Annotated in this window: 57 protein-coding genes and 1 riboswitch (2 of these 58 cut by a window edge); of the genes, 17 read left to right on the top strand and 40 right to left on the bottom strand. The window is 55.0% G+C overall.

Annotated features, from left to right (window positions below; translation table 11 throughout):
* The 10 genes from AC1EKG_RS04300 to AC1EKG_RS04255 all read right to left on the bottom strand — a co-directional run.
* A protein-coding gene (locus AC1EKG_RS04300; RefSeq protein WP_081499169.1) for a M23 family metallopeptidase crosses the window boundary here: on the bottom strand, positions 1-355 show its 5' portion. The gene continues 110 nt to the left of window position 1, outside the view; 355 of the gene's 465 nt are visible here — the first part of the coding sequence; the start codon lies at positions 353-355; its stop codon lies beyond the left edge, outside the window.
* 76 nt (positions 356-431) lie between these two features.
* Entirely contained in the window at positions 432-1340 is a 909-nt protein-coding gene (locus AC1EKG_RS04295) for a tyrosine recombinase XerC (RefSeq protein WP_004806278.1), read from the bottom strand.
* A 12-nt stretch (positions 1341-1352) separates the two neighbouring features.
* A complete protein-coding gene (gene dprA / locus AC1EKG_RS04290) occupies positions 1353-2468 on the bottom strand; it encodes a DNA-processing protein DprA (RefSeq protein WP_481067752.1) in 1116 nt (371 codons plus the stop codon).
* On the bottom strand, positions 2461-3987 hold the full coding sequence (locus AC1EKG_RS04285; RefSeq protein ID WP_481067751.1) for a YifB family Mg chelatase-like AAA ATPase: 1527 nt from the start codon (positions 3985-3987) through the stop codon (positions 2461-2463). Before AC1EKG_RS04285 ends, dprA begins: the two co-directional genes overlap by 8 nt.
* Complete coding sequence (locus AC1EKG_RS04280) at positions 3984-4328, bottom strand: YraN family protein (protein ID WP_004806270.1); 345 nt, start codon at positions 4326-4328, stop codon at positions 3984-3986. Before AC1EKG_RS04280 ends, AC1EKG_RS04285 begins: the two co-directional genes overlap by 4 nt.
* Positions 4329-4414: 86 nt before the next feature.
* The gene (locus AC1EKG_RS04275) at positions 4415-4714 is read right to left on the bottom strand and encodes a DUF2469 domain-containing protein (RefSeq protein ID WP_004806268.1); all 300 of its coding nucleotides are present in this window, start codon (positions 4712-4714) and stop codon (positions 4415-4417) included.
* 7 nt (positions 4715-4721) lie between these two features.
* Positions 4722-5399: a ribonuclease HII gene (locus AC1EKG_RS04270; RefSeq protein ID WP_004806265.1), complete on the bottom strand. Its 678-nt coding sequence runs from the start codon at positions 5397-5399 to the stop codon at positions 4722-4724.
* Complete coding sequence (lepB, locus tag AC1EKG_RS04265) at positions 5396-6088, bottom strand: signal peptidase I (RefSeq protein WP_004806264.1); 693 nt, start codon at positions 6086-6088, stop codon at positions 5396-5398. The genes AC1EKG_RS04270 and lepB overlap by 4 nt, the downstream gene beginning before the upstream one ends.
* A 68-nt stretch (positions 6089-6156) precedes the next feature.
* A complete protein-coding gene (dnaG, locus tag AC1EKG_RS04260) occupies positions 6157-8094 on the bottom strand; it encodes a DNA primase (protein ID WP_004806262.1) in 1938 nt (645 codons plus the stop codon).
* Positions 8095-8137: 43 nt separating this feature from the next.
* On the bottom strand, positions 8138-9430 hold the full coding sequence (locus AC1EKG_RS04255; RefSeq protein WP_004806261.1) for a deoxyguanosinetriphosphate triphosphohydrolase: 1293 nt from the start codon (positions 9428-9430) through the stop codon (positions 8138-8140).
* A 108-nt stretch (positions 9431-9538) separates the two neighbouring features.
* Here AC1EKG_RS04255 and AC1EKG_RS04250 point away from each other — a divergent pair, with 108 nt between their 5' ends.
* Complete coding sequence (locus AC1EKG_RS04250) at positions 9539-10789, top strand: alpha-amylase family protein (RefSeq protein ID WP_004806258.1); 1251 nt, start codon at positions 9539-9541, stop codon at positions 10787-10789.
* On the opposite strand, the gene dusB is transcribed toward AC1EKG_RS04250, so the two are convergent.
* The 5 genes from dusB to AC1EKG_RS04225 form a co-directional block, all read right to left on the bottom strand.
* Positions 10786-11994 (bottom strand): tRNA dihydrouridine synthase DusB, encoded by a 1209-nt coding sequence (gene dusB / locus AC1EKG_RS04245; RefSeq protein ID WP_231288181.1) that lies wholly within the window; start codon positions 11992-11994, stop codon positions 10786-10788. The genes AC1EKG_RS04250 and dusB overlap by 4 nt on opposite strands.
* Positions 11988-13370: a glycine--tRNA ligase gene (locus AC1EKG_RS04240; RefSeq protein ID WP_004806255.1), complete on the bottom strand. Its 1383-nt coding sequence runs from the start codon at positions 13368-13370 to the stop codon at positions 11988-11990. Before AC1EKG_RS04240 ends, dusB begins: the two co-directional genes overlap by 7 nt.
* An 88-nt stretch (positions 13371-13458) precedes the next feature.
* Entirely contained in the window at positions 13459-14337 is an 879-nt protein-coding gene (locus tag AC1EKG_RS04235) for a sugar ABC transporter permease (protein WP_004806254.1), read from the bottom strand.
* Positions 14338-15807, bottom strand: a complete 1470-nt coding sequence (locus AC1EKG_RS04230; RefSeq protein ID WP_231288180.1) for an ABC transporter permease subunit — start codon at positions 15805-15807, stop codon at positions 14338-14340.
* A gap of 53 nt (positions 15808-15860) precedes the next feature.
* Positions 15861-17054 (bottom strand): sugar ABC transporter substrate-binding protein, encoded by a 1194-nt coding sequence (locus AC1EKG_RS04225; RefSeq protein ID WP_004806250.1) that lies wholly within the window; start codon positions 17052-17054, stop codon positions 15861-15863.
* A gap of 122 nt (positions 17055-17176) precedes the next feature.
* Here AC1EKG_RS04225 and AC1EKG_RS04220 point away from each other — a divergent pair, with 122 nt between their 5' ends.
* The 5 genes from AC1EKG_RS04220 to AC1EKG_RS04200 are packed head-to-tail and all read left to right on the top strand — an operon-like array spanning position 17177 to position 20644.
* Positions 17177-18094, top strand: a complete 918-nt coding sequence (locus AC1EKG_RS04220) for a metal ABC transporter substrate-binding protein (RefSeq protein ID WP_004806248.1) — start codon at positions 17177-17179, stop codon at positions 18092-18094.
* The gene (locus tag AC1EKG_RS04215) at positions 18079-18867 is read left to right on the top strand and encodes a metal ABC transporter ATP-binding protein (protein ID WP_004806246.1); all 789 of its coding nucleotides are present in this window, start codon (positions 18079-18081) and stop codon (positions 18865-18867) included. Before AC1EKG_RS04220 ends, AC1EKG_RS04215 begins: the two co-directional genes overlap by 16 nt.
* Positions 18860-19789, top strand: coding sequence for a metal ABC transporter permease (locus tag AC1EKG_RS04210; RefSeq protein WP_004806243.1), 930 nt, complete (start codon positions 18860-18862; stop codon positions 19787-19789). The genes AC1EKG_RS04215 and AC1EKG_RS04210 overlap by 8 nt, the downstream gene beginning before the upstream one ends.
* The gene (locus tag AC1EKG_RS04205) at positions 19728-20123 is read left to right on the top strand and encodes a Fur family transcriptional regulator (RefSeq protein ID WP_004806241.1); all 396 of its coding nucleotides are present in this window, start codon (positions 19728-19730) and stop codon (positions 20121-20123) included. The genes AC1EKG_RS04210 and AC1EKG_RS04205 overlap by 62 nt, the downstream gene beginning before the upstream one ends.
* 17 nt (positions 20124-20140) lie before the next feature.
* Positions 20141-20644 (top strand): SNARE-associated domain-containing protein, encoded by a 504-nt coding sequence (locus AC1EKG_RS04200; protein WP_004806239.1) that lies wholly within the window; start codon positions 20141-20143, stop codon positions 20642-20644.
* Here AC1EKG_RS04200 and AC1EKG_RS04195 read toward each other — a convergent pair.
* Entirely contained in the window at positions 20641-21402 is a 762-nt protein-coding gene (locus AC1EKG_RS04195; protein WP_004806237.1) for an isoprenyl transferase, read from the bottom strand. The genes AC1EKG_RS04200 and AC1EKG_RS04195 overlap by 4 nt on opposite strands.
* Positions 21399-22133 (bottom strand): DNA repair protein RecO, encoded by a 735-nt coding sequence (gene recO, locus AC1EKG_RS04190; protein WP_004806235.1) that lies wholly within the window; start codon positions 22131-22133, stop codon positions 21399-21401. The genes AC1EKG_RS04195 and recO overlap by 4 nt, the downstream gene beginning before the upstream one ends.
* A 161-nt stretch (positions 22134-22294) precedes the next feature.
* Here recO and AC1EKG_RS04185 point away from each other — a divergent pair, with 161 nt between their 5' ends.
* Complete coding sequence (locus AC1EKG_RS04185; RefSeq protein WP_004806233.1) at positions 22295-23803, top strand: peptide MFS transporter; 1509 nt, start codon at positions 22295-22297, stop codon at positions 23801-23803.
* A gap of 42 nt (positions 23804-23845) precedes the next feature.
* Here the strand turns inward: AC1EKG_RS04185 and leuA are convergent, their stop codons facing one another.
* The 12 genes from leuA to ribD form a co-directional block, all read right to left on the bottom strand.
* On the bottom strand, positions 23846-25612 hold the full coding sequence (gene leuA, locus AC1EKG_RS04180) for a 2-isopropylmalate synthase (RefSeq protein ID WP_004806231.1): 1767 nt from the start codon (positions 25610-25612) through the stop codon (positions 23846-23848).
* Positions 25613-25774: 162 nt separating this feature from the next.
* Complete coding sequence (era, locus tag AC1EKG_RS04175; RefSeq protein WP_081499172.1) at positions 25775-26725, bottom strand: GTPase Era; 951 nt, start codon at positions 26723-26725, stop codon at positions 25775-25777.
* Positions 26726-26751: 26 nt separating this feature from the next.
* Positions 26752-28020, bottom strand: a complete 1269-nt coding sequence (locus AC1EKG_RS04170; protein ID WP_004806228.1) for a hemolysin family protein — start codon at positions 28018-28020, stop codon at positions 26752-26754.
* The gene (gene ybeY, locus AC1EKG_RS04165) at positions 28017-28472 is read right to left on the bottom strand and encodes an rRNA maturation RNase YbeY (RefSeq protein ID WP_004806226.1); all 456 of its coding nucleotides are present in this window, start codon (positions 28470-28472) and stop codon (positions 28017-28019) included. The genes AC1EKG_RS04170 and ybeY overlap by 4 nt, the downstream gene beginning before the upstream one ends.
* On the bottom strand, positions 28462-29340 hold the full coding sequence (locus tag AC1EKG_RS04160) for a PhoH family protein (RefSeq protein ID WP_101485665.1): 879 nt from the start codon (positions 29338-29340) through the stop codon (positions 28462-28464). The genes ybeY and AC1EKG_RS04160 overlap by 11 nt, the downstream gene beginning before the upstream one ends.
* 112 nt (positions 29341-29452) lie before the next feature.
* Positions 29453-30208, bottom strand: coding sequence for a 16S rRNA (uracil(1498)-N(3))-methyltransferase (locus AC1EKG_RS04155; RefSeq protein WP_004806222.1), 756 nt, complete (start codon positions 30206-30208; stop codon positions 29453-29455).
* A complete protein-coding gene (gene dnaJ / locus AC1EKG_RS04150; protein ID WP_004806220.1) occupies positions 30205-31308 on the bottom strand; it encodes a molecular chaperone DnaJ in 1104 nt (367 codons plus the stop codon). The genes AC1EKG_RS04155 and dnaJ overlap by 4 nt, the downstream gene beginning before the upstream one ends.
* Before the next feature lie 12 nt (positions 31309-31320).
* On the bottom strand, positions 31321-32328 hold the full coding sequence (gene hrcA, locus AC1EKG_RS04145; protein WP_004806218.1) for a heat-inducible transcriptional repressor HrcA: 1008 nt from the start codon (positions 32326-32328) through the stop codon (positions 31321-31323).
* Between the two features lie 102 nt (positions 32329-32430).
* Positions 32431-32898: a 6,7-dimethyl-8-ribityllumazine synthase gene (gene ribH / locus AC1EKG_RS04140; RefSeq protein WP_004806217.1), complete on the bottom strand. Its 468-nt coding sequence runs from the start codon at positions 32896-32898 to the stop codon at positions 32431-32433.
* Positions 32898-34160 carry a bifunctional 3,4-dihydroxy-2-butanone-4-phosphate synthase/GTP cyclohydrolase II gene (locus tag AC1EKG_RS04135; protein ID WP_004806216.1) on the bottom strand — a complete coding sequence of 421 codons (1263 nt, stop codon included), beginning with the start codon at positions 34158-34160 and terminating at the stop codon, positions 32898-32900. Before AC1EKG_RS04135 ends, ribH begins: the two co-directional genes overlap by 1 nt.
* A complete protein-coding gene (locus AC1EKG_RS04130) occupies positions 34153-34743 on the bottom strand; it encodes a riboflavin synthase (protein WP_004806215.1) in 591 nt (196 codons plus the stop codon). The genes AC1EKG_RS04135 and AC1EKG_RS04130 overlap by 8 nt, the downstream gene beginning before the upstream one ends.
* Before the next feature lie 4 nt (positions 34744-34747).
* Positions 34748-35749 (bottom strand): bifunctional diaminohydroxyphosphoribosylaminopyrimidine deaminase/5-amino-6-(5-phosphoribosylamino)uracil reductase RibD, encoded by a 1002-nt coding sequence (ribD, locus tag AC1EKG_RS04125; RefSeq protein WP_004806214.1) that lies wholly within the window; start codon positions 35747-35749, stop codon positions 34748-34750.
* 53 nt (positions 35750-35802) lie between these two features.
* Positions 35803-35921, bottom strand: a riboswitch (FMN riboswitch).
* Between the two features lie 87 nt (positions 35922-36008).
* Between ribD and AC1EKG_RS04120 the strand changes: the two genes are divergently transcribed.
* Positions 36009-36866, top strand: coding sequence for a DUF3097 domain-containing protein (locus AC1EKG_RS04120; RefSeq protein ID WP_004806209.1), 858 nt, complete (start codon positions 36009-36011; stop codon positions 36864-36866).
* On the opposite strand, the gene hemW is transcribed toward AC1EKG_RS04120, so the two are convergent.
* The 4 genes from hemW to AC1EKG_RS04100 form a co-directional block, all read right to left on the bottom strand.
* Entirely contained in the window at positions 36863-38023 is a 1161-nt protein-coding gene (gene hemW, locus AC1EKG_RS04115; protein ID WP_196793453.1) for a radical SAM family heme chaperone HemW, read from the bottom strand. The genes AC1EKG_RS04120 and hemW overlap by 4 nt on opposite strands.
* The gene (gene trmB / locus AC1EKG_RS04110; protein WP_101485664.1) at positions 38016-38744 is read right to left on the bottom strand and encodes a tRNA (guanosine(46)-N7)-methyltransferase TrmB; all 729 of its coding nucleotides are present in this window, start codon (positions 38742-38744) and stop codon (positions 38016-38018) included. The genes hemW and trmB overlap by 8 nt, the downstream gene beginning before the upstream one ends.
* A 35-nt stretch (positions 38745-38779) precedes the next feature.
* The gene (gene lepA / locus AC1EKG_RS04105; protein ID WP_004806203.1) at positions 38780-40630 is read right to left on the bottom strand and encodes a translation elongation factor 4; all 1851 of its coding nucleotides are present in this window, start codon (positions 40628-40630) and stop codon (positions 38780-38782) included.
* Between the two features lie 69 nt (positions 40631-40699).
* Positions 40700-42544, bottom strand: a complete 1845-nt coding sequence (locus tag AC1EKG_RS04100) for an acyltransferase family protein (RefSeq protein WP_004806201.1) — start codon at positions 42542-42544, stop codon at positions 40700-40702.
* A gap of 265 nt (positions 42545-42809) precedes the next feature.
* Between AC1EKG_RS04100 and rpsT the strand changes: the two genes are divergently transcribed.
* The 3 genes from rpsT (at position 42810) to AC1EKG_RS04085 (ending at position 44223) form a co-directional block, all read left to right on the top strand.
* Positions 42810-43076 (top strand): 30S ribosomal protein S20, encoded by a 267-nt coding sequence (rpsT, locus tag AC1EKG_RS04095; RefSeq protein ID WP_004806199.1) that lies wholly within the window; start codon positions 42810-42812, stop codon positions 43074-43076.
* A 101-nt stretch (positions 43077-43177) separates the two neighbouring features.
* The gene (locus AC1EKG_RS04090; protein WP_004806198.1) at positions 43178-43879 is read left to right on the top strand and encodes a Rossmann-like domain-containing protein; all 702 of its coding nucleotides are present in this window, start codon (positions 43178-43180) and stop codon (positions 43877-43879) included.
* On the top strand, positions 43876-44223 hold the full coding sequence (locus AC1EKG_RS04085; RefSeq protein WP_004806196.1) for a hypothetical protein: 348 nt from the start codon (positions 43876-43878) through the stop codon (positions 44221-44223). The genes AC1EKG_RS04090 and AC1EKG_RS04085 overlap by 4 nt, the downstream gene beginning before the upstream one ends.
* Here AC1EKG_RS04085 and AC1EKG_RS04080 read toward each other — a convergent pair.
* The 5 genes from AC1EKG_RS04080 to AC1EKG_RS04060 form a co-directional block, all read right to left on the bottom strand.
* Positions 44220-45200, bottom strand: coding sequence for a diaminopimelate dehydrogenase (locus tag AC1EKG_RS04080; RefSeq protein ID WP_004806195.1), 981 nt, complete (start codon positions 45198-45200; stop codon positions 44220-44222). The two genes, AC1EKG_RS04085 and AC1EKG_RS04080, sit on opposite strands and share 4 nt — an antisense overlap.
* A 78-nt stretch (positions 45201-45278) precedes the next feature.
* Complete coding sequence (holA, locus tag AC1EKG_RS04075) at positions 45279-46244, bottom strand: DNA polymerase III subunit delta (RefSeq protein WP_004806193.1); 966 nt, start codon at positions 46242-46244, stop codon at positions 45279-45281.
* Positions 46245-46247: 3 nt separating this feature from the next.
* A complete protein-coding gene (locus AC1EKG_RS04070) occupies positions 46248-47618 on the bottom strand; it encodes a ComEC/Rec2 family competence protein (RefSeq protein ID WP_160309223.1) in 1371 nt (456 codons plus the stop codon).
* Between the two features lie 56 nt (positions 47619-47674).
* Positions 47675-48334, bottom strand: a complete 660-nt coding sequence (locus AC1EKG_RS04065; protein ID WP_004806189.1) for a ComEA family DNA-binding protein — start codon at positions 48332-48334, stop codon at positions 47675-47677.
* A gap of 87 nt (positions 48335-48421) precedes the next feature.
* On the bottom strand, positions 48422-49354 hold the full coding sequence (locus AC1EKG_RS04060) for an aldose 1-epimerase (RefSeq protein WP_004806187.1): 933 nt from the start codon (positions 49352-49354) through the stop codon (positions 48422-48424).
* Positions 49355-49478: 124 nt separating this feature from the next.
* Here AC1EKG_RS04060 and AC1EKG_RS04055 point away from each other — a divergent pair, with 124 nt between their 5' ends.
* From AC1EKG_RS04055 to AC1EKG_RS04035, 5 genes are all read left to right on the top strand, one after another.
* Positions 49479-50573: a DUF7847 domain-containing protein gene (locus AC1EKG_RS04055; protein WP_004806185.1), complete on the top strand. Its 1095-nt coding sequence runs from the start codon at positions 49479-49481 to the stop codon at positions 50571-50573.
* Entirely contained in the window at positions 50574-51242 is a 669-nt protein-coding gene (locus AC1EKG_RS04050; protein WP_004806181.1) for a DUF4129 domain-containing protein, read from the top strand.
* Entirely contained in the window at positions 51239-52414 is a 1176-nt protein-coding gene (locus AC1EKG_RS04045) for a DUF4350 domain-containing protein (protein ID WP_004806180.1), read from the top strand. Before AC1EKG_RS04050 ends, AC1EKG_RS04045 begins: the two co-directional genes overlap by 4 nt.
* Before the next feature lie 13 nt (positions 52415-52427).
* Positions 52428-53357: an AAA family ATPase gene (locus AC1EKG_RS04040; protein WP_101485809.1), complete on the top strand. Its 930-nt coding sequence runs from the start codon at positions 52428-52430 to the stop codon at positions 53355-53357.
* 122 nt (positions 53358-53479) lie between these two features.
* The gene (locus tag AC1EKG_RS04035) at positions 53480-54646 is read left to right on the top strand and encodes a DUF58 domain-containing protein (protein ID WP_196793452.1); all 1167 of its coding nucleotides are present in this window, start codon (positions 53480-53482) and stop codon (positions 54644-54646) included.
* Between the two features lie 8 nt (positions 54647-54654).
* Here AC1EKG_RS04035 and AC1EKG_RS04030 read toward each other — a convergent pair whose 3' ends face one another.
* On the bottom strand, positions 54655-55956 hold the full coding sequence (locus AC1EKG_RS04030) for a L,D-transpeptidase (protein ID WP_160309222.1): 1302 nt from the start codon (positions 55954-55956) through the stop codon (positions 54655-54657).
* A 122-nt stretch (positions 55957-56078) separates the two neighbouring features.
* On the bottom strand, positions 56079-57074 hold the full coding sequence (locus AC1EKG_RS04025) for a stage II sporulation protein M (RefSeq protein ID WP_004806176.1): 996 nt from the start codon (positions 57072-57074) through the stop codon (positions 56079-56081).
* A 34-nt stretch (positions 57075-57108) separates the two neighbouring features.
* Here AC1EKG_RS04025 and AC1EKG_RS04020 point away from each other — a divergent pair, with 34 nt between their 5' ends.
* A protein-coding gene (locus AC1EKG_RS04020; protein WP_048707004.1) for an RDD family protein crosses the window boundary here: on the top strand, positions 57109-57671 show its 5' portion. 226 nt of this gene lie beyond the right edge of the window; only the first 563 of its 789 coding nucleotides appear in the window; the start codon lies at positions 57109-57111; its stop codon lies beyond the right edge, outside the window.

Here is a 57671-nt window from a genome sequence, read left to right as displayed (position 1 = left end):
GCGTTCCTATAAATTGTCCTTTCTTAACGCTTTGGCCCTTTTTCAGATCCGATCGCACAGGTTCATACGTTGTGCGAAGGTGCTCTGAATGCTTTATTGAGATCACATATTTCCCGGCAATGTTGCCAGAAAAATAGACGGTTCCTGCCGCCGGCGCAAAGATTTTCCTGCCGCATGCCAAATCAACTCCCCTGTGCCCTGCAAGCCACTTCTTTGCTGGCGGAGCAAAACTGCGGACTACCCGGGACTTATATCCGCATGGCCACAGAAAACGATAGTGTGGAACGGCACTGCTTGTGGGGCAACGGCTCAGAGCGAAAACTAGACAGGTACATACACAAAATAACTTCTTCATAGTCTTAACTGAAGAATAATTATCCTCTGATTGAGGGGCTGAAAACCACTAACTGTGGATCGTAAACTGTGGATGCTTAGGCTCGGGGATGTGCCTGCAAAAATGCGGCTCTAAGACGAGCATCATCAATATGCGTGTATCTTTGAGTAGTTTGCATTGAGGAGTGCCCAAGCAGTTCTTGGACGGCTCTAAGATCGGCTCCCCCCGCCAATAGCGAAGTTGCCGCAGAGTGCCGCAGTCCATGTGGCCCGACGTCCGCTAGCCCCGCGAGCGCGCTTATTTTCGTGACCGCTCGCCGTACTGCTCGGTCCGAGAGACGAATTCCTCTATTAGATATGAATAGGGCTTTCGTATTCTGCTTCGATTTGCCAAGCAGCCTGTCTCGGTTCTGCCGCAGATAACAGCGGAGCGCATTCCTTGCTGGTATGCCAAAGGGTACTGTGCGTTCCTTTGCGCCCTTGCCGAATACCCGGATAACGAGTTCGTCCATGTTGAGATCTGGTAGATCTAGTCCTACCAACTCTGAGACTCTAATGCCGGTGGCATATAGCAGTTCTAATGCGGCCCAATCACGGATAGAGGCAGGATCATCGCCAACCTTCTTTGCTACCGCAAGGAATAAATCTGCCTGTTCTGAGGTATATAGCCCGGGGAAAGTTTTCTGTAGTTTCGGCGATTTCAGTCTTGCGGCAGGGTTATCTGAGATAATCCCCCTGCCCTTAGCCCAGGCACAAAAAGAGCGTAGAGCCGCTGCCCTGCGCGCAAGTGAAGCACGGGCACTGCCATGCTCAGCATAATTTGCCAACCAATCTCGTAAGTTTTGTAAAGACAGATCCTCTGGCCTAAGCGACTGGTTACCGTCCTTATCTACAAACGCGAAGTAATCCCTTACGTCGCCTGTATAGGCTCGCACGGTGTTCTGACTCATAGAGCGAGCCGAACGCAAATAATCGGCATATGCCGTCAGAGTTTCTTCTACTTCCACTATGGGCAAATTCTACTGCATGCGCCTATAGGATTTCCCATTACGACTAATGCGGCCAGCCATCTCCAGTGTTCCGAGGGCAGCGCTTACCTCAATTGGAGGGATCCCGGATACAACCACCAGCTTTTCGCAGATTGTAGAACCTACCTTCGGAAAAGCATCCAGAACTCTGGATTCTCGTTCGTCAAGATCGTCAAGAAGACTGCCACATGATGGAGGACGCGACAGGCTCTCCCGTTCTCCCAGTATTTCCATAATGTCGTTCTGATCGGTGATACAGGTTGCGCCCTCCTGGAGCAACCTATTAGTACCTTTAGACATCTCGGAAGTAATGGGCCCAGGAACGGCCCCCAGTTCTCTGCCTAGCTCAAGGGCATGGCGAGCAGTATTTAGGGCTCCTGAACGAGACGCTGCTTCGATGACGACAGTTAGTGGGCACAGAGCAGCAATAAGACGGTTTCTGTCTAGAAAGCGCCATCGCGATGGCCGTCGTCCTGGTGCGATTTGCGAGATTATTCCTCCGTTTACCTTTATCTGTTCGAACATCTGAGAGTTCATCTGCGGGTATAGCCGATCTAGTCCTCCAGCTTGCACTGTAAGCGTGTTTCCTGCTGCAGAAAGAGCCCCTCTATGTACTGCGGCATCGATGCCGTATGCCCCTCCAGAGATCGTAGTTACTCCTTTTGCTGACAGTGAGTGTGAAAGTTGAGCCGCTACTTCGTCTCCGTACCGGGTAGATGCTCGGGCACCCACAAGTGCAGCAGAAGCATCTAGTCCTCGGAGAATCTCCTCGTTTCCTATAAACCAGAGGCCGAAGGGGGCCTGTTCTACCAACCGTCTGCCGGTTAGAGGCCATTCTGGGTCGGAAGGAATTAGGAACCTATGCCCCTGAGTTCCCCATCTAGCCAAGAGCCCCGCAACCTCGCTTGGATTTAGCCGGGCCCGCCAGGCCTCTGCCCGCTGCGAAACGAGCTTTCCCATCTTCCCCGAAATTGGCGGAACCTTCTGACTAGAGAGCAACCATTCATATGACTGCACTACACCAACCTCGGTTGCGAAGGAGAGCGCTACCGTATCCGCTGGTTCACTAACCAATGCCCAACCTAGCCTTGCCTCGCGCTCATCCATTTTGTCCTCCGTTCCTGGTGCGTAGTATGAAGGCCTTGGCTATGTCGTCGGCCTCCAAATTGTCACGCCCCGCCAGATCTGCAAGAGTTCGCGCTACTCGCAGAATTCGGTCCTTTCCACGCATCGTTATGACCGACTGCTCAACTAATTCATCAAGTTTTAGATTCTGCTTTGCACTCACAAACTTCCTTAGCACCGGTCCCTTCAGGAAAGCGTTTAGGCAGCCACTACGCTCGCGCTGTACCTGCCTTGCCGCTTCGATCCGGGGGCGGATACTAGCGGAAGACTCTGGTGCCGGCCCTGCAAGAGTGCCAGGTTTTGGTGGAGCCATATCAACATGAATGTCCATTCGGTCTAGCAGCGGACCAGAAAGTCTAGTTAGATATCTTCGGCGTTGATAGGGAGTACATACACACCTACCAGAAGTATCTCCGGCATACCCGCAGGGGCAGGGATTAGCAGCCACTATCAACTGGAACTTTGCCGGAAGGGTAACTGCCCCAAGACTGCGATGAATAGTAAGCGATCCTGATTCAATTGGCTGTCGCAAGGCGTCTAATACCGACGGGGCAAATTCGGGTGCCTCATCCAAAAACAGCACCCCATTGTGAGCAAGAGAGATAGCGCCTGGACGCGCAAGACCACTGCCACCTCCAATCATTGCCGCCATAGATGCATTGTGATGGGGCGCGATGAAAGGAGGCGCGTATATCAACCCTTCACTAGGATCCAACGTGCCAGCTACCGAATGAATAGCCGTTGTCTCGATTGCTTCTTTTTCCGACAATGGTGGCATTATCGTTGGCAACCGTTTCGCCAACATAGTCTTGCCAGATCCCGGAGTGCCGAGAAAGAAGATATTGTGTCCTCCGGCAGCGGCGACCTCTAGAGCCAATCGCCCTTCAAATTGGCCATACACCTCGGCCATGTCTATCGCATCTAAGCTAGTTTTTGCAGGCATGGCTAAAGGTTCAGAATCGGGATATACGACTTCGCGAGCCGGTTCAATTCCGAGGTGATTAGCTAGATCCCCAAAGTTGCGCACCCCAATTGGCCGAGCTCCGGGTACTAAAGAGGCCTCTTCCAGATTCTGGATTGGGACCACTACCCTCGGTTTACCTTGTTCTACCGCCGCAATCACTCCAGGGAGAACGCCAGTTACTGGATGTATAGTTCCATCCAAACCGCATTCACCTAGATACACACACTCACGCGCAATATTTCTGCACTTTGCACTTGCAGTTGCAATAGCAGCCACCGCAATCGCTAGATCGAAACCAGTTCCTGCCTTCTTTAAAGATGCCGGTGCTAAATTTACAGTCAGATGCCCACTCGGAAATGGTAAAGCTCCACTTGAGATAGCCGCCCCCACCCTGTGAGAGGCCTCCCGCAAAGCAGAATCGGGCAAACCTATAACTGTAAAGCCTGGTAGCGAACGTGCCCTCTTCGCCTCAACCCTAACTACATGACCAGTAGCTCCTAAGACTACGACTGACCAGGTGTGCGTGTAATTGCTCATTGCACGCCCCGTATGTAGGTAACCCTCGGAGGAATGACGCAGTCTATTCCAACCACATCAATCCGCATCAGCGTTGGACCATGGCGGCGAATCCATTCTGAAGCAAGCGCTCGCAGATGTACCATCTTTTTGTGATCAACGGCCTCGACGGGGGCTCCGGCAACACGAGATCGACGAGTCTTTACCTCGCAAATAACAGTTGTTCCCGCAGCCGGATCGAACGCAACAATATCGGCCTCCAAGTGCCCCGCGCGCCAGTTGCGTTCCAATATGACTAAGCCCGCATCAGTGAGGACCTTGCAAGCTAGGGATTCCCCCGCATTTCCAATTTCACCGCTCATACCTCGAGTCTGGCCACCGCAGCCAGCTCTTGCATCCAAGAGACGCCACAGCTGTGGAAAGTGGGGGCGTTATTTTCTGTGGATACTTATAAGTTGAGTTCAGGTTTATTCAGCTCTTCTACATTCACATCTTTATAAGTAATGACACGAACGGATTTTACGAATCTTGACGTCCTGTAGATATCCCAAACCCAAGCATCTGTCAGAGTTAGCTCAAAAAAAACGTCAGTTCCCGCGGTGCGCGCTTGTACGTCCACTCCATTAGCCAAGTAAAAGCGACGTTCAGTCTCGACGACATACGAGAAAAGGCCCACAACATCGCGATATTCGCGAAAAAGCTCTAGCTCTAAATTGTTCTCGTAGCTCTCTAGGTCTTCAGCACTCACGCAAGGATTATTTCAGATGATCTTCCGAAATTCCTGGAAGATGCCAGGAGCGTCTATGGAACGAAGAGACGCCCAGTTCTGCCAGACCAGCCTTATGGGCAGCTGAGGCGTATCCCTTATTCGATGCCCAGCTATAACCAGGGTCAGGCAATGATTCCATATACCGGTCACGGTCAACTTTTATTAGCACCGAAGCAGCAGCGACAGCGCAACAGTTAGCATCCGCTTTGACCTGGGTAATGACCGGCGGCACCTCTGGCAGCGACGTATCTAAGTCAGGATGGTCGACGGGCGTAAGCAGGTCGGGAGAAGGTATAGAAAGCCAGTTGTGGGACCCATCCAAAAGCACTACATCCGCCTTCGACACCTTCGCCAAGGCCCGCCGCCCAGCTAAGCGCAGTGCGGCAACGATTCCCCACCGGTCAATCTCGGAATTCGAAGCATAACCCAGCCCATACTCGACAGCCCAGCTCGTTATTGCGTTAACAAGGCCGGCGCGCGCTTTAGGGCGAAGCATCTTTGAATCAGCAAGTCCCTCGGGGACAGGTCCCATGAGCTCTTTCACTAGGACACATCCGACGCCAACCGGACCTGCTATGGCCCCGCGGCCGACCTCGTCCATAGCCGCAACAGTCCCGTACTTCTTAGCGAGGGCGACCTCGGTAGTCCGATCTGGCTGGATCATTTCACCGACTCGAACACATCTTGCGCCCCCAAGGACCCCCACCGACCTACTGGCCACATGATCCTCTTAGCGGGACCTACGATGTCTTCTTGCGCAATAGCCCCCGACAGTGGACCTGACATATGCAGTCTGGAATCTCCAGAGTTATCGCGGTTGTCACCCATCATCCAGTAGGAATTTGCAGGGACTTTCACATCAAATGAAAGCAAGGACGGATGTGAACCGGGCTTTAGATAGGGTTCAGTTATTGCCTTGCCGTTGACAGTAATCTTCCCGTCTGCAGTACAACACTTAACCCGGTCACCGCCTATGCCAATGACTCGCTTTATCAGGTACTGCTTAGGCTCCTCGTTCTTACCTACTGCTTTGAAAGCAAGCCGGCGGAGCTGATCTGAAAAAGACTCCGGAACATCCTGACCGTTTAGCCACCCCTGCGAATCTTCGAAAACAGCAACATCGCCTCGTTTTAGCTCTTTGTTGATCTTTGTAACCAACACCTGATCGCCTATTAGCAATGTGTTTTCCATGGACGAGGACGGGATCCGAAATGGCTGCGCAACAAAGGTATTTAGCCCCACCGAGAGCAGAATCGCCACCACCACGATTAGAAGAAACTCTTTTACCGAAGAAAGAAACGGGTGCTTCGGCTTGGCAGCAGCTGCTTCTTCACCCTCAATGTGCTTACCCATGGTGTCCTTTCAAAAGTTTTATGCGTTCATCTTAGCTGGCATCCCTACGGAGGGCATTTATAATGCCTCTACGAGCGCAAAGCTCTCTTTTTCTTCTCGATTTCCATAAGCTGACTGAATACCTCAGAATAGCTAGGATCATTCGGTTTCAGTCTTCCGAGCTGAGATCGAAGCACTCCAGCGCTACGGGTCAGCGACATGCCAACGAGTGCTTTTACGATCCCCTGCACGTAGGAACGCATTCTGCCCGGATCATCTTGCGCTAGCGGAGTTACTGCTAACTGCCGCACTAGCGGGGCTATGAATTCCCCGCCCTCTTCAAGAACGGATTCGAGCCATTTAGTTTGCGCTGCCCGCTGTCCCGCCTCATCAGAAGGTGGGGTGAGAGATGAAGCCTTCGCAAAGGCCGCCAGCCCTCCAGCGGCCCGGATGGCATCGTGAATCGCCTTGTGAGAAGGAGCCAAAAAAGCCTCTCCATCCAATTGGTCGAAGCCGGCGCCAATAGCATCCGCAGGTCGTTGCAATACAACCTCCAGGCACTGCCTTTCTAGCCTGGTAACCGGGTCAGCAGGAGGCACTGCCGGTGGCGCCGCCGGCCTACCAGCACCAGCCATCTGCACTCCCGGACGATTCGCGGGGCGATAAGACGACGAATGCCTCACAGCCTGCATTACTTCCGCCGAGTCCATTCCTAGCCAGCCAGATAGCTCACGCGCATACTCCCGTCTTAGAGCCCGATCCTTTATCTGGGAAACAACGGGGGCCGCAGCCCGCAACCCGGCTACCCGCCCCTCTGCCGTATTCAAATCCAACGAGGCAAGTACCGACCGGATCACAAAGGCAAACAGCGGTTCGCGCGACTCCACTAGGGCCCTAACTGCTTGGTCGCCCTTGGCCATCCTCAAATCACATGGATCTAGCCCATTCGGCTCGACGGCAACGAACGTTTGCGAGGCAAAGTTCTGATCTTCGCGGAATGCGCGCAACGCGGCCTTCTGCCCAGCAGCATCCCCATCGAAGGTAAAGACCACTTCCCCGCCGCGAGCCTTCCCCGAAGAAAGAATCACTCCTGCAGCCGGATCAGCCGAGTCGCCTATAAGGCGACGCGCGATACGCACATGCTCAGACCCAAAAGCCGTACCGCAAGTTGCTACTGCCTGCTCTACACCCGCCAAGTGCGCGGCCATCACATCCGTGTACCCCTCAACCACAACCAACTTGCGCGAAGCAGCAATCTGCTTTTTTGCAAGATCGATGCCGTAGAGAACCTGAGATTTCTTGTAGACCGCCGTTTCAGGAGTGTTCAGGTACTTCGGCCCCTTGTCGTCGTCCCCTAGACGACGTGCCCCAAAGCCCACCGTGGCCCCGGTCAAATCCCGAATAGGCCAGATCAAGCGGCCACGAAACCGGTCATAGAGCCCGCGCGAGCCTTGCGAAGCAAGTCCCGATGCTTGAATCTGGGCTTCTGTAAACCCATTCGAGCGGAGCACTCGAAGTAGCTCATCCCAAGAGGCGGGGGCATAGCCCACCCCAAAATGGGCAGCCACCTCTGGACCGAAGCCACGCGATGCCAAAAAATTGCGTCCGACCCTAGCCTGCTTCGTAGAAAGCTGAGAGACGAAGAATTCTTCAGCCACCCGGTTGGCGTCCAATATCCGCGAGCGCATCGACGTTTCTTCGCGCGAAGGCCCTGAGGCGCCGTCCTCGTAATGGAGAGTTATGCCTGCTTTTGCGGCTAGGTATTCGACGGCCTCGGTAAAAGAAATGTGGTTGATGTTCTGAACAAACGAGATTACGTCACCGCCCTCGCCACATCCGAAACAGTGCCACAGACCCATCTGAGGGCGAACGTGGAAGGAAGGGGTACGTTCGTCGTGGAACGGACAGAGTCCCTTCATTGAGTCAATTCCGGCGGGGCGTAAAGTTACATGGTCGGAGACGACCTCGTCGATGCGGGTGGCCTCGCGCACCGCATCTATATCCTCACGTTTGATTAATCCTGCCACGAGTCTCAGTCTACGGTGTTTCGGCTCTTAGATGACACAGGCATTAGATACCAGAGAGCATTCCGCAGATGCGACCATGCCATTGGTAAGCAGATATGTCTGTCAAAGAAGCTACCTGATCTATTACCACTCGCAGTTTTTCTGCATCGGTATTGCAAGCGCGCCAAGAGTTAGCGAAGGGTACCTCAAGAAGCTCAGGACCGCCCTCGTAAAGCGCATCGACCAGATCAAAGAGTGTTGTGCGCTGGTCAAGGTATACCGGTTCCATTTCGCGAGGAGCCATTACGTAGTAGACCGCAATTCCTTTCAGCACCAGAATCTCAGCCAAGGTTTGTTCAGGGATCACCAGATCCGTGTCATAGCGGGTTAGGGGCCCATCTCCTGCTGCCAACCTGGTTGCGTCGTGGGCTGCCCCGCAAAAACGCCCGATAAGTTCCGAGGTAAGATCCTTCAAAGCTGCCTCTGCGCTGTATGTCCAGTCGAATTCCCGCAGCCAGAAGTCGGTCCTCATCAGCCTGTCGAGGGCATCGGCTAGCTCATCAACCTGGATCTTGTCTCCGTACCACTGCCGAGTGCAGTCGAATATTTTTTCCTGCACCTGTTCGCATGCCAGTTCCGGAAGCTTAGCCTTGCCCATTGCGATCGCGTCCTCAACGTCGTGAACAGAGTAGGCAATGTCGTCCGATAGATCCATGATCTGGGCTTCTATACACCGGCGTCCCTCTGGCGCGCCCTCTCGAGCCCAGGCGAAGTAGTGCGCATCATCCTGATAGACGCAGTACTTACGCAGGGATTTTTCTTGGTTAGTCCCCTGGCCTTTCAGCCACGGATACTTCAGCACTGCGTCAAGGCAGGCGCGAGTCAGATTTACTCCTGCCGGGTTTCCCTCACTATCGGCTACCTTCGGCTCGAGCCGGGTCAGAATGCGAAATGTTTGCGCATTGCCCTCAAATCCGCCGCATTCAGTGGCAACCTGATCGAGAGCGCGTTCCCCATTGTGCCCAAAGGGTGGGTGCCCTATGTCATGAGACAAGCAGGCAGCATCGACAATGTCAGGGTCGCACCCCAGTTCTCTGCCGAGGGTTCGGCCCACCTGGGCTACTTCCAAAGAATGTGTCAGACGGTTGCGAGCAAAGTCCGAATTAACCGGCCCCATTACCTGCGTTTTGGCAGAGAGGCGGCGGAGCGCGGAAGAGTGCAGGATGCGCGCTCGGTCCCGTTCGAATTCGGTTCTGCGCTGGGATTTAGGGGCCTCTGGTACGTACCGTAGGCGATCATCTTGGCTGTAAGCGGTAAAAGCGGGTGGGAAAGTAGCTGCCTCGTATTCGTCCTTCACGAGGTCAGTGTATCGGCTGAAGTCATTTTTTCAGTTCTGCCAGGCCTATTTGTCCGCTCATGGGAGAGTCCGGTTTCTTTTTCTGGTGCGTCGGGTCACAATAGTAAGGTGAGTATTCCGTTTTCATTGCCGGGTACAGTTTGTACCCACCGCATCCATCCCCCTACCCGGGGAAGGCAGCCGTGGTGGCGCAACGGACTCATCTACGACTTCCGTGGATTCTGCAATGCAGCAGGTGTCCGCGCTGCAATTGAGCATCTCCCCTGGGTAGCCAAATTAGGGGTTGATGCTGTCGAGATTCGTCCATCTTTCGTGAGGATAGACAAGGACCCCTGTGTAAAGGACTTCATTGCGGCAGCACACAGGGCGAAGTTGAAGGTGGTAGTGCGCGTTTCGGGCAACATTCACACCCATGAACCGGTTGCGCCCGACAATCCCGCCTGCGCCCTCGGATACGAGGCTCCCGACCCTGTAAGGCATCTAGCTGCAGCCCTAGAGTCCGGAGCAGACGGCATCGATCTTGGGATGCTAGCTAACGATTCCTCCGCTCCCGAGCTCTTTAGCTGGTATAGCGAATACATGCAAAATGCCCGCTCGGAGGTAGGCATCTACATTCCTGAGGACGGTCTGCTTGCAGCCAGTGCCACCACGAACACGCAGGAAGGCCTACAGGGCCTTCTGACTGCCGACTACCTCGACCAGGTCCGCGACGACGGCCTCATCCGAGTTGAGTTCGAGGCCATCGACTTCTTATCGACAATCGTCACAACTATCCGCGAGCACAATACATCCGGCTCAGGTTTAGCGTGGTCTACCACCCCACCATCGACAGAACGGTGGAAACTTGGAGTATTCGACGACTTAGCTTGGTATAAGCCAGAACACGAAAAGATCTCGGAGCGCATACGCGCCGTCACTTCTTTAGTGCTAGCCCTGCCCGGATGCGTTTATTTACGCTCGGGGGAAGAAACGGCGAAGCCGGAGCTAATTACCCCGGGTTTTGCCCCCGAAGAGGGCGAGCATTCGACAGAGCTCATTGCCGCAACTACAGCCGAATGCGCCAGGCAAGCAGCCGATTCCTCGTCCGCATATTCGACGATGGTGCAGGCTACCTCTTTGCGCGCAAAGTATGGACTTGGGGAATCATCCTGGTCCTGGGTAGAGGCGGAGGCATACCCGCGCAATCAGGTACTGGTTGGTACCTCAGGATCGCTAATTACGGTCTTCAACACGTCTAATACCACGCAATACATTCCTCAATCAATGAAGCGAGTACACGTTTCTTCGCCCTCGGGCGTAGAAGCCATTCCTTCAATTGATCCGGGTACCTGCGCCTGGTTCAGCCCGATGAAGGCTTAGCCCCCGTCGGCCACCCGTGCCTCGGCAGCAGCCACCATTTCGAGCTGCCCGGCAGACAATTCCCTGGACGAGAGCCACCCTTCCGGCAGATGGGGCTGCCTAGGCCTACCTTTCCTGCCCCTGGCGCCCTTCGCAGCAGCTGGGTACGGCTGATCCAGATCTAGTTCGCCAAGAAGGTCCTCCAGTTCGGCTACGCTTCCCACGAGATTGAGCTTGCGACGTTCTTCCCCACCAACAGCAAAACCGCGCAAATACCATCCAACATGCTTCCGCATCTCGCGCATTGCTCGGTCTTCGTTGTGATTCCATTCCACCATTAGCTGCGCATGCTTTAGCAGAGTCTGCGCTACCTGTTCCAGGGAAGGAGCTAGCCGTTTTTTGCTTCCGGAAAGACAATAGGCGATATCGGCGAATATCCACGGTCGGCCCTGGGCTCCCCGCCCGACTACGACGCCGTCGCAGCCAGTTTGAGTCATCATCTGCAGAGCATCGTCACCGCTGAAAACGTCGCCATTGCCGAACACGGGTATGTCCATCGCGCTCTTTAGCTTAGCGATCATGTCCCAGTGGGCACTGCCCGAATAGTATTCAGCGGTAGATCGTGCATGTAGTGTTACCGAGGCACAGCCGGCATCTTGGGCTATCTTTGCAGCATCAAAGATGGTCTGGTGGTCGGCATCTATCCCGGTGCGCATCTTTACGGTTAGGGGGATCCTATCCGGCCCCGCCTCTTTATCTAAAGCCTTACGAGTGCGCTGCAGAATATCCTGCAGTAGACCTAGCTTCCACGGGAGGGCACTCCCGCCGCCCTTCCGAGTAACCTTAGGTACCGGGCAACCAAAGTTCAGATCAATATGCTCAGCCGCCCCCATTGCCACTGCGCGCGCGGCAGCAGCCGCGGTGGTGACAGGGTCCACCCCATAAAACTGGACTGACCTGACCGGATCGGTGGGATCAGGGGTGATCATGTCCAAGGTACGGGAGTTTCCCTCGACCAGCGCTCGAGCAGTAATCATTTCGGTGACATATAGCCCAGCTGGGGCCCAGCCCGGCCGGGCAGTCAGATCCTGCCCCATGTCATGCAGAGCTTCCTCCGCGAAATTACGGCACAGTCGCCGAAACGGCACGTCGGTAACGCCCGCCATCGGGGCCAACATCATTGGTACCCCGAGGGCGAGCGGACCGATCCTAACTGAACTTAGCAAATCCCGATTTTGTCGAGCAGGTAGTTCTTCACCTGGTCGATCGCTATGCGGTCTTGGGCCATGGTGTCACGGTCACGCACGGTGACCTGCCCATCTTCGAGCGAGTCGAAATCGTAGGTGATGCAGTACGGCGTACCAATCTCGTCCTGCCTGCGGTACCGGCGTCCGACGGCACCTGCATCGTCAAAGTCCACGTTCCAAATGGTGCGCAGTTCCTTGGCGAGGGCGCGAGCAGGCTCCCCCAGCTGTGGCTTGCGAGACAGCGGAAGAACTGCTGCCTTGACGGGAGCCAGGCGCGGGTCAAGACGCAGCACGGTGCGCTTATCTACGCCGCCCTTAGTGTTAGGAGCTTCGTCCTCGGTGTAAGCCTCAACGAGGAATGCCATGAGAGAACGGGTCAGTCCTGCTGACGGCTCGATTACGTACGGTGTCCACCGCTCGTTGTTAGCCTGGTCGTAGTAGTCGAGTTTCGTACCTGAAGCCTTCGCGTGGGTAGACAGGTCATAGTCAGTACGGTTTGCGATACCTTCCAGTTCGCCCCACTTCGAGTTCTGGAATCCGAATGCGAACTCGATATCTACAGTGCGCTTGGAGTAGTGAGAAAGCTTTTCCTTCGGGTGCTCGTACAGGCGCAGGTTCTCTTTAGAGATGCCGAGGTCGGTGTACCAGGACATGCGCTCGTCGATCCAGTACTGGTGCCATTCTTCGTCAGTTCCCGGGGCCACAAAGAATTCCAGTTCCATCTGTTCGAATTCGCGGGTGCGGAAGATGAAGTTACCGGGGGTAATCTCGTTTCGGAAGGACTTTCCGATCTGGGCGATGCCGAACGGGGGCTTCTTACGGGCAGAAGACATGACATTCGCGAAGTTTACAAAGATCCCCTGTGCCGTTTCGGGGCGTAGGTAGTGCAGGCCGGATTCGTCGTCGACCGGGCCCAGGTAAGTCTTAAGTAGGCCCGAAAATGCTTTCGGCTCAGTCCATTTGCCGCGGTTGCCGCAGTTCGGGCAAGCTAGGGCGGAAATGTCTACCTCGTCTTCGCTGATGCCCTTCTTCTCGGCGTATTCTTCGATGAGCTGATCTTCGCGGAGCCTCTTATGACAAGCCTGGCATTCAATTAGCGGATCGGTAAATGCCTTGACATGCCCAGAAGCTTCCCAGACCTGCCGCGGCAGGATTACAGAGGAGTCGAGGCCGGCAACGTCGTCACGGCCGCGAACAATACGGCCCCACCAGGCCTTCTTGATGTTTTCTTTTAGCTCTACCCCGAGCGGACCGTAGTCCCAGGCGGAGCGGGTGCCGCCGTATATTTCACCGCACGGGAAGACGAACCCGCGTCGTTTCGCTAAAGAGATTACTGAATCTAGGCGAGATGCCACGTTGACTCCTTCAATGTTGGCGCACCTGGCTGGTGCGTGAACCTGAAAACCAGTCTACCCACAACGGGTATCTCAGCCTAAACCGGTATTACCCCTTTACCGAGCCGGCGGTCAGTCCGGAGACAATGTACCTTTGTAGGAACAGGAACAATAGCAGCACGGGTACCGCTGCCACTACAGCGCCTGCAGCGAACTGTCCCCACGGCGCATTGCGTTCGTCAGCTGCCCACTGGAACAACCCCACAGCCAGAGTTAGTTTCGATTCGTCTTGCAGTACTACCTGTGCGATAACGAAATCACCAAAAGTAGAGACGAACGACAGCAAGCCCACCACTGCTAGAACTGGGGTTACCAACCGCATGATGATGCCCCAGAAGATCTGGGCATGAGAAGCTCCATCGATGCGCGCGGCCTCGTCCAAAGACTTCGGAATAGTGTTGAAAAAGCCGTACATCAAGAATGTATTGCCGCCCAAGGCGCCGCCCAAATACACACAGATCAGCGTCAGTAGCGAGTTGAGCCCCAAAGAGGGAAATACCTCGCCTATTGCCAATAGCAGCAGGTAGATTGCAACGAAAGCCAGCATCTGTGGGAACATCTGCACCAGTAGCAGGAATGTGAGCGTTGCCCGCCGCCCTCGGAAACGGAACCGAGAGAACGCATATGCCGCGCAAGCACCCATGATTACCGCGCCGATAGCGGTAACCCCAGAAACTAGCAGCGAGTTGAGCGCCCAAGTCCAAAACTTTGTTTTTCCTAATGCGGCGAAGTTTGCCAGAGAGAACGACGCGAATAGGTTATTAGAACCGGTAAGCGTCGCATTTTCCTGCAGCGCGGTGGAAAGCACATATAGCAGCGGCAACAAGCAGTAAACGATTACCGCCAGTGCCAGCAGATGCTTCCATCCAACCTGCTTCATCCGGTTGCCGAATCCCTTCTTGCGGCGGGACGGGAGGGTGGTACTCATTTAGATTTCCTCCAAAGTCTTGGTGCGCCTAAAGGAGATCCAGGCGATCAGTCCAACAATTATGAAGATGACTAGGGACATGGCAGAAGCCAAGCCGTAGTTCTTTGCCCCCGAGTCGAAGGCGATCGTGTAAACGAAAGAGATGAGGATGTCGGTCTCGCCCACCCCGAGCGGGTTGCCCGGATACTGGGGCCCTCCCCCGGTAAGCATGTAGATGAGGGCGAAGTTGTTGAAGTTGAAGGCAAAAGACGAGATCAACAATGGGGTGGTTGCCACCAGTACCAGAGGCAAGGTAATAGAACGCAGCTTGCGCCACCACCCGGCACCATCAATAGTTGCCGCCTCCATTACGTCGTCAGGCAGCGCCTGCAATGCTCCGGTGCAAACCAAGAACATGTAGGGGAAACCCAACCAGAGGTTTACACCTAGAATCGCTATCTTCGCCAGGGTTCCGTCTGAAAGCCAGGGAATCTCTGCTCCCTGCAGCAAAACGGTGTTTATGAAGCCAAACTTCTGATTCAGCATGCCCTTCCAGACGAGCGCAGCTAAAAAGCCCGGGAACGCGTAGGGCAAGATGAACAGGGATCGATAGATCTTCCGCCCGCGCACTCGTTTGTCGTTGAAGATGAGTGCCAGCAGTAGGCCGAACGCGAAAGTCGAGGCTACAGAGACGATCGCAAAGACAAACGTCCATATCAATGACTTGAAGAAGGGAACCCCTATGTCGGTTCCTGACACCATTTGTTTGAAATTATTGGCTCCAACAGCTACTCGCCAGCCCGGCGAAAGAGCCGTGCCGTCAGCGGCGGTAAAAGCCCCGTCATCGGTGGCCTTGTAAACCTTGCCCGTCTGCGTGTCGGTCATAGTCTGTTTGCCAGCATCGTATTTCATGCTGGAGCGCGATAGATAGGCATGCTCGCCATCTTCAGTGCGCCAAGCTGCACCGTCTGCAGCTGGCAGTCGCATCTGCGTTATTTGCATTTGGTTGTCTACTACATCTGCAAAATCGGCGACTTTCCAATCTGGCACCGAGACAATCTGGCCGTCTTTGACCTTGGCCCCGGGGGCTGGTTCCAGCGCCTTGCCATCCTCGCCTACGTACACCTTGCCGTCTTTGACAACTGCAAGGCCCGTCTTCGATATCGATGTCACAACCTTTGCGGGTACTACCGGCCCCACGCGCGTCTCATACTTCGCGGTAATGGCAGCAACGGCGTCCTCTTTGGTTGAATTATGCCCGCTGCCGTAGTTGGTAAAGGCGATGTAGCCGGTATAGATCATGACGAATAGCTGGAATACCAGCAGAAAGACCATTCCGGGAATCAAGTATTTTCCGGGTAAGAATCGCTTCGAAAAATACACTACGTCAATAATGATCAAGGAGATGAGGACGGCGACGAACACAATCGTCGAGCCCGCCATCCAACATGCAAACAGGCAGTACAGCCCGAAAGCATTGACCGCTGCCATGAGCAGGAGTTTAATAAGCCAGCCGCCTGATAGACGTGTCGAAGATGCCTGCATCATTTAGCTCCGATCTCGTTTACAATGTTGGCGTTCATGCGATCCCACCCCTTGGTAGGATCCTGTTTTCCAGTGAGAATGTTTAGTTCCGTTCCACCCCAGAACTTCCAGACGGAGCCCATCTGGGGCAGCGCCGGCATCGGCGACGCGCCTTCTCCGGCTGTGAGGAAACCTCTAAGGACCGGATCTTTCATGCTGGCAGCGATCTTGGTTTGTGCCGGCACGCGAGGATCAAGTTTGAATAGCAGCTTCTGGCCCCTCTCGGAGGCTACATAGTCGAAAAATTTCCGCACCAGTACCGGATTAGAAGTCTTGTTAGAGGCGAAGAATACCTGCACGCCCAAGAACGGAGAAGCTTTCTTGCCTCCTGCCGACGGGATGGGCAGGACGCTGATGTGTCTGCCGGCTTCTTCGTAGGCACTGGTATTCCAAGGTCCAGTGATTTGGAAAGCGACTTTGCCATCCATGAAAAGCTGCTTTGATTTGTCGCCAGTAATGTGCGCATCAATGGAACCATTCTTTCCCTGCTGGGCAAGCCAATTGGCAAAGTTCTTTCCCTCTTTGCCCGCCATCCCCAGATCTGTGGTGTAGCCGAACTTGTCCGATTTGAATACCGGCGCACCGAAAGAAGTCTGGAAGGGATACATGTGATAGGGGTCGCCCAGCTCAGGATCCTGATCGATGACGAACGGGTACTCCGCCCCACTTTGCCGACCCGCGTCGATCATCTCGGTAAAGGTCTTCGGCTCCGCCTTAGTTAGATCATCGTTGCGAACCAGGCCCAGGTTCTCTGTTGCATAGGGAACTCCGTAGATTTTCCCGTCGTAGGTAACCGCCTTAATGGCCTCTTTACGGAATCTTTCGGTGGGAATGTCTACCGGATTTACCACACCGTTTTGAACTAGTTTGCCGAGTCCGTCGTGGGCGGTAACAATCAAGTCAGGCCCCTTGCCCGAGGGAACTTGTTGGACGAAATCATCGGTAACAGCATCACCCTTGCGCACCACAACATTGATCTTGATATGGTCTTGTTTCTCAAAATCCGCAGCCAGCTGCTTCATCGCATCAAGGCGAATACTATCGGTCCAAAGAGTCAGCGGACCGTATGCGTTATCGGAGTGAGTAGCCGCCGAACAGCCTGTCAAAGCCAACAATGTGGCGCAGGCGGCAGCAAGCAGTACACGTGCGCGCATGGGGTTCCTTCATCGGTGAAAAGAAATGTTACATAGAAACCTTACCGCCGCTCTGGACAATTTTTGATCACTAGAAGAAACCTCTTTTTGACAACCGTTTTCATTACCCTTACTCTGCCACTATGAAGAGATTCGCCTTCCTTGCCGCAGCCTGCCTAGCCCTCTGCAGCTGTCAGGGCACAACAGCCCAGCCGCAGCAAGGATTGGAGGTATCGACCGCGTTCTACCCACTGCAGTACTTAGTAGAGGAGATAGCAGGGAAGGAAGCCCATATCACCTCTTTAACTCCCGCTGGAACGGAACCTCACGACCTCGAACTGGCTACCAAAGATTTGGTGCAACTACACAAAGCTGACCTGGTGCTATATCAGAAGGGATTCCAGCCAGCTGTGGACGAAGCCATAAGGCAGGCGGAACCAAAAACCGCATTAGACATCTCCACAGCCGTTGCCCTGGTCCCCACCACCGCACACGAGGGCGAACACGCTCTAGTCGGGATCTCTAAAGCCCACGAGCACGCTGAGCTGGACCCCCACTTTTGGTTAGATCCGCTAAGAATGGAAGCCGCGATTGCCCCCATCAACCGGGCACTTACGCAGGCAGACCCAGAGCATAAGGAACAATTCGCAGCCAACGCAGCAGCACTGAAAAAGCGGCTGGACGACTTGGACTCCTCGTACCGGCAGCGGCTGCGCAATTGCGGGCTTTCCCAGATTATCGTCTCCCACGAAGCCTACGGCTATCTAGCTGACAGGTACGGTTTCTTACAGGTCGGCCTTTCAGGATTCGACCCGGAGCAAGAAGCCTCCCCCACCCAGCTTGCAAAGATTGGAAAAATCGCCGCCGACGCGGGCGTGGAAGTCATCTTTTCAGAGAACCTACTCAACCAGAAAAGCGCTAAGACGCTGGCAGCTGATCTTGGCATAAAATCTGAGGTATTGGACCCCATCGAAACTAAAGTCGGCAAAGCCGACTATCTTGACACAATGAAATTAAACCTAGACAAGATTGCGAACGCCCTCCAGTGCAAGACGAAGTAGCTTTAGACGTAAGAAATCTTCAAGTCGCCCTATCCGGCAGAACGATATTGCATGACCTCTCCTTTCAAATTCGAAAGGGCGAAGCCGTAGCGCTGCTCGGGGGAAATGGCTCAGGCAAATCTACCCTGGTAAAAACGCTGGTAGGAATCAACCCTCACCAGAGCGGGAGCATCAGCTTCTACGGACAAAAACTGGCGCGCATTCACCAGTCCTCCGACTGGGCCCGAATCTCCTATGTTCCTCAACGAGTCAGTGCCGCCTCCGGCGTTCCGGCTACCGCGCTGGAAGTAGTGCTTTCAGGCACCCTAGGACGAGGGCGGCTCCGGTATAGAAAGGGAGATAAGGAACGAGCCCTTACTGCCCTCGAGCGGGTAGGGCTGGCTTACCGGGCAGACGAATCAGTACAGACCTTCTCGGGTGGTCAGCAACAGCGAGTCCTCATTGCCCGCGCGCTTGTCCGCGAGGCCGATTTCATCATCATGGACGAACCCGCAGCAGGCATCGACCTCCACTCCCTGGACACCCTTGCCAAGACGCTGAACAATCTGCGCAGCCCAGCGAGATCCTTCCTGATAGTGATGCACGAGATGGGACCGCTTGCCACCTTCTTCAATCGCGCCATCGTCTTATCTGGAGGCCACCTCGCCCACTCTGGCAACTTTGACCAAACTCATTCCCACGGCGACAGCCATGCCCATATGGGCCCTTCAGGAGGCGACTTCTCGCCAGAGGTAGCCGCAGGACCGATCGATACGGGAACCCCGAATGCTTGACACTCTACTTACCTTGTTTTCCACGCCTTTCATGCAACGCAGCCTCATTGTCGCTGTGCTGGTAGGCGTTTCTGCTCCCATCATGGGCACCTACCTGGTCCAGCGGCGCCTCGCTCTTCTCGGTGACGGGATTGGCCACGTGGCACTTACCGGCGTCGCCCTCGGATGGCTGGTCGGGAACGCCATGAACCTGACTTCCTCGGATGCGCTCGCAGTGCCCGGTGCGGTAGTTGCTTCGGTTGTGGGAGCCGTCTTGATCGAGATCGTTCGCGAACGAGGGCGCACCTCCGGCGACGTGGCCCTGTCACTGTTGTTCTACGGCGGCATTGCCGGCGGCGTGCTCCTAATCGGGATTGCCGGCGGCACCACCGCAAACCTAAACGGGTACCTGTTCGGCTCTATCGCGTCGGTGTCATGGGCAGACGTGCTGCTTACCGCCCTCCTTGCTGCGCTGATTCTGGGCGTTGGCCTCGGGCTTCGCCCAGCCCTATTCTCGCTATGCCACGACATTGAGTTTGCGCGCGCTAGCGGATTGCCTGTGCGCATGCTGACCACCCTGATAGCGATAGTTTCTGCCTTGACTGTTTCGACGGCAATGCGAGTCGTCGGCGTCCTCTTGGTCTCGGCAATCATGATTGTTCCGGTGGCAATCGCTCAGCTGGTGACGGCTTCATTCCGTTCCACGATGGCGCTTGCCGCAGCAATGGGAACATTGCTGTGCCTTGCCGGACTCGTGGTTTCGTATTTCTATCCGGTCTCTTCCGGAGCCACAATTGTAGTTCTGGCTATATTGCTTTACGCTATCGTTGCGTTTGCGCGTCCGTGTATCCTAACTCTGAAGGATCGTTGCAGGAGGAAGAATGGCGGAACAAAGGAACACCAGACAGAAGGAAGCAGTACTGCAGAATCTGCGCACCTCTGACAGTTTCCGTTCTGCACAACAGATTTTTACCGACCTAACGCTTTCGGGCTCGAATGTGGGACTCACTACCGTCTATCGCAACTTGCAGCGACTTGCTGAAGCTGGCGAGGTAGACGTTATGAAGAATGACGAGGGCGAAGCTCTTTACCGCATTTGCGATACTGAAAGTCATCATCATCACATCGTGTGCCGAAACTGCGGCAAAACCATAGATGTTTCCGGCCCTGAGTTCGAAGAATGGGTAGCTAAAATAGCAGCTCAAACAGGGTTTAGCGAGGTCAATCATTCTGTCGACCTACTGGGAATATGTCAGGATTGCTCTAAACGTCACTAAACAGCTAACCTGAGCCTATGAGTGGTGTTCCTGGCTTTCTAGAGGGTTTTCCCTGGGTTTTCTTCTTCGCTTTCCTAGTAGTGGTTGTGGCCGGGCGCTCGCAGGCTACCTATTGGCTAGCACGCGGATCAGTGGGAGCCATTCGCAAGGGCGCTTCCAAATCACACAGCCACCTCGCTCAAACCATCACCGCGAAGATGGACTCAGATGGTTTCGACAAGGCAGTACGCTTCATCAATAAATGGGGTCTACTAGCTATCCCCCTGTCGTTTTTGACCATCGGCTTCCAAACCATGATCCACCTGGCCGCTGGCTCCCTGGCAATGAATTGGACCCACTACACCCTGGCAGCAATTCCCGGCTACCTTGCTTGGGCGGGTATCTATTCGACCGTTGGGATGGCCGCCTTTTACGCTGCCTTCTCTGCGCTAGCAGGCAGTCCCTACGCGATCGTGGCTGTGCTCGCCGTAGCTGCAGTTATCGCCCTCGTTGTATACATGCGCAAAAAGCGCACCGCCTAAACTCGGTCTACGGCTCCCCCAAAACGGCGCTCCCGACCGGCAAAGGCCAGGCATTCATCCCACAGATCCTCGCGGCGGAATTCGGGCCAGGGCTTTGGAGAGAATGCCAGCTCAGCATAGGCGCATTGCCACAGCAGAAAGTTCGAGAGTCGACGCTCGCCGCCGGAGCGAATCAACAAGTCTACATCGGGAACATCCGGCAAATAGAGATTCTTTCCCACGGTTGCCTCGCTTATCGAGCCTGGCTTCAACTTGCCCTGTGCAACGCGGGAGGCAATCTTATTCATCGCATCGGCCAACTCAGCGCGGCCTCCATAATTGAGGCACATCACCAAGTCCATCTTGGTGTTATTCTTGGTGAGCTCCTCGGCCGCCTGCAGCTCAGTTATCACTGACTTCCACAGCTTTGGCTTGCGCCCTGCCCACCGCACCCGCACGCCCCATTCGTGCAGCCTATCGCGCCTTTTCCGTAAAATGTCGCGGGAGTATCCCATAAGGAAGCGCACCTCTGCCGGCGACCGTTTCCAGTTCTCTGTAGAGAAGGCATACACAGACAGGTACCGCACTCCCGCTTCTAGAGCCCCGGCAATCGTGTCCATAAGAGCCACTTCGCCTCGCTTATGGCCTTCTGTGCGTGGCAGCTTGCGAGCATTAGCCCACCTGCCGTTCCCATCCATAATGATTCCCACGTGCGTTGGGGCGACCAACGAGGACGGAACCCGCCTCTCGCCCTCGGCAGGACCTGCTACTTCATTCATATTCCTCGCTCCAATACTGCTAGAGATTTCAGACGCCGTTCCAGGTGCCACTGGGCGTACGCTGCCACCAGCCCCCCAATCTTAGACCGAGCAGGCGACTGAGACTTCAGTGCTTCCTGCCAGTTCCCCGTTAGCAAAGCAGCGGCTAACGCAACTTCTTCCGGCTCCAGGCTCACAGAAGCAGGAGGACGACAATTCCCGCAAACCACTCCCCCTGCGGTAGTAGAGAATGCCTCGCCAGGGCCGGGTGCCCCGCAGATAGCGCAATCCCAGCACGAAGGTGCCCACCCAGATAGGGCAAGACCGCGAAGAAGATAAGAATTCATGACCAGCTCTCGTGGCAACCGCCGATGCGCAAGAGCGTGAAGCGCACCACGCAACAGGTTGAAATGGGCTGGTGAAGAAGCCCCTTCCACAGTTAATTTTTCCGCCGCCTCAACCATGACAGTGGCAGCTGTATACAGCTCGTAGTCGGCAGCAATCTGCCGACCGTATTCGGCAATTGGCTCTACTTGCGTGAAGGTATCTAGGTTCCGCCCTCGGTATGCCTGAAAGTCAATCACCGAGAAAGGTTCTAAGCGCGCCCCAAGTTTAGATTTGGTTCTTCTAACGCCTTTGCCTACCGCGCGTATTTGCCCGTAGTTACGGCTAAGCACCGTGATAATGCGATCAGCCTCGCCCAACTTATGTGTGCGCAGGACAATGGCATAATCTCGGTAAGTCCTAACCAATTACCCCTCCGTGATTAAGATCACCCTATATGCAAAATTTGCGTCTCAGTTTGCATAAAAGAGCGTATTAGGCGAACAATGCTATCTGTGTCATAGCCATGATAAAGACACGTCGCGTCAACTGGCGACGCGACCCACCTATTCCTGGAAGGAAAGACCGCATGAGCGAGCAATCGTCGCCCGTCAGCCGGTCCGAACACCCCAACAAGGTAAAAACATTTTTTGGGCACCCGTTTGGGCTTACAACAATCTTCTTTACCGAGATGTGGGAACGCTTCAGCTACTATTCAATGCGTGCGATCCTGCTTTACTTCTTGGTCGACACCGTTGCTAACAATGGTTTGGGGCTTGAGCAGTCCCTTGGCGAATCACTAGTTCAGGTTTACTCAGCATCGATCTTCTTGATCGCTGTTCTGGGCGGCTGGGTGTCCGACCGCCTCTGGGGCCCGCGGCGGTCTACACTCTACGGCGCCATCATCATCGCGCTGGGCCACGCGTGTCTTTCTCTTCCCATGCAGACCTCTGCATACGTTGGCATCATTCTTGTAGCTATCGGCTCCGGCGTTCTAAAGCCGAACACCGCGACCATGGTCGGCCAACTCTACGACGAGACCGACCCCAAGCGCGACGCAGGCTATTCACTGTTCTACATGTCCGTCAACATCGGATCTTTCGTTGCGCCCTTCGCGGTTTCCGCAGTGCGTTCTTTTGGTGGCTACCACGCCGGATTCTCGCTTGCTGCAATCGGCATGGTGCTGGCACTAGTTTGCTTCGTAGTTGGGCGCAGGTATCTGCCAGCTGAAGCCGACACCGTGCCTACTCCAGTTCGCGACGAAGAAAAGAGCCGCATCACCATGATCTGCGCGGCCGGACTGGTCGCCGTTGTTGTTCTGTTCCTTATCGTTCACATGGTCACTGGAAACTCGTTCCTAGTAAACGTGATCGATACGCTGACCATAATTTCGTTGGTTGCACCGATCGTGTACTTCATTGTCATGTTCCGTTCCAAGCAGGTAACGGCAGATGAACGGTCTCGTCTCCGCGCCTTCATTCCGCTATTCATTGCCGCAATGATGTTCTTCATGATCTTTGAGCAGGCCTCCTCTTCCATGGCTTCGTTCCAGAAGAACAACACCGACCTGAATACCGGCCTCTTCAACATGTCGCCGGAGCTCTTTGCAGCTGTAAACCCGATCTTTATCGTGCTACTTACCCCCTTCTTTGCACGCTTCTGGGAAACACGAGGCCGCAACATTTCAACCGCAGTCAAGTTCACCGTCGGCCTCGCGCTGGCTGGCCTGTCTTTCATCTGGCTGGGCGCATTTGCCTTCCACTACCTGAATATGAAGGCTCCTTGGTGGGTAATCACCATCTGCTACATCATCCAGACTATTGGCGAGCTATGCCTCTCCCCCGTCGGACTGGCAGCAACCACCCTGTTGGCTCCCAAGGCATTCCGGTCGCAGGCACTATCGCTCTGGTTCTTAGCTTCCGCAGCCGGACAGTCAATTGGTGCCCAGGTGCTCAAGGCTACCGGCGAGTTGCCGGCACACCAGATGTTCCTGGTTGTCGGCGGCATCGCAGTCGTTCTTGCCGTGGTTCTTGCAGCCTTGTCCCCATGGATCTCAAGGCACATCCACGCCGGACAGAAACTAGCACCGGCTGAATAGCAATCAGCTACATGTTGTGGGGCCCTCGGGCCCCACAACTGTTTAACGCAGTGAACGGTTCACTGCCGAGATAATGGCCTTATAAGAAGCCCTGGTAATAGACGGATCAATGCCGACTCCCCACAGCACCTGCCCATCTACGTCAGCCTCGACAAATGCGGCTGCAACCGCGTCATGGCCAGAAGACATTGCGTGTTCGAAATAGTCGAGCACGTGAACTGCAATTCCCTCCTCGCCAAATCCACGGCAGAACGCATCAATGGGACCATTGCCACGAGAGGTAATACTGCAAGGAATTCCCTCGTCCGTATAGTCACAGGTGACCTCTACAACCTCGTCATTGCCGTCAGTAAACGTGATAGATGAAGCTGCCCGCAGCGCAAATCTACCCCACGGGCGCACGCTTTCATCCTTAGCCGCACCATACGGCAGATATTCATCGACAAAAATGTTCCACATTGCGTCGGGGTCAATCTCGCCGCCATAAGTGTCAGTATGCCGCTGAATAATCCGGGAAAATTCAATCTGGAGCCGGCGCGGCATGTCGATGTTGAACTTCGAAGCCATGACGTAGGCCACCCCGCCCTTGCCGGACTGCGAGTTGACCCGCACTACCGCCTCATAGGACCTACCCACGTCATGCGGATCGATGGGTAAATACGGGATTTGCCAGGGCACGTCCTCTTCAGAGCCGGCTTTAGCAAGCTGGTCCTTTCGCGCCGCAAAGCCCTTCTTAATCGCGTCTTGGTGCGAGCCCGAGAACGACGTGTAGACCAAGTCCCCCATGTAGGGAGCACGATCCGGCACCCGCATCCCTGTACAGTGCTCTACAGTTCGCCTTACCTCGTCGATATTCGACAGATCGAGCATTGGATCCACGCCCGAACTAAACAAATTCATAGCAAGGGTGACTAGATCAACGTTCCCCGTGCGCTCCCCCTGCCCAGCGAGGCATCCTTCAACGCGATCGGCTCCCGCCATAATTGCCAGCTCAGCGGCAGCAACAGCACTGCCGCGGTCATTATGAGTATGAACAGAGAGGGCGATGTGCTCCCGGTGAGCCAAATTCCGACTCATATACTCAACCCGGTCCGCAAACACGTTAGGGCTCGTACGTTCCACAGTAGCCGGAAGGTTTATTATCAATTCCCTATCCGCATCGGGGTGCCACACTCCCGTAACGGCATTACAAATTTCCAGGGCAAAATCGATCTCGGCATCCACGAAAATTTCAGGAGAATACTCAAAGCCGAAAATCGTCTCCTCGCTAAGTCGCTTCTCTGCCGTAGCGATTATCTGCTGGGCCCCAGTAACGGCCAAATCCACCGTAGCCTGTTTCGAATTCTTGAAAACTACCTCGCGAAACAATGGGGAGATGGCATTGTAGAGGTGCACAGTCGCCCTCGGCAGACCATCGATTGCATCAAAAGTGCGGTCAATCAGATCTGCCCTAGATTGAGTCAGAACAGAGACTGTCACGTCCTCTGGTACTGCACTGTCCTTTACCAAGGAACGTACAAAGTCAAAATCTGTCTGCGAAGCCGCAGGGAAACCGATCTCGATTTCTTTGAAGCCCATGTTCACAAGCAGCGAGAACATCTTTCGCTTTTGCTCCGGCGACATCGGTTCGATAAGTGCCTGGTTGCCATCGCGCAAATCCGTCGATAGCCACCTTGGAGCCTTAGTGATCGTCTTGGCCGGCCACGTCCTATCGGGCAGAGACAGTGGGTTAGTCTCACTGGCAGGACGGTATTTAGATACCGGCATGGCCGAAGGTTGTTGGGTAGAGCTTCTCCCGGTCGTTCGCATTAGTATTCACTTCCACATAGTCGTTTCGCCGGTACGGCTAACTCCACGACGAGGAACCGGCACATCAGGACTCGCCGCGGCAACTAAGCAGAAGGAACAACCTCATAAAGTAAAAACTAACACCACTTTATGTATTGGATTGCTAAAGTCCGCCTTTTGACACTAAAGGCCGAGCCTACCTAACATCTTCGGATCGGACTGCCAATCTTTAGCAGTGCGAACATGCAGATCAAGATAAACCCGCCGATTCAAATACTCTTCGATGTTCTGCCTAGCGTTCGACCCGATCCACTTCAGCCGTGAGCCTCCCTTGCCAATGATTATTGCCTTCTGGGAGTCTCGTTCTACGTACATGTTGACGTGGATGTCGAGCAGCGGCGGCTTCTTCTGCCCTTTTACCGGCTTGCGCTCAATTACCTCTTCCACCTGGACTGCTAGAGAGTGAGGCAGCTCCTCGCGCATCCCCTCTAGCGCAGCTTCGCGAATAAACTCCGCGATCATCGTGTTGTCAGATTCATCCGACTTGGCATCCAAGGGGTACAGCGGCATCGATTTTGGCAAATATTTCATGGCAACCGAGATCAGGTCGTCAACCTGCCTCCCCTTGGCTGCCGAGGTGGGCACGATCTCGGCCCAATCCCCCAACTTCGAGACAGCATCAATCTGAGGTAGCAGCCGCTCTGGACCCACCAGATCAGACTTGGTTACCACGGCTATTACCGGCACCTTCACCGATTTCAACTCGCGCGCGATAAAACGGTCACCCGGACCAATCTTCTGATCAGCCGGGATACAGAAGAATACCAAGTCGACCTGCGTTAGTGCCTCGCGCACCTGATCGTTGAGGCGCTTGCCCAGCAGGGTTCGAGGGCGGTGGTAACCGGGAGTATCCAGCAACACGAGCTGGCCTTCGTCGCTGGTGTGTACCCCACGCACGGTATGCCTGGTCGTTTCTGGACGCATCGAGGTAATGGCTATCTTCTTGCCTACGATCGCATTGGTAAGTGTGGACTTGCCAACGTTAGGACGCCCGACGATCGTCGCAAAACCGGCTACAAAGTCCTCTGGCGTCTGCGGTAGAGACATTCCCTCTACAGCGGAAGGGCCAGCCATTAGCTCTTCGTCAGATGGAAAATCAGTCACTTGTCCTCGTTTCTACACCGTGCGATCACAGTAGTAATGGTGCGGCGTCGCCCAGTTGCTTCACCAGCTGTCAAGTCTAGCCCCTGCGCGGGGGCACTGGCACCGGCCAGTGGCACTTTCCCTAGTGCCTTTGCCAACAATCCCGCCGCGGTGTCTACGTCTTCATCTTCAATTTCCAAGTCGAATAGCTCGCCTAAATCATCCAACGGGAAGTTTGCCGGAACCTCCCAAGTGTCGGGAGCAAGCTGGCGCGGTTCCGCCTTGGAATGGTCGTGCTCATCGGTAACGTCGCCCACAACCTCTTCAATTAGATCCTCGAGGGTGACGAGGCCGGAAATCCCTCCGTACTCGTCTACCAGCATCGCAATATGGTCGCCAGAGGCCTGCATTTGCCGTAACAGGTTATCGAGTAAAACCGTCTCGGGAACAAACAATATGGGGCGCATCATTGTGTGAACCGGCGCCTGTTTGGATTCACTATGCCGGTGAACCCTGCCCAAGAGATCCTTCAGTACCAGCACTCCCCGCACATCGTCGGTGTCTTCACCGGTAACTGGAAGACGCGAGAACCCAGACTTCACAAAAAGGCTCATTGCTTTGTAAGCCGGCGTGTCCTTATCTACCGTAATCATTTCGGTGCGAGGGACCATTATCTCGCGTACCAAGGTAGTTCCCAGCTCAAAGACAGATCGCAAAAGTTCGCGATCCTCGTCCTCGATCTCGAGGCTTTCTTCCTCGCCCATCTCGTCTACCATCTCGCGAAGATCGTCGGCCATTACCTGGCGCGCCTCTGCCTCAGTAAGGGCAGACTCGGGGCGAAGCCACAGGTAAGCCTTGGTCGCAGGGGCAAGCAGATAGGTCGCGGCCCACACCGGCTTCGCAGCCAGAAGGGCTACAGATTCCGGATTGCGACTGCCAACGGAATCACCGAACAACCCGGAGATGAGCCAGGCTGCTCCCGCCGAAATTAGCACTGCTACTAGAATCCGCACCCAGGTAGGCCACCACGGAAAATTAACAGCGAGCACAATAATGACGGTCGCCAAAGTAGAGAATATGATGCGCATTCCCCTGGTTGCAGTAAGCGACAACGCCTTGTGCTCGATAATCTTCCGCACGACCTCGGCGCCCTCGCGTCCGTCCTCTACAAGGTCCTCAACTCTTGCCCTAGACAGGCGTAAGAATGAAGTCTCTGCGGCCGAGAAGAATCCGGTAAGAACTAGGCAAACTAGGGCTAGTACGCCCAGCCAAATTACTTCCTTCAATCTTTCTCCGCTAGGAAAGTAAGCAGCAACTTCCGCTGCAGGCCAAACATGACCTTCTTTTCCTCTTCTTCAGCATGGTCATATCCAAGCAGATGCAAAATGCCGTGGACGGTCAGTAGGAGCATTTCCTCGGTAGTCGAGTGTCCGGCAGCGCTAGCCTGCTTTTCGGCAACTTGGGGGCACAGCACAATATCCCCCAAAATCCCTGCCTCAGTGGGATCTTCAGCGGTGCCGGGGCGCAGCTCATCCATTGGGAAGCTCATCACGTCCGTTGGCCCTTCCAGACCCAGCCACCGCACGTGCAATTCCTCCATGGGTTCAGGATCAATGAACATGATAGACAGTTCCGCACTGGAAGAGACATGCATCTTCTGCAACACGAACGCTGCTAGCGCAGCAAACTCTGCTTCGTCGACCTCGTAGGAGGTTTCGTTACATACCTCAGTACTCATGCTTCAGCCTCTCTTTAGCACTGTCTCGCCGATCGTAGGCGTCAATAATGGCCCTGACAGTGGCGTGGCGCACTACATCCGCACTGGAGAATTTACAAAACTCGATGCCGTCAATCCCGGCCAACACGTTCACCGCATCCACTAAACCTGACAGGTTGCCCTTGGGAAGATCGACCTGGGTCGGATCTCCTGTGATCACCATGGTCGAGTTAAACCCAAGCCTGGTCAAGAACATCTTCATCTGCATCTTGGTGGTATTTTGCGCCTCATCAAGGATGATGAAGGCATCGTTTAGAGTACGCCCGCGCATGTAAGCCAGCGGTGCCACCTCGATAGTGCCCGACTCACGCAGTTCAACCAAGGTTTCGGGCTCAAGCATATCCCCGAGCGCATCATAAACTGGGCGTAGATACGGATCCACCTTCTCGGTAAGCGAGCCAGGCAAGAATCCCAACGACTCTCCGGCCTCGACGGCAGGACGCGTAACAATAATGCGTCGTACTACCCCATCGAGCAGTTGCTGTACTGCTTTAGCCATTGCCAGGTAGGTTTTGCCAGTACCCGCCGGGCCGATCCCGAACACCACAGTCGACTCGTCCATTGCCCGCACGTACTTGGCCTGCGTCTCGCTTCGAGGACGAATTGCGTGGCCACGCGCAGAAAGAACAGCCGCGGAAACGGTAGCCTGCTTCTCTTGGGAAGCTTGCAACAGCGAAACCGCGTGCGCCACCTCATCGGGCCCCAAAGGAGAACCGGATTCGGCAAGCGAAATTAACTCCTCAAAAAGTGCGGTCACCGCCTGCACCACGCCGGCAGGCCCTTCCACGTGGATCGTGCGATCTTGCACCCGAATATCGACACTCGGCATGCCGTCTTCTATTGCTCTAAGTGCGCTATCGCCAGCGCCGAAAAGTGTTACCGGAGCTAGTCCCTCCGGGATGGTTATAGTGCTCAGGGTTCCTCCTTGCTCTGGAACTATCTTAACTGTTCCATGCCCCGCACGTACCGGCAATATAAGCCAGTGCTGCGGGCCCGGCACTTGAGGTGCGTAAAATTGTGCTCCCTAATTTGCAAGTGCGAGCGCCACTTTTTACAAGCAGCTCGGTTTCTGCCTGTCCTATGCCTCCCTCTGGGCCAACTATCAACCATATACGATCAGCTTCTTGGAGCGGCTGTTGCATCAAGGGCGTCTCGGCCTCTTCGTGTAGGAGCAGCACCAAGGTGTTATTTGCTACCGCTTCCTCTATCTGCTTGGCCAGTGCCTTAGTGCCCACAAGGGAAGCGACTTCGGGGATGTAAGAACGTCTAGATTGCTTGGTAGCTGCCGCTACCTTGGCTTGCCACTTGCGCACTCCTTTTTCAACCTTTGGCCCATTCCATCGCACAGTGGACCTATCGGCCTGCCACGGAATCACCGCGAAGACATCCAGCTCGGTGGCGGTCTCGATACTCATCTCGTCTCGCCCACCCTTGGCTAGAGCCTGCACCAGGGTGATTTGTTTACCCGGAAATGCCTCGTTCACAGTAGCCAAGACCTTGACCTGCACCTGATTCTTGCTGGCCTGAAGGACCTCGCCGCGAGCGCGCCGCCCCTTCCCATCTACCAGAAAGATTTCCTCGCCCGGGCGGATTCGCATCACGGAGGCGGCGTGATGACCTTCCTCGCCAGCCAAACCTACAGTGGCTCCCTCAACCAACTCATCGGTGTGCGGGAAAAGGAAAGATTGCAGGCTCATCGAGTGAACCTGTCACGCAACTTAGCAAACATGCCCGTGTCCTCGCCCTCGGCGATTATCTTTTCTTCACCGCGTAGCTGCGCGAGCTGCTTGAGCAATTCCCGCTGCTCTTCGTTCAAGTGCTTCGGCACTTCAACGTTTATATGTACGTGAAGATTTCCTCTAGTAGAACGCCGCAGGTGGGTGACGCCGAGTCCGCGCATGAGCACGTCTTCGCCCGGTTGCGTTCCCGGTTCGAGCGTCAGTTCTTTGTCGCCGTCAAGAGTGGTAAGCGTGAAGGTGGTCCCGAGCGCCGCAGCAGTCATTGGCACCCTCACCTCTGTGTGTAGCTCGTCGCCCTGCCGCTTGAACACCGGGTGAGGCTGCTCATGGATCTCGAAATAGAGGTCTCCCGCCGGACCGCCGCCAGGGCCGACCTCGCCGCGTCCTGCCATACGAATGCGAGTACCGTGCTCGACTCCGGCAGGAATATCCAACTTGATCGTCTTCTTAGTGCGGATCCGTCCTTCCCCGGCACATTCTGGGCACGGATCGGGAATGATCGTGCCATGCCCCTGGCAGGATGCACAGGGAGCCGAGGTGACCATCTGCCCCAAGAAGGAACGCACAGTACGCTGCACAGCCCCTCGTCCTCCACAGGTCTCGCATTTCCGAGGCGAAGTACCGGGCTTACAACAGGAACCATCGCAGTTCGAGCACACCTCAGCAGTATTGATCTCGACATCCTTAGTGGCGCCGAAAGTAACATCTGCCAGGCTGGCTTCGACAACGGTAAGGGAATCTTGTCCACGCCGCCCTCGGGGCACGGGGCCAGTCCCTGCGCTAGCGGCCCCACCACTACCGAAGAAGGTTTCAAAAATGTCTGAAAAACCGCCGAATGCGTCACCGAAATTGCCGGTGTCGCCTCCCATGTCGTACTTGCGCCGCCGGGACGGATCAGACAGGGTTTCATAGGCTACTGAAACCTCTTTGAAGTCCTCTTCATGACCAGGACCTGCAACGTCCGGGTGAAGCTTACGAGCAAGCTTGCGGTAGGCACGCTTGATTTGCTCTGGTGAGGCATCACGCGGCACTCCCAGTACTTCGTAGTAGTCCTTCAACCGTTATTCCTTTCAGTTGGATAGGAAATGTGTCAGGTACCGGGAAATCGCTCCTACAGAACGCATCGTTCCCGGGTAATCCATTCGAGTTGGACCAACTACCCCCACGTGGGCAGTCAGTCCGTCCTCGCTTCCGTATGTTCCGCTTACCACCGAGGCCTCAGAAAGACCATCATGGCGGTTCTCAGAGCCAATCGAGACAGCAACACTACCCTGCTCCATTTCAGCAAACAACCTGAGCAGAGCCACCTGTTCTTCGAGAGCGTCCAAAACAGGGCCAATAGTGTGTGCGAAATCGGTGCCAGCCCGAGCTAGGTTTGCCGTGCCCGCCATTACGATCCGATCTTCGGCAGTAGGTAAAGCCACCAACAGGGCATCTATGATAAGGGCAACCAGTCCAGCTACTTCGGGCGGAAGCGCAGATACTAGTTCCTTGCCCTCTTCTAATTCGGTTGAACCCTTGCCAGCAAAAGTCTGGTTGATCCAGGCTGCCGCGGCCGTCAACTGGGCGGGATTTACTTGCTCCGGTACCTCGAGCGGATGCTGTTCTACCCGGCCCACCTCGGTAATTACTACGAGCAAAACATATCGGCTTGCAATTGGCACAACCTCAAGGTGGCGAAGTTTGTCGCGGTGCATAGACGGATACTGCACGACCGCCACCTGCCTAGTTAGTTGTGCCAGGACCCGCACCGTTCGTTCCATGACGTCGTCAATATCGACTGCCCCAGCGAGCAACTTCTCAATGGCGGTGCGTTCCGGTTTTGAAAGCGGCTTCAAATGTGCGATCTGGTCGACGAAAGCCCGATACCCCTTGTCGGTCGGGACTCGCCCAGCAGAAGTGTGTGGTTGGTAGATGTAACCGGCTTCTTCCAGTGCCGCCATATCGTTGCGGATAGTAGCTGAAGAAACACCCAAATCGTAGCGTTCAACCAGAGCCTTCGATCCCACCGGTTCCCTGTTGTTTACGTAGTCGGAGACGATGGCGCTTAGAACCTGCAGCTGGCGAGAGCTACCCATATCCTCATCTCCTTTTAGCACCCGGGGGCCTCGACTGCTAATCTTACGCGGTCGAGGCCCCCAGCTACCACCTGGGCACATTTATTTCACTGCGGGCGAGAGCTAGGCACCTACCTGCTCTAAAGTGGCCACCATCGCCATTGCCGCCTCAGCAGCTTCATACCCCTTATCTTCGGCGGAACCTTCCAGTCCCGCCCGATCCAGCGCCTGCTGTTCGTTGTCGCAGGTAAGAACCCCAAACCCGATTGGAGTGCCAGTTAGCAGCGACGCCTGCGTTAGCCCGTTGGTAGCCGCCTCACAGACATAATCAAAGTGTGGGGTGCCACCCCGGATTACCACGCCGAGGGCGACTACCGCATCCGCCTTCTGTGCCGCAGTCTTGCATGCCAACGGCAACTCAAAAGAGCCGGGTACTCGTACTGTCATTGCCTGCGCACCGGCGTCTGCACACGCACGCTTGGCGCCCTCGATAAGACCATCCATTACTTGCTTATGCCACTGTGCCGCCACAATGGTAACTTTCAGGCCCTTCCCATCAACCTTCAGAGAGGGGATTCCACTTCCTGCCATTATTTTTGTCCTTCCATCGAAAAAGAATCCAGGTTTAGGGTGTGCCCCAACCTAACTTTGGTCCGCAAATACTCAATATTTTCTGGTCCTACCCCAACTACAAGAGGTACTACCTCTTTCACCTCTACTCGGGAGGTATCGAGCCTCACTTTGTCGGGATTATTGGTGAGTAGGCGAATTTGAGTAATTCCCAGATCTTCCAAGATCGCGGCGGCAGCGCCATATTCACGCATATCTACAGGCCAACCAAGCGATAGATTCGCCTGAGCCGTATCTTCGCCCTCATCTTGGAGGCGATATGCACGCACCTTCTCGGATAGTCCTATGCCGCGCCCTTCGTGGCCACGCAAATAGACAATCGCCCCACCCTCGTTAGCCACCTGCAGCATGGCTTCGTGCAGCTGCGGACCGCAGTCGCACCGTTTCGAGCCAAAAGCATCCCCAGTCAGACATTCTGAGTGCACCCGCACAAGCGGCAGATGCTCACTTTTCTTTACAGGCACCAGCGCTACATGTTCGGCACCGGTAGTAAGATCGCGATACGAGGTGATGGTGAATTCGCCAAAATCAGTGGGCAATTTCGCCTGCGCAATTCGCTCAACTCGAGGGGCAGCTTCCACGGGAGCCACCCCCGCTTCTCCGGCAGATTCACTTTGCCTTCTAAAAGTAACCAGATCGGCAATAGTGATTACCTTTAGTGAGTATTCCTCAGCCAGCTTGCGCGCCTGCGGCAGGCGCATCATAGTGCCGTCATCATTGACCAACTCGCAGATTCCGGCTACCGGCACCAAGCCTGCCAACCTAGTCAGGTCAACTGCAGCTTCAGTATGTCCACTACGCTCCAGGACTCCCCCATCTCGGGCTCTTAGCGGCACCACATGACCAGGCCTTATTAGTGCTCGCGGATCAGGCTCTTTGCGCGCCAACGCTCGCAGCGTCGTTGTCCGATCAGCCGCAGAAATGCCTGTGGTGACCCCGCTAGCGGCGTCACAGGTGATCGTGTAGGTAGTCCGCAAAGAATCTTCGTTTTGCTCGACCATAACCGGCAGCTCTAAAGCATCGGCTCGGTCATTAGTCATTGGCGCGCACAGGTATCCGGAGGAATGCCTGATCACCCACGCGGTTGTCGAGGGAGTAGCGGTCTCAGCAGCAAATATCGCATCGACCTCATTTTCGCGGTCCGCATCGTCCGCTACCAGGATCGGCTTGCCCTTACGTAGTTCTTCTAAAGCCTCTTCCAAGGCAACACGAAATTCAGTCATCGTATCCTCCCAGACGGGCAACATATTTTGCAATAACATCAGTTTCCAGGTTGACTGCGTCGCCCTCTTCAAGCAGTCCCATGTTGGTTTCACGCATAGTGGTTGGAATCAGCGCTACCCCGAAGGAGGCTTCGCCCGCCTCAGTCACGGTGAGCGATACCCCATTGATCGTGATTGATCCCTTTCGCGCGACATACCTTGCCAGCTCGGTCGGCAGAGAGAAGGTGAGCTCGTCCCATCGCTGCCCACGGCGCCTAGTAACTAATTTGCCTACTCCATCGACGTGTCCTTGAACCAGGTGGCCACCTAGGCGATCCTGAAGGCTGAGGGCGCGTTCTAGGTTCACAACTTGCCCTTTTTCTACTTCTGCGAGGTTGGATGCTCGCAGCGTCTCTGGCATGACGTCAGCAGTGAATCCGTCTTCAGCAAAATCGACCACTGTCAGGCACACGCCATTTACCGCCACAGACTCCCCGTAGCTCAAAGATGACGCGAACGGTGCGCTTATCTTGATGCGTTTGCCGCCCTCGTTGTCGGTAACGGCCAGTATTTTCCCTGTTGCTTCTACTAATCCTGTAAACATTTTCCTACTCCGTGAGGGCGAGGCACACTAGCCAGTCCGGTCCCAGCTGCGTGATCGTTGCCTTTGCGTCGATGGCGTCTGCCACCGTTGTTATGCCTAAATCTGCGAAGGAGGCTTTGCCCTCGCCTAGCAATTTAGGTGCTGTATAAACGTGCAGTTCATCCACCAGACCTTCTTTGAGGGCGGCGCTTACTAGCGTCGGTCCGCCTTCGAGCAGAATCCGGGTATTGCCCTGTTTGAACATGTCTTCAAAGAAGGTACGCAGGTCATGCGTGCGTACCTGAGTGAACTGGGCAGGCAGTGACAGATCTGTGTTGCCAATGACGAATTTCTTCGGTTGGTGTGGGTCCTTCACATTTGCTGGCCGCGCCGATAACTGGGGCGAATCTGTCAGGTACGTTCCGGTACCGACACAGATCGCATCAACCGTCGCACGAATCTGGTGGCCGTGCTCGCGAGCCTGCGGGCCGGTAATCCACTTCGAGGTGCCGTCGCTGGCAGCTACTTTGCCATCTAGGGTTTGGGCTACTTTCGCGATAACCCAGGCTCGGCCTCGTTTTTGAACTGTGCGCCAGGCAGCAGTGATCGCCTGTGCCCTAGCTACCAATCCTTGGTCTGCACCCGCCGCGAGCGCGGTGGCCACTTCTATGCCATGGCTTTGCAGGTAGGCAGCTCCTCCCGCAGCCACGGGGTTGGGATCTGCCTGGGCATATATGACTCGGCTGATCCCAGCTGCAAGTAGGGCGTGCGAGCATGGGCCGGTTTTCCCGGTGTGGTTGCATGGTTCTAGCGTCACTAGAGCGGTAGCGCCGCGCACGCACTTGCCTCTTTGGTGGGCGTCTTGGATAGCAGCTACTTCTGCGTGAGCGCTACCGCTGCCACGATGGAATCCTTCAGCGAGGATTTCCTTCTCGCTGTAGATTACGCAGCCGACGCGTGGATTGGGCCCGAATTGTGGCCCTTTTTCTGCCAGAGTGATTGCTCTGGCTAACGCGGTGTTTATCATTTTCCCCCTTTCTTGCATAGGGGGCGTACGCCCAAGCGCGACTTGCTTAGGCGTGTAACATTCTCCCTTCCGGACTTTTACCGTCGGTGCCGGAATTTCACCAGCTCAACCGCCTTAGCGGGTCGCGGACTATAACCGCCGGTTCAGACTTTCACTGACCCCGAATGCGTATATATCGATTGTGCCACATTAGAAGCGATTAATACTAACCGCGTTGGCAGGTGCGCTCTTTTCGGTTATTTCTAATAGGATTTAGGGCGTGTTCGACAGATATGGCAGCGACGTTTTAGCAAATGATCCTCACCGAAGGCCCACCTCTACCGAAGTTCCCGCCAAGGTGGGATTGGTTGTCGAGGACGTGGAGTCCGGGTGGGTTGGCGCCATCTTGCGTACCCAGAAAATTGGGGGCATGCACGTGGTGGAGCTAGAAGATGCGAAAGGGCGCGTGCGTTCCTTCCCGCTGGGGCCGGGTTATTGGATTGATGGCAAGCCTGTGACACTCGTGCCGGTAGCTAAGACGCGCCAGAGCGGCCTCCGCTCTTCTACGGGGCGCAAGCTTACTAATTCCGGCTCCTATGCGCTCGCCCCTGAGCCCGCCAAGGTTGCTAAGGCCTCCAGAATTTGGGTGGAGGGAAAGCATGACGCCGAGTTGGTAGAGCACATTTGGGGCGATGATTTGCGCCATGAAGGTGTAGTGGTTGAACTTCTTGAGGGCGTAGACAACTTGGAGTGCGTACTTTCCGCTTTTTCACCCTCCCCCTCCCGAAAGGCGGGCGTGTTAGTGGACCATTTGGTGGCAGGATCAAAGGAATCACGTATTGCCGCTAGTATTGGCAGGAAATATCCCGATTCGGTACTGGTATTGGGGCACCCATTTGTTGACATCTGGCAGGCGGTGAAGCCGGCCCGGTTGGGGTTGCGCGCCTGGCCGAATATTCCAAAGACAACAGATATCAAGAAGGGGACCCTCGCCGCCTTGGGTTGGCCGCATTCAACTCAGGCCGACATTGCTCAGGGCTGGAAGCGGATTTTGCGTACTGTGCGCACGTACAAGGACTTGGAGCCAGCTTTGTTGGGCAAGGTGGAAGCACTGATCGATTTTGTGACCTGCCCTTAGCTTCCCAACAGCGTGAGCGTCATTGAGTCGGCCATGAGTCGCCCTTGCAATGTTGCCACTACCCGTCCTTGTTTCAGGGCGTACTCGTCTACCCATCCCAGTTCGCGGCATCGCGAAAGTCCTGCGGCAGACACGTCTGCTTTGGGAAGTCCTTCCGAGATGCGTACGCCCAGCATTATTCGTTCTAGTTCTTTCGTGGTTGCATCTAGCCGCTCTTCTCCAAGTACCGTAGACCGCCCTTGCCGCAGCGCGTTTGCGTAAGCCAGCGGGTGTTTAACGTTCCAGAACCGACGATCTGCCAGGTGGGAGTGGGCGCCGGGGCCAAATCCCCACCAATCCCAGTTTCGCCAGTATGCCAGATTGTGTTTGCATGCGTTTTCTAGCTCGGTACTAACCTTGTGTTCTTCGCCCTCTTTCGGGCGGGCCCAGTTCGAGATTTCGTACCATCTAAAACCAGCGTCGGAAAGGCGGGCGTCGGCTAGGCGATATTTTTCTGCCTGCACATCTTGATCGACCGGCGCGATCTTACCGTGACGCAGGTCGTTCGCCATTTTTGTGCCGCCCTCTATGACGAGGGCGTAGCAACTCACGTGGTCTACGTCCATGCCTATTACCGCATCCAGGGAGGCATTCCAATCTTCAATGCTCTCGCCTGGGGCGCCGTAGATTAGGTCCAGGCTTACTGCAAAGTTAGCTTCCTTTGCCCACTGGACGACCTGAGGCACGCGCTCGGGACGGTGGGTGCGATCCAGGGTAGCTAATACTCTTGGGACGGCAGATTGCATGCCGAAACTCACCCTAGTAAAGCCGGCCTTCGCTAGTTGGAATAGATCATCGCGACTTACAGTTTCGGGGTTTGCCTCGGTTGTTACCTCTGCCTTCGAGGCGAGCGGGAAAGCCGAATCCAACTCACTGAGGATACTCGCCAATGCCGCAGCCGGAAGCATTGTAGGAGTGCCGCCTCCAAAGAATACAGTCTGCAGTTGCCTAGGCCCTAGATGCGCTTTCGCGCGCCCAATTTCGAGGGCGACGCTTTGGTCGAAAGTTGTCCGGTTCGCTCCCGGTCCGAAGTCGGCGACGTAAGTGTTGAAATCGCAGTAACCGCATCTTGCCCGGCAGAATGGGACGTGAACGTAGGCCGAAAATGGTCTAGTCACGGACCGCAACCAGATCGTGCACTGTGCGTCCCGCCTGCAGTCCCTTGTTTTCGAAGGTAGTCATGATGCGGCCATCATAGCGCGGAGCAAATCCTCCCCTGTTGCCCGCTGGATCGTCCAGATCGGGATTCTGCCCGGCATATTCGTTGCGCAGCACGGGGACGGATTCGATTACGTCTCGCATCCACCAGGCGTAGTCGTTCCAATCCGTAGCCAGACGCCAGCGCCCACCGGGCACCAACCAAGTGGCTACCTGAGTGGCGAACTCCGTCTGTACAAGCCGCCGCTTGTGGTGCCGGGATTTTCGCCACGGATCCGGGAAAAATGTCCACAGTTCCGACACCGAAGAAGGTGAAAGCAAAAGAGGACCAGCCTGGGCCACGTCAGCTTCCACAAACCGCACGTTGGTAAGCCCGTCCAGTTTATTTAGGGCCTTCGCAATTCCCGGTACCCAGACCTCAAAGGCAAGATAGTTGTTCTGCGGATTCTTTCTAGCTGCCGTCAGGATCTGATCCCCAGTGCCCGAACCAATCTCGACTACCAGCGGCGCCTTGCGCCCAAAGAGAGCCTCAAAATCAAGTGGTTCGTGGTCTTCAGCAACCGTTGTGTACCCCTCACCGCGGCGCACAGGCACAATGAAGTCACCGCTTTCTTCCCACGCCCGCGCGAGCGCCCCTTCCAAGGACCTGCCGCGCCTAGTGAAGGACTTCGTACGTGCCATGAACCTTCCAGGGTCCGGAGAATTCTTTGCGGGACTCACTTAGCCTCCGCATCAGAAGTTAGCGCAGCAATAAAGGCATCCTGCGGCACATCCACGCTGCCGATAGCCTTCATCCGCTTCTTACCTTCCTTCTGCTTCTCCAACAATTTTCGCTTTCTGGAAATGTCGCCGCCGTAGCACTTAGCCAGCATGTCTTTGCGCAGTGCCTTGATAGTTTCGCGAGCAATGACTCGCGCCCCAACCGCTGCCTGCACAGGAATTTCAAATTGCTGGCGAGGAATCAATTCCTTCAGCTTCTTCGTCATCTTCACGCCGTAGGCGTAAGCATTGTCGCGATGCACAATGGCACTAAACGCATCTACCCCATCGCCATTTAGCAAAATGTCTACCTTCACCAGGTCTGCTACCTGTTCGCCCTCGACGTCATAGTCCAGGGAGGCATAGCCCTTGGTACGGGACTTGAGTTGGTCGAAGAAGTCCAACACAATCTCGGCCAACGGCAGCGTGTAGTGAATCTCTACCCTCTCTGGAGATAGGTAGTCCATCCCCTTCATGACACCGCGGCGCCCCTGACAAAGCTCCATCACCGCTCCCACGAATTCCGAGGGCGTAAGGATAGTCGCATTTACCACGGGCTCGCGAACTTCTCGAAGTTTCCCATCCGGATACTCGGACGGGTTCGTGACCTGAACGTGAGTACCGTCCTCGGTAATGACGTTATAAACAACAGAAGGCGCTGTGGCAATAATCGATATGCCCGCTTCTCGTTCGATGCGCTCGCGGATGATCTCTAGGTGCAACAGCCCCAGGAAGCCGCAGCGGAAGCCAAAGCCTAGTGCTGCAGAAGTTTCCGGCTCGTACGATAAGGCAGCATCGTTTAGACGCAACTTGTCTAGCCCTTCTCGTAAGGCCGGAAAATCCGACCCGTCAATCGGGTAGATCCCCGAGAAAACCATGGGCTTGGGATCCTGGTAGCCGGATAGTGGCTCGCTCGCCCCAGCGTGGGCGTCGGTAACCGTGTCACCGACCCTGGATTGACGTACATCTTTCACGCCGGTGATCAGGTAGCCTACCTCACCCACACCTAATCCTTCACTGGGAATAGGATCGGGCGAAATAACACCTATCTCTAGCAGCTCATGAGTCGTAGAAGTAGACATCATCTTGACTATTTGCCGCGGTTTGAGCGACCCGTCTACGACGCGCACATAGGTAACTACGCCCCTGTAAATGTCATAGACGGAGTCAAAGATCAGGGCCCGGGCGGGAGCGTCCGCATTCCCCCTAGGAGCGGGGACATCAGAAACTATCTTGTCCAGCAATTCTGCGACGCCCTCGCCGGTCTTTGCTGACACCTTTAGTACCTCGGATGGGTCGCATCCGATCAGGCCAGCAATTTCTTCAGCCTGCTGTTCAGGCTGGGCGGCAGGAAGGTCAATCTTGTTCAGCACAGGAATGATCTGCAGATCGTGTTCCATTGCCATGTACAGATTTGCCAAGGTCTGTGCCTGGATCCCCTGGGCAGCGTCTACCAGCAAGACCGCTCCCTCGCAGGCTGCCAGTGACCGGGAAACTTCGTAGGAAAAGTCCACGTGTCCGGGCGTATCGATCATGTTGAGGGCGTAGGGATGGCCATCTACCTTCCAGGGCATGCGCACGGCCTGCGACTTGATAGTGATGCCTCGCTCGCGCTCAATATCCATGCGGTCCAGGTACTGATCACGCATTTCTCGCGTTTCAACTACGCCAGATAGCTGGAGCATCCGGTCGGCAAGAGTGGACTTACCGTGATCAATATGGGCAATAATGCAGAAGTTACGAATGAGCGAAGGGTCAGTCTTCGCCGGGGAAATCTGGGGGTCCAACTTTCCTTTTTGCGCGCTCACGCGGCCTCCTTAATATGCGTAGTCACTTCTAGTTTCCCACGTCCAAATGAACAATCCTAACTGGTCGTGTCATTTCTTGGGGGCCCCGCCCACCTGTTTCACACCGGGGAAGGACTTGAGGGCGCCCACCAGGGTGTCGCGCCAAAGCTTTGCTCCGTCCTCGTCCGGATGGATGTAGTCGCCGGCAAGCCAGTCAGTATGTGCCTTTATCGCCTCATCCCAACGGACAACTACCACTCTGTCTGGATGTGCTTTGCCGAAGGCAAGGATGTTTGCATTATTTTGATCGATCCACTGTTCGGACTGGTACTGCGGACCAAATCCGGTGACAAGCACTAGGCGGCGCTCCGGTCCAAGCTGTGCCAGCGCCGCGTTTAGGTTGTCCGTGGTGACGGTACCGTTCGTTGCGAGCGACAGCACTACCCACCTACCCAGGCTCTGTTCTGCCTTGTACTGGTCTATTAGCGCTACCCCATCGTCCCAGTGTCGCGACACTTCTGCGTCGACGAGGGCGCCGGGGAACGTTTCTTGTAGCGGTTGCAAAGATGCTAACGTCACCGAGTCTCCAATGACGGTGATATTGCCGCCTACCGGTTGGTTGTCGCCTAGATCTGGTGGGGCCGGCTTCGGCTTCGGAGTTGGCCTAGCTGCCACCTTCCCCTTCTCTACCGCGATCTGCGCCGAGCTCTTTGGCGGTTGGATCATGACGACGGTGCTTACTCCAATTAGTGTCGCTGCAGCCACACCCCACGCCACGTACCTAGAAAGGTCGCCGTAACGGGAGGAGCTGCGTAGGTATAGCCACCTGGAGAGGACAGCCATGATCCCTTCTTTACGCATGGGAGTCTCTACATACGTGTAGGAAACGGCCGCTACGAGGATCGACAGTCCGGCTACGACGAGGGCGAGAACCCAGATCTGCGTGGAGGGGAAGGCTTGACGCATGATTACGAGCACTGGCCAATGCCACAAGTAGAGGCTGTAGGAACGTTCTCCCAACCACCGCAGCGGTTTTACGTCCAGTACCTGAGCCAGCACTCTGGATGCTCGCGCTCCGGGAGCGGTCTCTTGCGCCAGGGACGCAATGGTGGCCCCTGAGCATAGACATACCGCAACGGTGAGGAATGGATAGGTGGCTTTAGATGAATCCGACACTAAAAAGAAGGATGCAATCATCCCGCCCAGGCCTACCCAGCCGAGAATCCCGCGGAGCCTGTACCCCCTTGGATTTGAAGGCATCGGCGAGAGCGGATTTGTTTGCAGGCAGGCCAGTGCAGAACCAATCATGAGCGAGAAGCCGTGCGTGTCCGAGCCCATGTAGGCCCGGGATATGTCCCCACCGCTCAGGACAATTGTGGCCATAAAAATCGCCGACGCGACTGCAAGCAGGATAGGCACCAGGAATCGCTTAGTTGGACGCATGTAGACAATTAGGGTGACTACAAGCGGCCAGATCACATAGAACTGCTGTTCTACAGCTAAGGACCACAGGTTTCGAAAAAGCGGCGGCGATCCCTGATTGAAATAGCTATTGCCTGCCCATATTTCTACCCAGTTGTAGGTGAAGGTGGCGGCCCCGAACAGTTGTCTGCGGATCCCTACCAGCAGATCTGTCGATACCAGAGCAGCAATGAGTGAGGTAGCGACGACGGTGGACGCCACCGCGGGAAAGAGTCTGCGGACTCGCCTCAACCAGAATGCGGGGATGTCAATCTTGCCGGAGCGCTCTTGTTCCTTCACCAGCAGACCGGTTATAAGGAATCCCGAGAGTGCAAAAAATACGTCAACGCCCAGAAACCCTCCGGGAGTACCCGCCTGGAAGAAGTGATAGGCAAGTACCGCACAACACGCGATTGCACGTACGCCATCGAGCCCACGGACCCGGAATCGTTGAGAGCTGGTTGGCGACTGCATAGGTAACATCATAGGGTTACTTTCGACGCCTTTCCTGCCTCTTTTTAGTTGTGGAGCTAAGTGTCACCCGCTCCACATCGCCCTCCCAGGTGAAAGCGCGCACATACCTTTGTTACGACCTACATTTCTGCTACAGTGGATAGCTGGATTGCCGCCTGGTCGGGTGGTGGTCCGGTCATACACCAACCACGGCCGCCCCACGGCCTCAGTCCGGTTATGACACACCCTCACCGACCGATGTAAGAACGTACAGAGAGCGAAATCCGTGGCAAATATCAAGTCTCAGATCAAGCGTAACCGCACCAACGAGCAGCGTCGTCTTCGCAACCGCGCCGTCAAGTCCGAACTAAAGACTTACGTGCGTCACACCCGCGAAGCCGTCGAGGCCGGAGACCGCGAAGAAGCAGAAAAGTTCCTGCAGATTGCCTCCCGCAAGCTGGATAAGGCAGTCTCCAAGGGCGTGATTCACAAGAATCAGGCTGCAAACCGCAAGTCGAAGCTGGCTCGTCGTGTGAACAAGATGTCAGCTTAAGCTGATTGTTCTTCGGGTGGGCGCAACCGATCGGTTGCGCCCACCTTTTACATGTAAGTGCTCCAGGTTGATTCAGGAATTTTTTCTCGGACAATGGAGGTATGAATCCCTTCGCACTTTATGACGACTTGATTGCCGCTATTCCGGAAGATGTGCTGGTTCGCCGTGCTCTTAGCGCTAACGCGGCTTGCGTAGAGTCCGAGGCAGGAGTTGGGGTTGCCGCTGGCCTGGGTAGCTTCGATGCGGCTCCCCTTCAAGGACGCCCTTTGCGAGAGGTGGCAGCCATGGCGAAGAGCTGGGATTTTGCCCGGGCAAGTCTCGGAGTGGCTGCGATGAATAGCTTTTACAATCGCTGCGCTAATCCAGGAGAATCCATTTTTACAGCGGCACGCCAGGAATTAGCCGGGAAGAAAGTCGTAATGGTAGGGCATTTCAGTACTGCCATAGCATCGCTGGAGAAGATATGTTCTTTAACCGTACTCGAGCGGAAACCCACCGGTGGCGATCTACCAGACTCTGCCTGCGAGTACGTACTACCTGACGCGGAAGTAGCACTGATTACCGCCATGGCACTTACTAATAAGACTTTGCCGCGTCTGCTCTCGTTGGCTAAGAGGGCGAAAACTTACGTAATCGGCCCTTCTCTACCTGCAGCAGTGCAAGCGTTTACTGGACGAGCTAACGTATTGGCTCCGTCCGCAGTTATAGATCCGCACTGGGTCATGCTCCAGGTCGAAGCAGGGGCATCAGTATCGAAGTTGAAGCCAGGACTAAGCCACTTTTCATTGGAGCTTGCAAAATGAGTATTCCCGTCCCGTTTACCTCGCTAGCGCAGGTACTGAAGAACTACAACAGTGCCACCCTAATCACTCTAAGAGAAGGTGGATTCGCCAAGGTCATGACGGTCGACCCAATCCTAAAAGGAGGAAAGATACTGGTTGCCAATCCGCGGCAGTCAATCAAGCAAAATGTTGCGGCGAACAACCACGTGACCCTTCTCTGGCAGCCTCTGCAACGCCACGGCTGGACGTTGATAGTGGACGGCTACGGCACCATAGTTGCAGATTTGCTTGAAATCCAGATGCATTCCGGAATGCTGCATAGGCCGCGCGCCCATGGCGATGGACCCGCGGCCACTGTCTACTAGAGCAATTCGGAGCGCAGCTGCTCCGGCGACTTATCCGATAGGTATGCTGCAGGCACGTCAAGGATTGTAATTGCGCCTGTCTTACCTTCTTTGTGCAACCGATAGACAGCCCGGGCGGAGGCAGCTAATACCGCCCCAGTGAACTCCGGGTTGGAGTCCAGATGCAGCTGGAAGGAATAAACCTGGTTGGTCCCCTGCGACGTCTGTCCCTGCCTAATCACTCGCCCACCATGAGGCATCCCAGAGTGATTCTTTTTGAGCTCATCGATGGAGATGAAGTGCACCGTCGTATCATAGTCAGCAAAGTAGTTAGGCATTGACACGATGTCACGCTCAATGCGCTCTTTATCAGCGCCCTCTTCAGCTACTACGTAGCATTCGCGCCGATGCATTTGGCGGGCGGTCAAAGTCTGGCCGTTCCCGTCGTGCGCAGCTTGCACAGCAGCGTCCAGCGGAATGGTGTATTGCACTCCTGCTACTACTCCAGCTACTCGCCGAATTGCATCTCCATGGCCTTGGGAAATTCCCGGCCCCCAAAATGTCCAGGTATTTCCAGTGGGAATAATTGCATCTCCTAGCACGCGGTTGAGCGAGAATAATCCTGGATCCCAGCCGGAGGAAATCATCCCAAGGTGACCGGTTTCTTTTGCGGCTTGGTCCACCGCGGCATAGTACTCAGGAATCTTCGCATGGGTATCGAAAGAATCTACCGTGCTAAAAAGTTTCGCGGCTGCAGGACCTGCGGCTTGCATATCCGTAGCAGAACCTCCGCAGTTTACGCAGATGTCTACCTTATCTTCCCAATCCGCCATCTGGTCCACTCTGACCACTGGGGTTCCGGAGGTTTTCACGGATGCCGGGTCTCGACGGGTAAAGACAACTACTGGTTCCATGTCAGTTGCTGCGCTAGCGGCTAATTCCACCGCCTTACCCAAATTGCCATACCCATTGATTGCGACACGGATCTTCTCAGCCATTACATTCCTCCTTAGTTTTTCTGTAAAAAGTAGACCAAGAGGTACTTCGGTGTTGGTTCGGGTCACATAATGGAATTGTTAGTGGCGCCCATGCGCAGCCCCGACCCGCAGAAGGGCTCGCTCAAAAGCAAATTCGGGGTCGCGGGAGGCACCTTTTATTTCTTCTTCTCCTGCCGCAACAGCCGCTATCGCCTCGGCTAGGCCTACCTGCGACCAACCGCGGGCCTCGCGGCGGGCCCTGTCAGCTTGCCAAGGTGCCATCCCAAGTTCGCGGGGGTTACGTGCTCCGGAAGATACCTTCGCGATATTACGCACCTTTAGTGCCAGTGCTCCCATCATCGCTACCGGGGCAGCACCTGTGGCAAATCCATGGCGGGCAAGTTCTATGGCTTTGCCGCTGTTTCCGGCTACTGCCGCATCGGCTATTGCGAATCCCGATGCTTCTACCCTGTTGCCGTAGAAGGTGTGCACATCCTGTTCAGTGATCTTGCCTTCCTTGTCCGAGAAGAGTTGGGCGAGGGCGGCGCACATTTCTTGCAAATCGGATCCTAAGGCGTCAACTAGCGCCTCAACAGCAGCCGGTTCAATGCTTCGGTGTGCTCTGCGTGCGTCGGCTTTCAATAGATCGGCCTTATCGCGGGCAGATTTTATTGGATCGCATTGCACCACGGGCATGCCTGCCTTGGAAATTGCCTCCAGCAGTTTCTTTCCCTTTTGCCCCTTTGCGTGGCGGGCAAGAATCCAAACGTCAGGTTCAGGAGCCTTCAGGTATTCCAGCAAGTCCTTCGCCAGCGACTCTGACAGCGTCTCTAAGTTGTGTATCCTGATTAGTCTGGCCTCGCCAAACAGGGAAGGGGCAGTGTGCACTCCTAACTGACCGGCCTGGTATGTGGCTGCTTCTACATCGATGATCCCTACGTTGGGGTCTGCTTTGTTCGCCAGATCGCGAACGCGTGCTTCTGCCCTGGAAGCAATGACTTCTTCGGGGCCGCGGATGAGCATCACCGGTGCTAACTGCAATTTATCCCATGTTGTTTTGGCCATGGGTTAACCATGCCATGAACCACCCCCATCTATTGCAGCGAAGTGGCGGTGTACCGCAAATAGAATGCAGAGCACGCTGAATGCGAGTGCCACCGCTCCCGCCGGTCCTCCTTGCCAGGGCAAGACAGCCCCAGGTAATGCGCTGATTTTGTTGGCTACGGTAGCTATCCACCAGGCTGCTAGCTTTGCTAGAGCTAATATCGGCTGGGCCACTGGTCGAGGCAATAGTGCCCCAAGCAAACCTAGTAACGTCGCTGGAGCGATGGCCGGTGCGGCCAATAAATTGGCAATCGGGGCATATAAGGAGGTACCTGGCGATAGTAGGAGCAGCAACGGTCCAGAGAAACTTTGTGCAGCAATTGAGGTTGACACTGCTTTAGCGATGCCCTTCGGAAGTATGCTGCGTAGGGGCGCCTCAATTCGTTCAGACAATGTGAGGACGGCGAATGTGGCACTTACTGAAAGGGCAAAGCCAATATCGGCCGCATAAGTCGGGTGGGTTATTAGCAGCCCCATCGTTACTAGTGCCAGTGCACCCGTTGCGCTTCCGGGCCGGCCTAATGCCATCCCTGCGAGGGCAATCATTCCCATTGCGCTAGCTCTTGCCACCGTAGGCATAGGCCCCACTAAGATCACGAAGCCAACAAGTACTGTTGCAGCGCTCAGCAGCCGAAGTCGCCGCTTCAGAAAAGCTAGCAGACCCCAAAACGTGCTAATAACAATAGCCACGTGAGTACCCGAGACCACGGCTAGATGGGCTAGCGCGGCTCGTTTCATGTTGGCAGAGGAAGTTGGCGACAGATACCTGTTGTCGCCCAGTGCCATTGCACAAACTAAAGCCCCCGCTGCGGAATTGCCGAGCCTTGAGTGTAATTTTTGTCTGCGCGAATTCGCCCAGTGAGTCCATGGATCAGCACGGCGAATTATCTTGCTTCTGGAACAGGCCAGCATTATCCTTCCCAGTCCACTGTGCCGCTTCCACGTACACTTTGCTCTGATCGTCTGTCCGGGATGGGCATGGAGGCGCTTTTCAAAAATTAACGCGGGCATGGATATTGGCCGATCTAAGACGGATATTATCTGCGCCTTAGCAAAAGCGGTGCGCTCGTTTTGTTTTGTCTCGGTAACTATTTTTGCGACTACTTGCCCCGCAGTTTGTTGCCCCAGTGGCGAAGCACTCACTTGTGATGCCTTGAGCCAGGCAGGTCCCGCGAGCGCAACCATGGAAATGAGAAGCAGGATGACCATGCCGTTAATACGCCCGACGTTTGCCTGCAGGTGCCGGCCTCCCTTGTTCATCCAAGCGCCGCCGACGGCAAGTATGGATCCTGCAGCAAATAAGAGAAGTACCAGTCCGGAAACATATTGGCTCATTAGGATAAGCAGCCAACCACCTATAGCCGCTGGCAAAAGGCGCAAGTCGGTAGTTCTCATACGCATGCCTGTCCGGATACTTTCTGGACCAACGCCGGGCCTATCCCAGACACTTGCTGTAGGTCTTCAACTTTGGTGAAAGGCCCCTGGCTTTCCCGGTGATTTACAATTCTTCCGGCCAGGGCAGGGCCTACGCCGTTTAGTTCTTGAAGATCTTTCTCGGAAGCAGAATTTAAATTTATGCAATCGGATTCGGCAGTCTGCGTACCAGGGGATTTAGGCTGAGAGAGTGCCGGTACTACTATTTGTTCCCCGTCCGTGAGGGGGCGGGCAAGATTGATAGCAGCAAGGTCGGCTCCCTTGCTTACTCCGCCAACCTTCTTGATCGCATCGTCAACCCTTGCTCCCCGTTTTAGATGTACCAAACCAGGTGTGGCCACCTTGCCGACGACGTGCACGATTACTTCGTCACCAGCAGGCGCAGAGGCCGCTTCGCTCACCTGCTGTTTAGGCGAGGAATTAGCGGGTGTGTCTGGATTGTCCATGGCGCTACCAATGCCGCACACGATCGCCACCAGCGCGATTATTATGCCCAATACTAGTGCAGAGGTAGGCCCTGGGAGAAGCCGCAACCGGCTTTTAGGAGCTCGTTCCGGTTGCGGCTTCACCGCTTTGAAGGCAGCGTTAGCTAGAGTTTCCACCGGAATTTGTTTCATGCCTCGAAAATAGGCTTACTCGCCCCTAGTTAGCTCAGCAGAAACACACCGGTTGTGGACACCTAGCCTCGATCTGCCTGTGGATATTTAGAACTCATGTATTAACGCAGCTCGCAGCTCTCTTGTGTGTCCTGGCTGAAGTAGAGCAGTGTCCCCAACCGCCTCCCGATTGAAAGCGTCTGTCATAAAGTGGCACGGTTCCATGGCAAAAGATTCGCCGGGCCGGTACTGCAACGTATCTCCGGTGAATATGTGGATTATCCCCACACCATCCTTACCACCTTCAAGGAGGCCCTCTAACGTAGTGACAGAACCGTCTGGGTGAGTCAGCCTAGTTCGCACTACACCATCTGGGTCTGGAACCAAATTCGTATATGCCAAATCAATTCCGGCTAATCCTTCAAAGTCGATTCGGCGCTCTTCGCCTCGATCGCTGAAGGTATGCGGCTCCTGCAGAGGTATAAGCGCATCGTCCACGTTTACCTTCGTACGCGCGGGAATATCTACAGTGCATGGCCCGCTCCCCTGGTACGCCAGGTACGGGTGCCACCCCAATCCCACTTTTATGGCTCGATCAGAACAGTTTGTGCACCGCAGTTCCAGCTCGAGCCTTCCACCTTCCCGAATGGTGTACGTAGCCTGCAACTTGGTAGGCCACGGATACCCTGGTACTCCCTGATTTTCAGCCTCAATGGTGACAGAATCGGGAAGAAGACGGACGAGGCTGAAGGTGGCGGACGCATACAACCCATGCAGGCCTTCGCGCAGTCCAGACGGATCGACTCCCAGATCAAATTCCTCGTTCTCGAAAGTGAACCGAGCATCAGATATACGGTTCGACCACGGCGCCATCAAGGCTCCACGGTACCCATCCAAGGACTGCATCTCTGCCTCGGTACAGTAGCCATCAATTAGTTCGTGTTCTACTCCGTCGCGCTCAATAATCCACGAAGTAACAACGCCTCGGAAGGCAGAAACGCTAGCTCGCGCGTCCGCGCAAGAAATTACCCAATCATTCATAGAAACAAGATTACTGTCTTGATGAAGAAGAGATTAGAAAACTGTCCAAATTCGTTTTCCTGGAGCCAATAGCCCGCATCTTCAGTACAGTGGAAGGTGGAAGCAACAAATACAGGAGGTATTAGTGTCGGATTTCACTCTCCCGTCGGGCCCGCGTCCCCCAGAGAATCAGCAACACCTGCCTGAGACCCCACAGCCTCGATATGGGCAATACGCTCCCAGCGAGCACAGCTCTAACGGCTTCCCCAATGCTCCCCAGGGCCCCCTCCATTATGATCAGCTCCAACCGGGCATTATCCCACTGCGCCCACTATCGGTAGGAGACATCTTGGGCGGAGTATTCAAGCTCGCCCGCATGAATCCAAAAACTGTTTTTGGGCTAACTTTCCTTGTAGAGATCGTCCTCTTGGCAATGCTCATGCCTGTGCTCATATCCGCTCGCATGGGCTGGATTCCCCACTTCGATTTTAATAACGACAATTCCCTGGCTATGGAAGGCACTCAGCTAATCTCCTATTTACCTATCTTTATTGGCCAGATCTTGCTGATACCGCTGATGGTCTTCGTGGTAATGAAGGCTGTTGAAGGACAAAAAGTATCTATAGGGCAAACTTGGAAAGCGGTAGGCAGAAAAATATGGCGCTACCTCGGCGCGTCTATAATCCTATGGTTAGTAATGATGCTCATCTTAGTTGTAATCACCGCAACTATTGGTGGGATATTTTACGCCAGTGGAGCGTTTGAGACCATCGGAAGCGGAGGACTCGCCATCTTGTTCCTGCTTATTTTAGGAATTGGTATCCTTCTTGCTATCTCAATTGTGGCCGTTCGCTTCTCCTTCTACGGCCAGGCCATAGTCATTGAAGGAGCCGGCGCATTTGCTTCTTTAAAGCGCTCTTGGCAATTGATGTCTGGATATTTTTTGCGCTGCCTGGGAATTACTTGGCTTGGACAATTCATAATTGGCATCATTGCAGCATCCATAACTACCCCAATATCTGCTGTCTCCGCCCTAATAGCCGTGGCGATCGGCTCTGGCAACGCAGCTTCGCAGATGACGATCATTCTGGTGTTGTCAGTAATTACTTCTCTACTTGCTTCAATAATTACGCTGCCCCTGCAGACTTCCTTGATGTCACTGCTATATGTAGACGTGCGCTTCCGCAAAGAAGGGCTGGACGTAGCTCTGATCCAATATCTGACTAGCTCCGGACGATAAATGTTCCTCTTGTACTTGCCAAGTATTGCGCCATCTCCAGATGACGCCCGTCAGGCGCTTGAGGACGAGCTAGCTAAACCGGGCTATTTCGATCTTGGTGCTCTCTTAAGATATTTCTGGGAACAACTCCTAAGCCAGCTCAATCTGGCAACCATCGAGCCACCCTCTCTGGGCTGGGTACTCCCCACAATTATTATCCTGATTGTTCTGATAATAGGGTTCTTCATTATTCGGCGACTACGCAAGAATCTATCAAAAGGCACCCGTCATGACTCTGCCGCCTTGGTAGATCCGTCGATACCTGCCGAAACATATTTGGCCCAAGCAAAGAATAACTATCCCGACGCTCCAGCCCTCTCAGTGCAAGCGGCCTTCCGGGCTATTGTCCAACGAGGCGTCGAGCGCGGGCTGATAGAGGCGGTACCAGGCCAAACAGCGGGCGAGGTGAGCCGGCAGCTAGAGGCACTATTTCCTAATAATTCACCGCAAATTGCGCACGTGAATGCCTCGTTTGACGAAGCCACATACGGGCATGCCTCACTTGTTACTGAAGTCGATGCGCGCGCAGCGATTAGCCTTTACGACGAGTTATCCGCCCTCTCTCCCAGTAGCACCGCCGGTGCCGCCTCAAGCATGCCTATTCCTGCAACAATGAGGCAGGGATCATGACCAAGATGAAGGCTGTTGGTGCGCATCCAAAGGCAATATTCCGATCGAGCGCCACGCTGTTGGTGGCATCTTTCATCCTGATCGCTTTGGGGCTTTATGTACTCTGGCCCTCCGAAAAACCTCTTCCGCTAGACCCAATGAACCCAAAGGCGGAAGGCAGTCAGGCTCTTGCCCGCGTTTTAGCTAGACAAGACGTAGACCTTACTATCGTCCGCACAAAGAAGGACTTGGAAAAACAACTCTCCAAGCAGGAAAACGTCACTGTCGTCATATCCGACAATAGGGTTGGGATCGGCGAGGGCGTACCTGAGTTACTAGTCAGCAAAAAAGTAAGGCGTTCTGTAGTACTTGCACCGACAGATGAGGTGCTCGGCCAGCTGAAGACTGACATGGCTGTGCTCTCAGAGGGCATGGCCGTAGCGGATCCGCCGTCGCACTGCAACAATCTGCTTGGAAAAGCCAGGACTGTATCCAAAGTCGGACTCATGTATACCCCTATGGGTGTTATGCCCCAGGGAAGTTTCCAATGTATGAGCCAGCCCGGCGGTGCTCAGGTTGTGCTCCTCCCCCGGACTAAAGACCATCCTGAAACACTGTTACTGGGGTCAGCTAGTTGGTTCGTAAATGGTTCCATTACAGAAGATGACAATGCCGCAGCTGCGTTGGCGGCCCTCAGCCCGACCCAAAACGTAGTGTGGTACTCCCCGTCGGAATCAAACACGGCAGCCACCGGAGGCATTGGTTTTACCACGCGAGACCTGCTACCTAACTGGGTACAGCCTATGATGATCCTTCTGGCATGGGTATTCCTCCTATTTGCCTTCTGGCGAGGGCGCCGCTTCGGCCGCCTAGCCACTGAACCACTTCCTGTGGTGGTAAAAGCTTCCGAAACTACCCAATCTTTGGGCAGAATGTATGCGCAAGCCTGTGAACCCGAGCCGATGATTGCAGCCTTGCAAGAACAGTTACGCCCCCGTCTGGCGAGAGCACTTTACTTGCCCAGCTCGGCAGGCCAGCAGGCACTTGTGAGTGCACTTGCAAGGCGAAGCGGGCGCAAAGAACAAGAATTGCTTTATCTACTCTATGGCTCCCCTACAACCGAATCTGAAATGGTTTCCATGGCGCGTGGACTCACCGCCCTCGAACAGGAGGTAATCCGTGAACGAAAATAACGCCCGCGAGGCAATGATCCGCGTGCGCTCCGAAGTTGGAAAGGCTGTCGTAGGCCAGGAAGGGGCAATAACCGGACTGCTCATCGGCTTACTCACCCGCGGCCATGTGCTTTTAGAGGGCGTGCCTGGTACGGGTAAGACGCTTCTTATCCGATCCCTCGCTAGGGCCTTGGACGTAGACTTTTCCCGCATCCAATTCACCCCTGACATGATGCCAGGCGATGTGACGGGCTCGCTGATCTATGACCAAGAGAAGAAAGACTTTACTTTCAGACCAGGTCCTGTATTCACAAATCTGCTGCTAGCCGACGAAATCAACCGTACTCCGGCAAAAACTCAGTCGGCCTTGCTAGAAGCAATGGCTGAACGGCAGGTTTCCGTAGCGGGGACCGCTCGCCGTCTTCCCAGCCCTTTTATTGTCGCGGCTACCCAAAACCCTATCGAATCTGAGGGCACCTACCCACTGCCCGAAGCCCAGTTAGATAGATTCTTGCTGAAGATCCAGATGCCTGCTCCAGAGCGGGATCAAGAGATCGAAATCGTGCGCAGGCACGCTGATGGCTTCAACCCGTCCGATATAAAGGGTGCCGGACTCGAGCCCGTCGCCAGTGCGGCCGATATTGAGGAGGGGATTCGCCAGGTCTCCCAGGTGCAAATAAGCTCCGAAGTGATTGCCTATATTGTAGATATCGCCAGGGCCACCAGGCAGGCCCCCTCGCTCTCGCTCGGGATGTCTCCTAGGGCGGCTACTGCCTTGCTCGCCGCTGCCCGCGCCTGGGCCTGGTTATCCGGCAGGGATTTTGTTACGCCCGACGATGTGAAGGCACTCGTGATGCCAACCATCGCACACCGTCTGGTCCTACGTGCTGAAGCTGAGCTCGAAGGTGTTTCCATCGAGGCAGTCCTAGCTGGCGCGCTCGATTCTATCTCGGTACCGCGATGAGCATATCTTGGCGGGTTCCATTCTTAGCAGTGCTTTGCCTGCTCCCCCTGTTCTTTTTTCCCAGGCTAGAGCTGGTATATATCTGGCTCGCGGTCGTTATAGGGCTGACCATCATAGATCTGGTGGCAGCACCTTCACCACGCAAACTGCAGATACGGCGCACTGAAAACGAACCACTTCGAGCATTCGAGGAGGGTAGCGTAGGGCTTTACCTGTCCCTTCCCGGATCTCGGAAGATGAAGGTAGAGGTGCGCGACGCGTGGCCACCCAGCGTACAAGCCAAGGCCAACCGCCACCGCCTCGTCCTAATTCCTGGTAAAGAGGCAGAGGTAACTACTCCCGTCTGTCCGAAGAAGCGTGGTGTAGCCCACCCGGATTATGTGACCGTACGTTCATGGGGTCCTATGCGCCTAGCCGCTAGGCAAGTTTCCTTTACTCTACCCGGAGAACTCCGTGTACTTCCGGAATTTCCCTCTCGGAAACACTTGCCGGCAAAACTCGCCAAATTGCAGGCTGTAGAAGGTCGTGCACGGTCGCGGCAGCGCGGCCAAGGCACGGAATTCGATTCCCTTCGCGAATGGGTAGATGGCGACGACGTTCGGTCAATTGACTGGCGAGCTTCAGCCAGACATAACGACACTGTAGTCCGTACCTGGCGCCCAGAGCGAGACAGGAAGGTAATGCTGGTCCTGGACACCTCGCGTCTGTCAGCCGGCCGTGTCGAGGACGTGGCCAGATTGGAATCCGAGATGGACGCTGCCTTGTTGCTAGGCGCGGTGGCAGGACGCGCAGACGACAACGTAAGCCTGTTGGCAGGAGACCAGCTAGTACGCGTTACGGTGCCGCATACTTCCCGCACTAGTGTGCTCTCAGACTTCTCAAACGCGATGATGCCGCTAGAGGCAAAGCTGGTTGAGGCGAATTGGACAAAGCTGGCCTCGGCGATCATTGCGCAGGCCCCGCAGCTCTCCTTGCTAGTGCTGCTTACTCCCCTAGAGCCCGTTGCAGCTGCAGAAACATTGCTGCCCACGCTAGTCCACCTAGCTAAGCGGTATCGGGTTGTTATTGCTTCGATAGCTGATCCCGAGGTCGAGCAGATGCGACGGCAAACTACCGATGCCGATTCGGTTTATAGCGCCGCTGCTGCAGCGAAGACACAAGTACAAAGGCAAAAGCTGATAAATGCGGTGGCGCAGATGGGCGTCCACGTCATAGATGCCCCGCCCGAAGAAGTTCCTACGAAGCTTGTTGACCACTATCTTGCTCTCAAATCGCGGGGGCTGCTCTAGCAGTACGGTTACTTGTGGACCCTCACTACGGTGTCAAGTTCACCAAAGTCAAACATCTCTTTTGCTTTTTCAGGCGGTAGCTGTACGCACCCATGCGAGCCTCCGAAGCCTACGCCCGGACCAAACTGATGCTGCCAGTATGCGCCGTGGATTGCGTATGAGTAATGCCAGTACAAAATCCATGGCACATTCGGGGCGCGGTATGCTAGCGAGCCGTCATCGTTGTAGCCGACCATGGTTTGTATAGGCCGCTTAATGTAAACCTTATAAGTTCCCTGCGGCGTTGGGTGCTGTGGACTGCCCGGAACCATCAGGTAGGGACCTATCACCTTGTCTGCGCCTTGGTAGGCGGCAATTGTGTAGTCAGTTAGGTTGATATCGAACCATTTTTCGCCCTTGCTGGCCTGATATGGAAGCTTCTCTGCTCCAGGAGCAATCACCTTGTCCTGCCACTTTGCCGGCGCCGAAACCATGTCAAATGAGCCCGAGAACGGCTTTGTAGTGGACAATGCTGCAGCTATCTGCTGCGATAGTGCGGGGACATTATTTGCTTTTGTTCCGTCGACCTTCTTCTTTACGACCTGGGTGACCTTTCCGTCCTCGGTAACGTTCCGGCATCCATCTTGAGGAACCTTAGCAGCTTCCTTTTCTTTGCTTCTGAGCCATTTTTGTACCTTTGCCGCATCGGCTGTGGCTCGTTTTGGAGCTTTCCCCAGTTTGGAGGGCGAAGTAACCCATCCAAGCTTGTCAGTCTCTGCCGCTTCGAAGGTTTTGTCGGCAGCGGCAACTTTGATTGCTACCTGCGCGAACTTCTTCGCTGACGCAAGATAGGTTTGTAAATCGCTAGCCGTGTTTAGAGGTTTCACTACCCCAGCGGAAAGATTTATCTTCTGCGAATTGCCCTCGCGAAGTACCTTTGTGAAGCCTTCGGATAGCTTTGTAGGCGCAATGCCGCGCCCTTCTTTGCCCTCCTGAATCGTGAGCGTTCCCGCGGCAACGACCAGTTCCGGTTCGACGGCCTCTTTGTAGTCTTTGGTAAGTCCCGCGGCGGCTTCGATCAAAGCGGGATAAGCATAATCCACAACTAGGTCCTCGGTGCTTCCGCTGACAGGTATTAGGAAGTAGTCCCAGAACGAGCGGTGCGCGAATACCTTTTTCGCGCTCTCCTCTGCGCTGACACTAGCCCCCAATTCCTTTCCAGTGAAAGAGCGAGATTTTACGCCTTGACCGGTAACCTCAAGGGAGGCATTTTGGGCATGTTTACGGATAAGGGCAGCTACCTCAGACTGATTTTTTCCCGCAATAGACACCCCGGAAATGCTCTGCCCAGGGAGCCCTTTGTCATGAAAATAAAACCAGTATGCTCCGCCTGCTGCCAGGGCTAATGCTAAGGCCAACAGCGGTAAAAAGATCTTCGCCCTCCGCGACATATTCACCCAACTCTTATTTCTTTATCTTCCTGCCAAGACTTAGTGATGTCTCCATCGTTACCGTGATTGTAGGCATATCTTCCCAGTCCAAACACATACACGAAGAAAAGCACCTCAGCAACGATACCAATGCCAATGCGGACGGCGGTGGGCAGTCCAGAGGGCGTAACGAACCCCTCTAGTGCGCCGCATACGGCTAGGACTAGTACCAACCCAATTGCAATTCCGGCAACTGTGCGTCCCGCATTAGCAAGGGCCTCGCCTCTAGTTCTATCTTTCGGACTTATCCACGACCAAAAAAGGTAGAGACCGGCCCCGCCCGCCACGAACACGCTAGTGAGCTCCAGTGTGCCATGCGGCAAAATCAATCCGAAGAACTGTGCTCCTGCCCCATGATTTATTAGTATTGCCGCAGAAACGCCCAAGTTAGCCACATTTTGATAGAGCAAAAAGATCACCGTGAGCCCCAGCATGCCCGTAGCAATACAGGTAGCGGTAACCCACGCATTATTGACCCACACGCTGAAGGCAAAATGACTGGCAGCATACTCGGAGTAATAATCTGCAAAGTCATGCTCTACTAGTTGTCGAATTCGTTCCGGCGTACCAATCAAACTCTCGAGAGACGGATCATGAATGATGCGCCACGCTATAAAAATGCACACTGCTAGGCTTGCCGCCATCGTTGACATCCACCACCAACGCAACTTGTAGAGTGCTGCTGGGAAAGTCGAGGTCAAAAAATGCGATGCCATCTTCAAGGACGGACGAGTCGCAGAGCCCATCCTGCGTCTGGTCCTAGCGAGCAGCATCGACAGTGAAGCCACTAGGGACGGATCAGGCTCAGTTGTGCGCAGCTGCGACAGATGCGTGCTAGTTCGCTGATAAAGCTCTATAGCCCTATCTGCTTCAGCAGCGGTGAGCTTCCTCTTTTTAGTAAGCTTTTCGAGTTCTCGCCACCGCGGTTCGTGTATATTTGCATACGCATCTATGTCCATGCCTTTAGCTTACCGAACCTGTATGCTCGAAGGCGTGGCGACTAACGAAACAGACGAACTCATTGCAGGCGAGGGCGTAGCCCTGCTGATTCCTCCGGCTGCACCCGTAATCCGGATCTGCTGTGGCATCTTGGACCTGGTTCTCTACGCCTCTCTGGCTATCCTCATGCTGTACTTCTTCATAAAGTACGGCCCCAGCTTGGACGAGGCCCTTGTCAAAGCAGCACTTATACTTCTTATGGCTTTTTCTATCCTGATTCTTCCTGCCACAGTCGAGTACCTGTCAAAAGGCAAGTCTTTGGGGAAGCTGATTGGCGGAATGAGGGTAGTTCGGATAGATTCGGGCCCAATCGTCTGGCGCCAGTGCTTTACCAGGGCGCTCATGGGGCTAATCGAAATCTGGACCATACAAGCTATCTCTGTCGTTTCAGTCCTAGTGGAAAAACGTTCTCGGCGAGTTGGTGACTTGGCAGCAGGCACTTACGTAATCCGCGAACGCATGCCACTGCGCATCCCCACTCCTCCGCAGATGCCCCCGCAACTTGAGGCATGGGCCAAAACTGTCGATCTTGGAGGCATCAGCCCTGGGCTCGCCAT

It is taken from the genome of Winkia sp. C0117E2 (assembly GCF_056590455.1).
The sequence above is the reverse complement of the archived record's forward strand: the minus strand, read 5'-3'. Positions and strand labels throughout refer to the sequence as shown.

What these genes read in the sequence shown, in the direction of transcription:
- dprA (WP_481067752.1), bottom strand. Translation starts at nt 2,468, where the DNA reads ATGGATGAGCGCGAGGCAAGGCTAGGTTGGGCATTGGTTAGTGAACCA.
- AC1EKG_RS04285 (WP_481067751.1), bottom strand. Translation starts at nt 3,987, where the DNA reads ATGAGCAATTACACGCACACCTGGTCAGTCGTAGTCTTAGGAGCTACT.
- AC1EKG_RS04280 (WP_004806270.1), bottom strand. Translation starts at nt 4,328, where the DNA reads ATGAGCGGTGAAATTGGAAATGCGGGGGAATCCCTAGCTTGCAAGGTC.
- AC1EKG_RS04270 (WP_004806265.1), bottom strand. Translation starts at nt 5,399, where the DNA reads ATGATCCAGCCAGATCGGACTACCGAGGTCGCCCTCGCTAAGAAGTAC.
- lepB (WP_004806264.1), bottom strand. Translation starts at nt 6,088, where the DNA reads ATGGGTAAGCACATTGAGGGTGAAGAAGCAGCTGCTGCCAAGCCGAAG.
- AC1EKG_RS04235 (WP_004806254.1), bottom strand. Translation starts at nt 14,337, where the DNA reads ATGAGTACCACCCTCCCGTCCCGCCGCAAGAAGGGATTCGGCAACCGG.
- AC1EKG_RS04230 (WP_231288180.1), bottom strand. Translation starts at nt 15,807, where the DNA reads ATGGCAGCGGTCAATGCTTTCGGGCTGTACTGCCTGTTTGCATGTTGG.
- AC1EKG_RS04225 (WP_004806250.1), bottom strand. Translation starts at nt 17,054, where the DNA reads ATGCGCGCACGTGTACTGCTTGCTGCCGCCTGCGCCACATTGTTGGCT.
- AC1EKG_RS04220 (WP_004806248.1), top strand. Translation starts at nt 17,177, where the DNA reads ATGAAGAGATTCGCCTTCCTTGCCGCAGCCTGCCTAGCCCTCTGCAGC.
- AC1EKG_RS04210 (WP_004806243.1), top strand. Translation starts at nt 18,860, where the DNA reads ATGCTTGACACTCTACTTACCTTGTTTTCCACGCCTTTCATGCAACGC.
- AC1EKG_RS04205 (WP_004806241.1), top strand. Translation starts at nt 19,728, where the DNA reads ATGGCGGAACAAAGGAACACCAGACAGAAGGAAGCAGTACTGCAGAAT.
- AC1EKG_RS04200 (WP_004806239.1), top strand. Translation starts at nt 20,141, where the DNA reads ATGAGTGGTGTTCCTGGCTTTCTAGAGGGTTTTCCCTGGGTTTTCTTC.
- AC1EKG_RS04195 (WP_004806237.1), bottom strand. Translation starts at nt 21,402, where the DNA reads ATGAATGAAGTAGCAGGTCCTGCCGAGGGCGAGAGGCGGGTTCCGTCC.
- AC1EKG_RS04185 (WP_004806233.1), top strand. Translation starts at nt 22,295, where the DNA reads ATGAGCGAGCAATCGTCGCCCGTCAGCCGGTCCGAACACCCCAACAAG.
- leuA (WP_004806231.1), bottom strand. Translation starts at nt 25,612, where the DNA reads ATGCGAACGACCGGGAGAAGCTCTACCCAACAACCTTCGGCCATGCCG.
- era (WP_081499172.1), bottom strand. Translation starts at nt 26,725, where the DNA reads ATGGCTGGCCCTTCCGCTGTAGAGGGAATGTCTCTACCGCAGACGCCA.
- ybeY (WP_004806226.1), bottom strand. Translation starts at nt 28,472, where the DNA reads ATGAGTACTGAGGTATGTAACGAAACCTCCTACGAGGTCGACGAAGCA.
- AC1EKG_RS04160 (WP_101485665.1), bottom strand. Translation starts at nt 29,340, where the DNA reads ATGCCGAGTGTCGATATTCGGGTGCAAGATCGCACGATCCACGTGGAA.
- AC1EKG_RS04155 (WP_004806222.1), bottom strand. Translation starts at nt 30,208, where the DNA reads ATGAGCCTGCAATCTTTCCTTTTCCCGCACACCGATGAGTTGGTTGAG.
- hrcA (WP_004806218.1), bottom strand. Translation starts at nt 32,328, where the DNA reads ATGGGTAGCTCTCGCCAGCTGCAGGTTCTAAGCGCCATCGTCTCCGAC.
- ribH (WP_004806217.1), bottom strand. Translation starts at nt 32,898, where the DNA reads ATGGCAGGAAGTGGAATCCCCTCTCTGAAGGTTGATGGGAAGGGCCTG.
- AC1EKG_RS04135 (WP_004806216.1), bottom strand. Translation starts at nt 34,160, where the DNA reads ATGACTGAATTTCGTGTTGCCTTGGAAGAGGCTTTAGAAGAACTACGT.
- AC1EKG_RS04130 (WP_004806215.1), bottom strand. Translation starts at nt 34,743, where the DNA reads ATGTTTACAGGATTAGTAGAAGCAACAGGGAAAATACTGGCCGTTACC.
- ribD (WP_004806214.1), bottom strand. Translation starts at nt 35,749, where the DNA reads ATGATAAACACCGCGTTAGCCAGAGCAATCACTCTGGCAGAAAAAGGG.
- trmB (WP_101485664.1), bottom strand. Translation starts at nt 38,744, where the DNA reads ATGGCACGTACGAAGTCCTTCACTAGGCGCGGCAGGTCCTTGGAAGGG.
- AC1EKG_RS04100 (WP_004806201.1), bottom strand. Translation starts at nt 42,544, where the DNA reads ATGCAGTCGCCAACCAGCTCTCAACGATTCCGGGTCCGTGGGCTCGAT.
- AC1EKG_RS04090 (WP_004806198.1), top strand. Translation starts at nt 43,178, where the DNA reads ATGAATCCCTTCGCACTTTATGACGACTTGATTGCCGCTATTCCGGAA.
- AC1EKG_RS04085 (WP_004806196.1), top strand. Translation starts at nt 43,876, where the DNA reads ATGAGTATTCCCGTCCCGTTTACCTCGCTAGCGCAGGTACTGAAGAAC.
- AC1EKG_RS04080 (WP_004806195.1), bottom strand. Translation starts at nt 45,200, where the DNA reads ATGGCTGAGAAGATCCGTGTCGCAATCAATGGGTATGGCAATTTGGGT.
- holA (WP_004806193.1), bottom strand. Translation starts at nt 46,244, where the DNA reads ATGGCCAAAACAACATGGGATAAATTGCAGTTAGCACCGGTGATGCTC.
- AC1EKG_RS04070 (WP_160309223.1), bottom strand. Translation starts at nt 47,618, where the DNA reads ATGAGCCAATATGTTTCCGGACTGGTACTTCTCTTATTTGCTGCAGGA.
- AC1EKG_RS04065 (WP_004806189.1), bottom strand. Translation starts at nt 48,334, where the DNA reads ATGAAACAAATTCCGGTGGAAACTCTAGCTAACGCTGCCTTCAAAGCG.
- AC1EKG_RS04060 (WP_004806187.1), bottom strand. Translation starts at nt 49,354, where the DNA reads ATGAATGATTGGGTAATTTCTTGCGCGGACGCGCGAGCTAGCGTTTCT.
- AC1EKG_RS04050 (WP_004806181.1), top strand. Translation starts at nt 50,574, where the DNA reads ATGTTCCTCTTGTACTTGCCAAGTATTGCGCCATCTCCAGATGACGCC.
- AC1EKG_RS04045 (WP_004806180.1), top strand. Translation starts at nt 51,239, where the DNA reads ATGACCAAGATGAAGGCTGTTGGTGCGCATCCAAAGGCAATATTCCGA.
- AC1EKG_RS04040 (WP_101485809.1), top strand. Translation starts at nt 52,428, where the DNA reads ATGATCCGCGTGCGCTCCGAAGTTGGAAAGGCTGTCGTAGGCCAGGAA.
- AC1EKG_RS04025 (WP_004806176.1), bottom strand. Translation starts at nt 57,074, where the DNA reads ATGGACATAGATGCGTATGCAAATATACACGAACCGCGGTGGCGAGAA.